The sequence below is a fragment of the Devosia sp. UYZn731 genome (assembly GCF_040546795.1).
In the GTDB taxonomy this organism is placed as follows: Bacteria; Pseudomonadota; Alphaproteobacteria; order Rhizobiales; family Devosiaceae; genus Devosia.
Genome location: NZ_JBEPOL010000008.1, coordinates 111,693 through 169,363, shown reverse-complemented (window position 1 = coordinate 169,363; position 57,671 = coordinate 111,693). Strand labels below are relative to the sequence as shown.

Annotated in this window: 46 protein-coding genes and 4 pseudogenes (2 of these 50 cut by a window edge); 24 read left to right on the top strand and 26 right to left on the bottom strand. The window is 63.0% G+C overall.

Annotated elements, in window-relative coordinates; translation table 11 throughout:
* Nucleotides 1-1,242, bottom strand: partial view of a sugar ABC transporter substrate-binding protein gene (locus ABIB57_RS19940; protein ID WP_354043001.1) — the 5' portion only. Its footprint begins 12 nt before the window's first position; the window shows 1,242 of its 1,254 coding nt (coding positions 1-1,242); it begins with the start codon at nucleotides 1,240-1,242; the stop codon falls past the left edge of the window.
* Nucleotides 1,243-1,457: 215 nt separating this feature from the next.
* On the opposite strand from ABIB57_RS19940, the gene ABIB57_RS19935 reads away from it, so the two are divergent.
* The 3 genes and pseudogenes from ABIB57_RS19935 to solA form a co-directional block, all read left to right on the top strand.
* Nucleotides 1,458-2,666, top strand: coding sequence for an ROK family transcriptional regulator (locus ABIB57_RS19935; RefSeq protein ID WP_354043156.1), 1,209 nt, complete (start codon nucleotides 1,458-1,460; stop codon nucleotides 2,664-2,666).
* Between the two features lie 11 nt (nucleotides 2,667-2,677).
* Entirely contained in the window at nucleotides 2,678-5,035 is a 2,358-nt protein-coding gene (locus ABIB57_RS19930) for a PIG-L family deacetylase (RefSeq protein ID WP_354043000.1), read from the top strand.
* Between the two features lie 4 nt (nucleotides 5,036-5,039).
* A pseudogene (gene solA, locus ABIB57_RS19925) lies at nucleotides 5,040-6,191 on the top strand (N-methyl-L-tryptophan oxidase); the annotation flags it as partial.
* A 24-nt stretch (nucleotides 6,192-6,215) separates the two neighbouring features.
* On the opposite strand, the gene ABIB57_RS19920 reads toward solA, so the two are convergent.
* Genes ABIB57_RS19920 through ABIB57_RS19900 form a run of 5 tightly spaced genes read right to left on the bottom strand, consistent with a single transcriptional unit; the run spans nucleotide 6,216 to nucleotide 11,383 of the window.
* Complete coding sequence (locus ABIB57_RS19920) at nucleotides 6,216-7,283, bottom strand: ABC transporter ATP-binding protein (RefSeq protein ID WP_354042998.1); 1,068 nt, start codon at nucleotides 7,281-7,283, stop codon at nucleotides 6,216-6,218.
* Between the two features lie 8 nt (nucleotides 7,284-7,291).
* Nucleotides 7,292-8,140: a carbohydrate ABC transporter permease gene (locus ABIB57_RS19915; RefSeq protein ID WP_354042997.1), complete on the bottom strand. Its 849-nt coding sequence runs from the start codon at nucleotides 8,138-8,140 to the stop codon at nucleotides 7,292-7,294.
* Nucleotides 8,140-9,009, bottom strand: coding sequence for a carbohydrate ABC transporter permease (locus ABIB57_RS19910; RefSeq protein ID WP_354042996.1), 870 nt, complete (start codon nucleotides 9,007-9,009; stop codon nucleotides 8,140-8,142). Before ABIB57_RS19910 ends, ABIB57_RS19915 begins: the two co-directional genes overlap by 1 nt.
* A 52-nt stretch (nucleotides 9,010-9,061) precedes the next feature.
* Complete coding sequence (locus ABIB57_RS19905) at nucleotides 9,062-10,369, bottom strand: extracellular solute-binding protein (protein ID WP_354043155.1); 1,308 nt, start codon at nucleotides 10,367-10,369, stop codon at nucleotides 9,062-9,064.
* A 39-nt stretch (nucleotides 10,370-10,408) separates the two neighbouring features.
* Nucleotides 10,409-11,383 carry a nucleoside hydrolase gene (locus tag ABIB57_RS19900; protein ID WP_354042994.1) on the bottom strand — a complete coding sequence of 325 codons (975 nt, stop codon included), beginning with the start codon at nucleotides 11,381-11,383 and terminating at the stop codon, nucleotides 10,409-10,411.
* Nucleotides 11,384-11,564: 181 nt separating this feature from the next.
* Between ABIB57_RS19900 and ABIB57_RS19895 the strand changes: the two genes are divergently transcribed.
* A complete protein-coding gene (locus ABIB57_RS19895; protein ID WP_354042993.1) occupies nucleotides 11,565-12,443 on the top strand; it encodes a LysR family transcriptional regulator in 879 nt (292 codons plus the stop codon).
* On the opposite strand, the gene ABIB57_RS19890 is transcribed toward ABIB57_RS19895, so the two are convergent.
* Nucleotides 12,440-12,634 (bottom strand): hypothetical protein, encoded by a 195-nt coding sequence (locus tag ABIB57_RS19890; protein ID WP_354042991.1) that lies wholly within the window; start codon nucleotides 12,632-12,634, stop codon nucleotides 12,440-12,442. The genes ABIB57_RS19895 and ABIB57_RS19890 overlap by 4 nt on opposite strands.
* 96 nt (nucleotides 12,635-12,730) lie before the next feature.
* Between ABIB57_RS19890 and ABIB57_RS19885 the strand changes: the two genes are divergently transcribed.
* The gene (locus ABIB57_RS19885) at nucleotides 12,731-14,767 is read left to right on the top strand and encodes a M3 family metallopeptidase (RefSeq protein ID WP_354042990.1); all 2,037 of its coding nucleotides are present in this window, start codon (nucleotides 12,731-12,733) and stop codon (nucleotides 14,765-14,767) included.
* Nucleotides 14,768-14,771: 4 nt separating this feature from the next.
* On the opposite strand, the gene ABIB57_RS19880 is transcribed toward ABIB57_RS19885, so the two are convergent.
* From ABIB57_RS19880 to ABIB57_RS19845, 8 genes are all read right to left on the bottom strand, one after another.
* Entirely contained in the window at nucleotides 14,772-15,497 is a 726-nt protein-coding gene (locus ABIB57_RS19880; RefSeq protein WP_354042989.1) for a Crp/Fnr family transcriptional regulator, read from the bottom strand.
* Between the two features lie 75 nt (nucleotides 15,498-15,572).
* Nucleotides 15,573-16,358 (bottom strand): PIG-L deacetylase family protein, encoded by a 786-nt coding sequence (locus ABIB57_RS19875; protein ID WP_354042987.1) that lies wholly within the window; start codon nucleotides 16,356-16,358, stop codon nucleotides 15,573-15,575.
* 16 nt (nucleotides 16,359-16,374) lie between these two features.
* Nucleotides 16,375-17,442, bottom strand: coding sequence for a sugar phosphate isomerase/epimerase family protein (locus ABIB57_RS19870; protein ID WP_354042986.1), 1,068 nt, complete (start codon nucleotides 17,440-17,442; stop codon nucleotides 16,375-16,377).
* Nucleotides 17,439-19,076: an ABC transporter ATP-binding protein gene (locus ABIB57_RS19865; protein ID WP_354042985.1), complete on the bottom strand. Its 1,638-nt coding sequence runs from the start codon at nucleotides 19,074-19,076 to the stop codon at nucleotides 17,439-17,441. Before ABIB57_RS19865 ends, ABIB57_RS19870 begins: the two co-directional genes overlap by 4 nt.
* Complete coding sequence (locus ABIB57_RS19860) at nucleotides 19,069-19,992, bottom strand: ABC transporter permease (protein ID WP_354042984.1); 924 nt, start codon at nucleotides 19,990-19,992, stop codon at nucleotides 19,069-19,071. Before ABIB57_RS19860 ends, ABIB57_RS19865 begins: the two co-directional genes overlap by 8 nt.
* Nucleotides 19,993-19,996: 4 nt before the next feature.
* Complete coding sequence (locus ABIB57_RS19855) at nucleotides 19,997-20,983, bottom strand: ABC transporter permease (RefSeq protein ID WP_354042983.1); 987 nt, start codon at nucleotides 20,981-20,983, stop codon at nucleotides 19,997-19,999.
* Nucleotides 20,984-21,048: 65 nt separating this feature from the next.
* Complete coding sequence (locus tag ABIB57_RS19850) at nucleotides 21,049-22,764, bottom strand: ABC transporter substrate-binding protein (RefSeq protein WP_354042982.1); 1,716 nt, start codon at nucleotides 22,762-22,764, stop codon at nucleotides 21,049-21,051.
* Nucleotides 22,765-22,814: 50 nt separating this feature from the next.
* A complete protein-coding gene (locus ABIB57_RS19845; RefSeq protein WP_354042980.1) occupies nucleotides 22,815-24,005 on the bottom strand; it encodes an ROK family transcriptional regulator in 1,191 nt (396 codons plus the stop codon).
* An 809-nt stretch (nucleotides 24,006-24,814) separates the two neighbouring features.
* On the opposite strand from ABIB57_RS19845, the gene ABIB57_RS19840 reads away from it, so the two are divergent.
* Nucleotides 24,815-25,651, top strand: a complete 837-nt coding sequence (locus tag ABIB57_RS19840) for a sugar phosphate isomerase/epimerase family protein (protein WP_354042979.1) — start codon at nucleotides 24,815-24,817, stop codon at nucleotides 25,649-25,651.
* On the opposite strand, the gene ABIB57_RS19835 is transcribed toward ABIB57_RS19840, so the two are convergent.
* Nucleotides 25,648-26,541: a sugar phosphate isomerase/epimerase family protein gene (locus ABIB57_RS19835; protein WP_354042978.1), complete on the bottom strand. Its 894-nt coding sequence runs from the start codon at nucleotides 26,539-26,541 to the stop codon at nucleotides 25,648-25,650. The two genes, ABIB57_RS19840 and ABIB57_RS19835, sit on opposite strands and share 4 nt — an antisense overlap.
* Nucleotides 26,542-26,664: 123 nt before the next feature.
* Between ABIB57_RS19835 and ABIB57_RS19830 the strand changes: the two genes are divergently transcribed.
* From ABIB57_RS19830 to ABIB57_RS19820, 3 genes and pseudogenes are all read left to right on the top strand, one after another.
* A complete protein-coding gene (locus tag ABIB57_RS19830; protein WP_354042976.1) occupies nucleotides 26,665-28,152 on the top strand; it encodes a GMC oxidoreductase in 1,488 nt (495 codons plus the stop codon).
* A gap of 38 nt (nucleotides 28,153-28,190) precedes the next feature.
* Nucleotides 28,191-29,249 (top strand): Gfo/Idh/MocA family protein, encoded by a 1,059-nt coding sequence (locus ABIB57_RS19825; protein ID WP_354042975.1) that lies wholly within the window; start codon nucleotides 28,191-28,193, stop codon nucleotides 29,247-29,249.
* 454 nt (nucleotides 29,250-29,703) lie between these two features.
* Nucleotides 29,704-30,059, top strand: a pseudogene (locus ABIB57_RS19820) (transposase); the annotation flags it as partial.
* Nucleotides 30,060-30,176: 117 nt separating this feature from the next.
* Here ABIB57_RS19820 and ABIB57_RS19815 read toward each other — a convergent pair.
* Nucleotides 30,177-30,545, bottom strand: coding sequence for a VOC family protein (locus ABIB57_RS19815; protein WP_354042974.1), 369 nt, complete (start codon nucleotides 30,543-30,545; stop codon nucleotides 30,177-30,179).
* A gap of 60 nt (nucleotides 30,546-30,605) precedes the next feature.
* On the opposite strand from ABIB57_RS19815, the gene ABIB57_RS19810 reads away from it, so the two are divergent.
* Nucleotides 30,606-31,055: a MarR family winged helix-turn-helix transcriptional regulator gene (locus tag ABIB57_RS19810; protein ID WP_354042972.1), complete on the top strand. Its 450-nt coding sequence runs from the start codon at nucleotides 30,606-30,608 to the stop codon at nucleotides 31,053-31,055.
* A gap of 319 nt (nucleotides 31,056-31,374) precedes the next feature.
* Entirely contained in the window at nucleotides 31,375-35,319 is a 3,945-nt protein-coding gene (locus ABIB57_RS19805; protein WP_354042970.1) for an autotransporter domain-containing protein, read from the top strand.
* A gap of 319 nt (nucleotides 35,320-35,638) precedes the next feature.
* Here ABIB57_RS19805 and ABIB57_RS19800 read toward each other — a convergent pair whose 3' ends face one another.
* From ABIB57_RS19800 to ABIB57_RS19785, 4 genes are all read right to left on the bottom strand, one after another.
* The gene (locus ABIB57_RS19800) at nucleotides 35,639-36,559 is read right to left on the bottom strand and encodes a hypothetical protein (RefSeq protein ID WP_354042969.1); all 921 of its coding nucleotides are present in this window, start codon (nucleotides 36,557-36,559) and stop codon (nucleotides 35,639-35,641) included.
* Nucleotides 36,560-37,335: 776 nt separating this feature from the next.
* Nucleotides 37,336-38,148, bottom strand: coding sequence for an ATP-binding cassette domain-containing protein (locus ABIB57_RS19795; RefSeq protein WP_354042968.1), 813 nt, complete (start codon nucleotides 38,146-38,148; stop codon nucleotides 37,336-37,338).
* On the bottom strand, nucleotides 38,145-39,221 hold the full coding sequence (locus ABIB57_RS19790; RefSeq protein WP_299727551.1) for an ABC transporter permease: 1,077 nt from the start codon (nucleotides 39,219-39,221) through the stop codon (nucleotides 38,145-38,147). The genes ABIB57_RS19795 and ABIB57_RS19790 overlap by 4 nt, the downstream gene beginning before the upstream one ends.
* Before the next feature lie 93 nt (nucleotides 39,222-39,314).
* Nucleotides 39,315-40,346: a sugar ABC transporter substrate-binding protein gene (locus ABIB57_RS19785; RefSeq protein WP_502914437.1), complete on the bottom strand. Its 1,032-nt coding sequence runs from the start codon at nucleotides 40,344-40,346 to the stop codon at nucleotides 39,315-39,317.
* Between the two features lie 295 nt (nucleotides 40,347-40,641).
* On the opposite strand from ABIB57_RS19785, the gene ABIB57_RS19780 reads away from it, so the two are divergent.
* The 3 genes and pseudogenes from ABIB57_RS19780 to ABIB57_RS19770 all read left to right on the top strand — a co-directional run bounded on the left by ABIB57_RS19780 (nucleotide 40,642) and on the right by ABIB57_RS19770 (nucleotide 42,995).
* On the top strand, nucleotides 40,642-41,871 hold the full coding sequence (locus ABIB57_RS19780; protein ID WP_354042967.1) for an ROK family transcriptional regulator: 1,230 nt from the start codon (nucleotides 40,642-40,644) through the stop codon (nucleotides 41,869-41,871).
* Nucleotides 41,872-41,940: 69 nt separating this feature from the next.
* Nucleotides 41,941-42,311: pseudogene (gene ligD, locus ABIB57_RS19775) on the top strand (non-homologous end-joining DNA ligase LigD).
* Between the two features lie 51 nt (nucleotides 42,312-42,362).
* Complete coding sequence (locus tag ABIB57_RS19770) at nucleotides 42,363-42,995, top strand: hypothetical protein (RefSeq protein ID WP_354043153.1); 633 nt, start codon at nucleotides 42,363-42,365, stop codon at nucleotides 42,993-42,995.
* A 71-nt stretch (nucleotides 42,996-43,066) separates the two neighbouring features.
* Here ABIB57_RS19770 and ABIB57_RS19765 read toward each other — a convergent pair whose 3' ends face one another.
* Entirely contained in the window at nucleotides 43,067-43,279 is a 213-nt protein-coding gene (locus ABIB57_RS19765) for a hypothetical protein (RefSeq protein ID WP_354042965.1), read from the bottom strand.
* A 108-nt stretch (nucleotides 43,280-43,387) separates the two neighbouring features.
* Between ABIB57_RS19765 and ABIB57_RS19760 the strand changes: the two genes are divergently transcribed.
* Nucleotides 43,388-43,693 carry a hypothetical protein gene (locus ABIB57_RS19760; RefSeq protein ID WP_354042964.1) on the top strand — a complete coding sequence of 102 codons (306 nt, stop codon included), beginning with the start codon at nucleotides 43,388-43,390 and terminating at the stop codon, nucleotides 43,691-43,693.
* Between the two features lie 776 nt (nucleotides 43,694-44,469).
* Here ABIB57_RS19760 and ABIB57_RS19755 read toward each other — a convergent pair.
* Entirely contained in the window at nucleotides 44,470-44,712 is a 243-nt protein-coding gene (locus tag ABIB57_RS19755) for a hypothetical protein (protein ID WP_354043163.1), read from the bottom strand.
* Between ABIB57_RS19755 and ABIB57_RS19750 the strand changes: the two are divergent.
* The 5 genes and pseudogenes from ABIB57_RS19750 to ABIB57_RS19730 form a co-directional block, all read left to right on the top strand.
* Nucleotides 44,702-45,041 (top strand): annotated as a pseudogene (locus ABIB57_RS19750) (IS3 family transposase); the annotation flags it as partial. The gene ABIB57_RS19755 and the pseudogene ABIB57_RS19750 overlap by 11 nt on opposite strands.
* Before the next feature lie 378 nt (nucleotides 45,042-45,419).
* On the top strand, nucleotides 45,420-47,111 hold the full coding sequence (locus ABIB57_RS19745; RefSeq protein WP_354042962.1) for a L,D-transpeptidase family protein: 1,692 nt from the start codon (nucleotides 45,420-45,422) through the stop codon (nucleotides 47,109-47,111).
* 451 nt (nucleotides 47,112-47,562) lie between these two features.
* On the top strand, nucleotides 47,563-49,164 hold the full coding sequence (locus ABIB57_RS19740) for a peptidoglycan L,D-endopeptidase MepK (protein ID WP_354042961.1): 1,602 nt from the start codon (nucleotides 47,563-47,565) through the stop codon (nucleotides 49,162-49,164).
* A gap of 147 nt (nucleotides 49,165-49,311) precedes the next feature.
* Complete coding sequence (gene dxs, locus ABIB57_RS19735) at nucleotides 49,312-51,243, top strand: 1-deoxy-D-xylulose-5-phosphate synthase (protein ID WP_354042960.1); 1,932 nt, start codon at nucleotides 49,312-49,314, stop codon at nucleotides 51,241-51,243.
* Between the two features lie 64 nt (nucleotides 51,244-51,307).
* Nucleotides 51,308-51,526 (top strand): flagellar basal body rod C-terminal domain-containing protein, encoded by a 219-nt coding sequence (locus tag ABIB57_RS19730; protein WP_354042959.1) that lies wholly within the window; start codon nucleotides 51,308-51,310, stop codon nucleotides 51,524-51,526.
* 4 nt (nucleotides 51,527-51,530) lie between these two features.
* Here the strand turns inward: ABIB57_RS19730 and ABIB57_RS19725 are convergent, their stop codons facing one another.
* Nucleotides 51,531-52,703, bottom strand: coding sequence for a glycosyltransferase (locus tag ABIB57_RS19725; protein WP_354042957.1), 1,173 nt, complete (start codon nucleotides 52,701-52,703; stop codon nucleotides 51,531-51,533).
* A 203-nt stretch (nucleotides 52,704-52,906) separates the two neighbouring features.
* On the opposite strand from ABIB57_RS19725, the gene ABIB57_RS19720 reads away from it, so the two are divergent.
* Nucleotides 52,907-54,067, top strand: coding sequence for a putative hexosyltransferase (locus ABIB57_RS19720; protein ID WP_354042956.1), 1,161 nt, complete (start codon nucleotides 52,907-52,909; stop codon nucleotides 54,065-54,067).
* Nucleotides 54,051-54,668, top strand: coding sequence for a hypothetical protein (locus tag ABIB57_RS19715; RefSeq protein WP_354042955.1), 618 nt, complete (start codon nucleotides 54,051-54,053; stop codon nucleotides 54,666-54,668). The genes ABIB57_RS19720 and ABIB57_RS19715 overlap by 17 nt, the downstream gene beginning before the upstream one ends.
* Here the strand turns inward: ABIB57_RS19715 and ABIB57_RS19710 are convergent.
* Nucleotides 54,665-55,222 (bottom strand): hypothetical protein, encoded by a 558-nt coding sequence (locus ABIB57_RS19710; RefSeq protein ID WP_354042953.1) that lies wholly within the window; start codon nucleotides 55,220-55,222, stop codon nucleotides 54,665-54,667. The genes ABIB57_RS19715 and ABIB57_RS19710 overlap by 4 nt on opposite strands.
* 33 nt (nucleotides 55,223-55,255) lie before the next feature.
* Nucleotides 55,256-55,516 carry a DUF2312 domain-containing protein gene (locus tag ABIB57_RS19705; RefSeq protein WP_299722400.1) on the bottom strand — a complete coding sequence of 87 codons (261 nt, stop codon included), beginning with the start codon at nucleotides 55,514-55,516 and terminating at the stop codon, nucleotides 55,256-55,258.
* 174 nt (nucleotides 55,517-55,690) lie between these two features.
* On the opposite strand from ABIB57_RS19705, the gene ABIB57_RS19700 reads away from it, so the two are divergent.
* Together ABIB57_RS19700 and pyk are read left to right on the top strand one after the other, a co-directional pair.
* Nucleotides 55,691-56,293 (top strand): DUF1036 domain-containing protein, encoded by a 603-nt coding sequence (locus ABIB57_RS19700; RefSeq protein WP_354042952.1) that lies wholly within the window; start codon nucleotides 55,691-55,693, stop codon nucleotides 56,291-56,293.
* Nucleotides 56,294-56,318: 25 nt separating this feature from the next.
* A protein-coding gene (gene pyk, locus ABIB57_RS19695; RefSeq protein ID WP_299722406.1) for a pyruvate kinase crosses the window boundary here: on the top strand, nucleotides 56,319-57,671 show its 5' portion. Its footprint extends 87 nt past the window's final position; only the first 1,353 of its 1,440 coding nucleotides appear in the window; its start codon is at nucleotides 56,319-56,321; its stop codon lies beyond the right edge, outside the window.

Here is a 57,671-nt window from a genome sequence, read left to right as displayed (position 1 = left end):
AGCGTCGATGATGGCCTGCTCGGCTGTTGCCGCCTCGGCCACGGAATCGGCTGGCGACTGGCCTTCGAGCAGCACCCGGTTGGCCATGTCGATAGCCACCTGGCGCTGCCCGGCTTCATCAACGAACTGCGTCGTATGCGCATAATCCAGTGCCTTGAGGAACGGCGACAGGATGGGATCGGCGAGATTCTTCTCGGTCAGTGCCGCCGACTTGCGGGCCGGCAATTCGCCCACCACGTCGAGCCAAATCTGCATGGCCTCGGGCGAGGACACATAGGCCAGGAACTTCTCGGCCGCGGCGAGTTCTTCGCCTTGCGCCGAAGCGCCGATGCCATTGGCAAAATAGCTGGCATAGTTCGAGCGTGTGCCGTCTGCATTGGCCGGCAGCTCGGTCACGCCCCATTCGAACTGGTCGATGGTCTTGAACGAGCCGAGCCGGAACGTGCCGTCAATGGTCATCGCCGCCATGCCGCCGCGGAACGCCGCCTGGCCTTCGTCCATGAAGCCGGTCTGGCCAACCTTCTGCTCGGTCTGCAGATCGGTGTAGAATTTCAGCGCCTCGACGCCACCCTTCTCACCGTATTTCACCGTGCGATAATCATCGCTATAAGGCACGCCGCCAAACTGGCGGGTCAGCACTTCGCGCCACCACTGATGGTCCTGCCCGGCCATGTCCATGGTGATGCCTTCGGAAATCAGATTGCCGGCGGCGTCATGCTTGGCAGTCGCCACGGCGGCCGCAACCAGCTCGTCCAGTGTCTGCGGCGGCTTGGAGGGATCGAGCCCGGCTTCCTCGAACAACTTCTTGTTGTAGAACAGCGCCAGCGAGCGCACGGCGGTCGGCAGGCCATAATAGTCGTCGCCACGCTTCATCGCCGTCACGATCGGGAAGAAATCGGCTTCGATCGCATCATGCGGGAACGCCGTCGGCGACAGCGGCTGCAACACACCGCCGCTCTGGAACTTGTCGAGCCAGCCATAGAACAGCTGCAGCACGTCCGGCCCCTGGCCAGCAGCTTTCGCCGCGATCACGCGGGTCTGGTAGTCGTCATAGGGGAATGTCGTCTGCTTGACGGTGATATCGGGATTGGCCTTCTCGAAATTGGCGATCAGTTGATCCATCGCCGTCACGCGGGTCTCATAGGCATATTGCCAGTATTCGATTTCTACCGCCTGGGCCGCGCCCAGCGTCAGCAGACTGATCCCCGCGGCCAGGCCGGCGAGCATGAACCGATTGCGCATCATAACCTCCTTAAGGCCCGCCACCCGGCATTATCAGCCTAGGTTCTGGCGGACTTGAATCCCCTGTTTCGAGCGCGGGCAGAGCCCCATCTCAAGCCTCACAGGTCAGCCGACACGGCCAAATTTGTCAATACAATAATCTACTTGAGTTATTCGAAGCCGGGAAATAGCCTTCCGCCATGGACCGGGATTTGAGCAAACGCGAAAAATCGGGAATGCGGGGGAGCCTGGCCATCGGCAGCAATCCTGAGCGCAACCGGCTGCATAACCGGCGCGTCGTGCTCGACCTGGTGCGCAGCCAGGGCCATATCGGCCGCACCGAAATTGCCCGCCGCGCCCACCTGACGCCCCAGGCCGTCACCAATATCGTCGATGAACTGGTGGCGGAAAACCTGTTGATCGAACTGGGCCGGCTGCGCTCCGGTCGCGGTCAGCCGCCGATCCAGTTTGCGGTCAATCCCGATGGTCCGATGACTGCCGGCATCGAGATTGCGGCGGACCACATCGTCATCGTCCTGCTCGATCTGTCCGGCCGCCTGCGCGCCCAATCGGTGCGCCCCGTTGCCAATACCAGCCCCACCCACATCCTCGCCGATTTGCGGCTGGCGGTGGATGAACTGCGCCAGTCAGTGCCTGGCATCGCCGTCACTCTGCTGGGGGTTGGCGTGGTCATGCCTGGTCCCTTCGAAATCGACGGCATGAGTTCGGTCGGTCCCGCCACCCTGCCCGGCTGGACCGGGCTCGATACCAAGGCCCTCGCCGCCGAAGCCATCGGCGAGCCTGTCGAGATCGAGAATGACGCAACCGCTGCGGCCGTCGGCGAGCGGCTGTACGGGGCCGGGCAGGCCTTTTCAAGCTTCGGTTATGTGTATTTCGGCGTCGGCCTGGGGCTCGGCATCATCCAGGACGGCCGCCCCCTGCGCGGCTCCTATGGCAATGCCGGCGAAATTGGTCACTTCGTCGTCACCCCGCGCAATCGCCCTGCCCTTTACGGCCCCGAAGGCGCCCTCGAACGCTTCGTTTCGCTCTATGCCCTGCGCGAAAAACTCGCCGCCGCCGGCATCACCGCAACCGACGTCGATGACCTGCAAGCGCTGCACGACGCCCGCAATCCGGTGCTGCTCGACTGGATCGCCGAGGCCGCCGATTATCTCGCGCCCACGGTCGCGGCGCTGGAAAACCTGCTCGATCCCCAGACGATCATTTTCGGCGGCGCTCTGCCCGATGGGGTGATCGACGCGCTGATCGCCGCGCTCGATCCCATGCCGGTTTCCGTCGCCACCCGCCGCGCCCGCACCGCACCGCGCGTCATGCGCGGACAAACCGGGCAGTTGACCGCAGCCCTCGGGGCTGCTGCATTGCCCATGCTCGAAACCGTGACGCCACGGCTGCATCTGGCACCCGGCCTTTCCGCCGCGTCTTGAAGGACTTTGTTATGTTGACCGCCAGCGAGCGACTTGCCCGCCAGAAATCCCGTCCCCTCCTCGTCGAACTGCATCGGGCCCTCACGCGGCTGACCTCGACGCTGACGGTGATGAACACCGGCGCTCACCCCGACGACGAGCAATCGGGCATGCTGGCGGCCATGCGCTTCGGCTATGGCACGCGCATCATCGTCGCCTGCTCCACGCGCGGCGAAGGCGGCCAGAATGGTCTAGGCCCCGAACGCTCAGGCGCGCTGGGCGTGGTGCGCACCCGCGAAATGGAGGAAGCAACCCGCGTTCTCGATGCCGATATCGCCTGGCTGGGCCACGGCCCCGATGATCCAGTGCACGATTTTGGCTTCTCCAAGAATGGCGCCGACACCCTGGCGCGCTGGGGGCGCGAGCGCATCATCGAGCGGCTGGTCATCGCCTATCGGCGCGACCGCCCGGATATCGTCATTCCCACTTTTCTCGACGTTCCCGGCCAGCACGGCCACCACCGCGCTATGACCGAAGCCGCAGAAGTCGCCATCGCCCTGGCCGCCGATCCGGCCTATCTGACGCCCGGGCTCGATCCCTGGTCGGTCGCCAAATATTACCTGCCGGCCTGGTCCGGTGGCGGCGATACCTATGATGACGAAGTGCCGCCGCCCAATGCCAGCGTTCGCGTCGTCGCGCCCGGCCTGGATATGCCGACCGGTGCTGCCTTCGACGAAATCGGTGAATGGTCCCGCGCCTATCACGCCAGCCAGGGCATGGGCCGCTGGAAGAGCGTACCCAAGACCGAGTGGCCGCTCCACCTCGCGCGAGGTCCGGTTGGCGCAGAAAGCGATATCCGCCAGAACCTGCCCGCCACCCTGGGCCAGCTCGCCGATTTATTACCCGGCCTCCACGCCGCCCCTCTGCTGGCGGCACAGTCGGGGATCGACGCCGCCTTAGTTGCCTTTCCCGACCGGCAGGCGATCACCGCCGCACTCCTTGCCGCCGCCGATGCCCTCGACACCATTGCGGTGGAGACCCTCGCCCCACACGCCCATCGCCTGATCCGCAAACGCGCCGAAATCGACGCTGCCCTGCTGCTCGCCGTCGGCATCGCCCCGATTGCCTGGGCCGAGCCCAACCGGCCGGCGCCCGGCGGCAGCGCTGTGCTGAAGATCAGCATCGGGCCAGAGCCGGTTTCGATGACGCCAGTTGCCAAGGCTACGCTCCATATCGGCGACGCCACAACCAGCGACGGCGTCGTCTGCTACGCGATCGCCGTCAATTCCGAAGCACCCCTCAGCAGGCTTTACCCGCCGGGCTTTTCCAGCCTTGGCGGCAACGGCGAACTCAACGTCGAGATCGAGGCTCTCATCGGCGGCAGGACCGTGCGCGGCAGTGTCGATCTGGAGGAGCCCTTCAGCATCGGCCCGGCCCAATCGGTGGAGTTGGTACCCGATACCATCATCCTGGGATCGCGCCGTTCGGCCGACCCACTGCGGATCGCTGTCCGTTCTTCGTCTCCCATGGCCAATCCCGTTCTGATCGCCCCCGCGGGTTGGGGCGTCCTGCGCGGCGAGGCCGGCTTCGCCATCGCCGCCATGGCGCCAGTCGCCAACGGCCTCTATCGCCTGCCCCTGATGCTGGATGGCCGCCAAGCCTATCGGCAAACCCCGATCGCCTATCCCCATATCGGCCGCACCCAATTCGTCACCCCCCAAGTGCTCAACGTACTGGCGCTGGACCTGGCGCTGCCCGAAGGGACACGCATCGGCTATGTCGGGGGCGGCAGCGACCGCGTCGGCTTCTGGCTGCGCGCCATGGGCCTCGACGTCATCGATCTCGATGCCGCGGCGTTGGCCGGCGACCTGTCCGAGCTAACCACCATCGTCGTCGGCACGCTGGCCTTCGGCGTCCGGCCAGACCTCGCCGCGGCCACTGGAAAACTGCGCGACTGGGTCGAGGCCGGAGGTCACCTGCTGACCCTTTATCATCGCCCGTCGGACGGCTGGACGCCCGACGCCACCCCGCCGCGCCGCGTCGTCATCGGCTCGCCATCGCTGCGCTGGCGCGTCACCGATCCCGAGGCGCAGGTCGATATCCTCGCCCCCGACCACAAACTACTGACCGGCCCAAACATCATTGGCCCTGACGACTGGGCCGGCTGGGACAAGGAACGCGGCCTCTATTTTGCCGCCGAATGGGATAGCGCCTATGAGCCGCTGCTGGCCATGCACGATGCCGGCGAAAAGCCGCTGACAGGCGCGCTGATTTCCGCGCCCATCGGCAAAGGGCGGCATACTCACACCAGCCTCGTGCTGCACCATCAGTTGGACCGGTTGGTTCCCGGCGCCTTCCGGTTGTTGGCAAATCTCGTGCAGCCGGCCTGATCCCGTGAGCACGCAACATTTTGACTTCGCCATCGTCGGCCTCGGCGCCATGGGTAGCGCCAGCCTCCATCGCCTAGCCAAAAGCGGCGCCAAGGTTATCGGCATCGACCGCTTCGCGCCGCCGCACAACCAGGGCTCCACGCACGGCGAGACCCGCATCACGCGGCGGGCCATCGGGGAGGGCGAGGCCTATGTGCCGCTGGCTATCCGCTCGCATGAACTCTGGCGCGAGATTGAAGCGGAAACCGGCGAGTCATTGCTGCACGAAATCGGCAGCCTGATCATCGCCCGGCCCGATGATGCGGTCGAACGCCCAGGTCGTACCGGCTTCCTCGATCGCACCATCGCGGCGGCCCGGCGCTTCGGTATCGCCCATGAAGTGCTTTCGGCCACTGAACTGCGTCGCCGCTATCCAAACTTCAAACCCGATGACGACGAGATCGGGTATTTCGAGCCGGGCGGCGGCTATCTGCGCGTCGAGGCCTGCGTCGCGGCCAATCTGCAACTGGCGGAACGCCATGGCGCCACCACCCTGCTGGGGACCGAAGTGCTCTCGATTGGACAAGCAGGCGATAGCGTCCGCATCGTCACCATACAGGGCGACATTTTGGCCGGTCAGGTTGCCGTCTTGGCCGGGCCCTGGGCCGGTCAGTTGCTGGGCGAGCCGTTCGCGCAAATTCTCAAGCCGACCCGGCAGGTGATGCATTGGTTCGATATCGAGCCCGCAGCACTGGACGACTGGGAACGGTCACCGGTTTTCATGTGGCCGCACGGCAATAGTGAAGATGGCTTCTTCTACGGCTTCCCCTCGCTGGATGGCGCGACGATGAAAACCGCCGACGAGTTCTATGGCGCCGCCTCTGATCCCAATACCCTCGATCGCGCTGTTCCGGCCTCCGACTCGGCTCGCATGCACCGGGCTCATATCGCCGGTCGCCTTGCAGGCGTTTCCGCCCATGCCGCCCGCACGACGACCTGCATCTACACCGCCACGGCCGACAGCGCCTTCGTCATCGACCGCCATCCCGATCAGCCGAACGTGCTCGTGGTGTCGCCCTGTTCCGGCCACGGCTTCAAGCACTCGGCCGCCATCGGCGAAGCTGTCGCCCAGATGCTGACGGGCGCCAACACCACCATCGACCTGACGCCGTTCCGCCTGGCGCGACTGCTGAGCTGGAGCTTATCGCAGGCGCCCGCCACTGGCAGCATCGAACAGGAAAGCCCGTGCCGGATCGAACCCGATATCCAGTTGCGTTCCGGTGGCGACATCGCGGCTGTCGCGCAATTCGATCGTCAGCGGCTGCGCTCCGCCCGACTGCCCATAGGCATAGGACGCGCCGCCCAGATGTTCGACCAGATCGACCATCACCGCCAGCCGCACGCTGCCACTGGACGAAAAGTGCTCCGGTCGAATGCCTAGCAACAATTCCGCACCTGGCGCCGGCATGCTTGTCAGGGGCAGCGACACGGCGACATCGCCGAAATCGGGCAGCACCACTGCGCCGCTCTTCACCTCAGCGCGAAGGAAATTCATTCGCGGCGAGCCGATGAAGCCGGCCACAAACATATTGTCTGGCTGGTCATAGAGATCGAGCGGCGTGCCGACCTGCTCCACCCGGCCGGCGCGCAACACCACGATCTTGTCCGCCAGGGTCATGGCTTCGACCTGATCGTGGGTCACATAGATCATCGTGGCGCCGAGCTGCTCGTGCAGCCGCGCGATCTCCAGCCGCATCTGCACCCGCAATTCGGCATCCAGATTGCTCAGCGGCTCGTCGAACAGAAACACTTCCGGATTGCGCACGATGGCGCGCCCGATGGCAACACGCTGCCGCTGCCCGCCCGAAAGCTGTTTGGGCTTGCGCGCCAGCAATTCCCCCAGATGCAGGATCGCGGCGGCTTCATCGACCTTGCGCCGCACCTCGGCCTTGGGCATACCGTTCATGCGCAGCCCGAAGCCGATATTATCGGCCACGCTCATATGCGGATAAAGCGCGTAGGACTGGAACACCATGGCGACCCGGCGCTGCGCCGGATCGAGATCGGTCACGTCCCGCCCGCCGATAGTGATCCGGCCACTGGTGACCTCTTCCAGCCCCGCGATCATCCGCAACAGCGTGGACTTCCCACACCCCGACGGCCCCACGAACACCACGAATTCGCCATTGGCGATCTCAAGATCGACGCCGTGGATGATGGGGGTCTGGTCGAAGGATTTCTTGACGCCTGTGAGAGTCAGCCCGGACATGATTTCTCTTAACCTTTGATGCCCGCGCCAGCGAGCCCCTGGACGTAATAGCGCTGCAAGGGAAGCAGCAGGGCGATGGGGATGAGCGCAGTGATCACCGACACGGCGAAGAGTTGGTTCCAGATCGTCTGGTACTGCTGCTGGAACGCCGCCATGCCGACCTGGATGACCTTGAACTGCTGGCTCGGCATCGCCAGCAGCGGCCACAGGAACGCCTCCCACTGGAAAATAAACAGCAGGAGCGCCGCACTGATGCAGGTGGGCACCGACAGCGGCACATAGATGCGCAAGAGGATGTTGAGCCAACTCACGCCATCGAGTCGCGCGGCTTCCGCATAGTCCTTGGGCACCTGGCTAAAGAATTGGTAGAACAGGAAAACCGCCAGCCCATTAGCGACGCTGGGCACGATCAGCGCCGCGATATTGTCGAGCCAACCCAACTGCTGGGTGACGGTATAGAGCGGCAGCGCGATGGCCTCGAACGGCAGCATGAAGCTGATGATGATCAGCGTCAGGATGATGGTCTTGCCCCTGAACTGGAACATCGCAAAGGCAAAACCCGCCGCCCCGTTGACGATCAGCCCGGCCACCATGGTGATCAGCGCCACCAGCATCGTATTGCCGATGATCATGCCAAAACCGCGCTCGAAAATGCCGCTATAGGCCTCTAGAGTCAGCGGCGAGGGCAGCAGTGCCTTGGCGGTGAACGGAAAGATATCGGCGAACACTTCGCCATTGGGCCGCAGCGACGAGACGATCGCCCACCACAACGGCAGCACGAAAATGAAGGCGATGACCGCATAGGCCAGATGACGCAAGCCCAGGCCGACGCCGCGACGGACGGTGGTAGCGGCCATCAGCGTGCCTCCCCGCGGCCCGACAGCAGCCTGAACTGCAGCCCGACAATGACCAAAAGGATTGCCACCACCACCACGATAATGGCCACGGCCCGGCCCATATCGCCAAACACGAAGCCGGACTTATAGGCCTCGTACATCAGCACATTGGTGGAGTCCGCAGGCCCGCCCTGGGTCAGCATGAAAATGGGAGCGAACAGCAGGAAATTGATCGACACATCCGCCACCAGCACGAACAGCAGCGTTTGCCGCAACAGCGGAATGGTAATGAAGATCAGCCTCTGCCACCCCTTGACGCCATCGATCCGCGCGGCGTCGTAAATCTCGGGCGAGATATTCTGCAACCCGCCGATGATGAAGATCATCCAGTAGGAAATGCCCTTCCAGGTGGCGATGGCGATGATCGAATAGAGCGCCAGCGATTCCGCCGTCAGCCAGGGCTGCGCCGGCACGCCCGCAATGCCGATGACGCCGTTCACCAACCCGTCCTGGCTCAACATGATGCGCCAGATGATCACCGCCGTCGGCAGCGACACCCCGATCGGGATCAGGAACAGGACGCGATAGACACTGACGCCCTTGAAATTTTGCACATAGAGCAGCGCCAGTCCCAGCGCCAAGGCGATCTGGATCGGGTTGATCAAGAGGTTGAACCACAACGTGACCTTGAGCGAATTCCAGAACGCCGAATTGGTCAGCAGCGCCACGTAATTTTCGAACCCGACAAAGACCGAGTTGCCGCGCAGCACGTTGAAGAAGCTGTCATTGACCGCAAGCGCGATGGGATAGAGCCGGAAAACGACAAGCCCAATCAGAGCGGGGACCAGCAGCAGTATGATCAGCAGAACTGGTGTCCGAGATTGGGTCATGCCGTTTTCCGGTAAGCGCGATCCCGGGGGCAGCCGGGAACGCGTGTTCATATCAGGGGGCGACGCGGGCCGCGGCGGCTTCGAACTTCTGCACCGCGCTCGCCAGAGCATCGGCAACCGGCACGCCATTGGCAATGTCCACAAACGCCGTGCGGAACGCATCCTGCAACTGGCCATAGGCGGCAGTCACCGGGCGAGCCTTGGCGGTGTTGAGCGAGTCATAGACGCCCAAGCGGAACACGTCCTTTGGGAAGGCGTCGAAATCGGCACCCGTGCTGATCTGGTCGAGCAGCGGCTTATAGGTCGGCAATTGCTGCAAGGAATCAAACCACACCTTGGTGCCTTCCGCCGAGGTCGTCAGATAGCTGGCGAAATCGAAGGCTTCGGCCTGGTTGGCCGAGGCCGCATTGACCCCCACATACCAGCTCCCGGTTGGCGTCAACACCTTGCCGCCTTCGAAATAGGGGTACGGCGCCACGCCGAAATCGACGCCGCTCGCGGTTAGCCCCGGCAGGTTCCAGGTGCCGCCTGCCAGCATGGCCAGCTTGCCGTTGCCGAACAGTTGCGCCGCTTCGCCATAGCCAAGGCTCTTGGGGCTGACGCCCCATTCATTATAGAGGTTCGCCCAATAGGTCGCCGCCTTGGTCCAGGCCTCGCTGTCGAGATAGCCCTTGGCGGTATAGCCGTCCGGCCCGATCACGTCGGTGCCCAGCGACTCGCCGAACGGCTGGAGCTGATAAAGCTCGCCGAACTGCTCGACGGTGAAGCCATAAGTGGTGGTGCGCCCACCCTCCTTGACCGTTAGCTTCTGCGCCGCATCGGCCACCTGTTCCCAGGTCCAGCGCTTGGCCGAAGCCAGCTCGTCCACCTGCGCCTGGCTGGCAGTGCTGCCCGCCGTCAGCCCATCGGGCGGGGTAATGCCAGCCGCCGCGAACAGCGCCTTGTTGTAGAACATCACCTGCGCCGAATTGTTGATCGGCAGGGCATATTGCTGGCCGTCATATTTGCCGGCATCCAGCGCACTGGTCACGAGGTCCGCGGTGCTGATGCCCGCATCCACCGGCGACAGGAACCCACGCGAGGCATAACTCGCCACCAGCGGCGCATCGACATAGACCAGATCGACGCCAGCATCCTTGGAGCGCAGGCGCAGCTCGGCCACCTGGAAGAACTGCGCGAACGGATAGGGCTGCAGTTTGATCGCCACGCCCGGATGGGCCGCCGTATAGGCATCGGCCACCGCCTGCATGGCGGTGGTGTCGCCACCCTCGATCACGATCATATTGAGCGTCTTGTCCTGCGCCATTGCGGTGCCGGCAAGCATGCTGGCAACCAGGCCGGCGACGATGGCGATCTTCATAGTCTTCACGGGGCACCTGTTGGGCTGGAGAGATCGGACTTAGTTGGAAATCCTGCCGGCAGCCCAGATCAGGGCCTCGGTCACGAGGGCGGCGAAACGGGGCGCATCGGCCTGCATCGCCACGCCGACATTCTTGACGCGCTCGTCATGCGCCGGGTCCTGCGGCCGGATGTCGATCAGCGTCTGCCCATAGGTCTCGGCATCGCCAACGATCACCTCGCCCGGCAATTGGGCAATGGTGAACAAGCTAGGATCGATCAGATAGGCAATCGCGCAGGGGTCATGCAGCGGCGCGCCCGGCTTGTCGGCGCCGGCAAAGCGGTAATAGGTGCCGCAATAGAAATCCATGATATCGGCCACCACATTCGCGCCCGGCCGGGCCGCGCGGACGGCGGCAACGTCTTCGCGCCGCAGCAGCGTCTGGTGGGTGGTATTGAGCCCGAACATGACAAGCTTGACGCCCGAACGGAACACGATGCGCGCGGCTTCAGCATCGGCCCAGATGTTGAATTCGGCGGAAGGGGTCACATTGCCTTCGCCGGCCGAGCCGCCCATGAACACAACCTGCTTGATCTTGCCGGCCAGATCGGGCCGCAACGCCAAAACCAGCGCCAGATTGGTCATTGGGCCAATGACCACAACGGTGATCTCGCCCGGATGCGCGTCGACGGTACGAATGATCGCATCGACCGCATGGCCCTGCTCGGCTGGCCGGCTGGTCTGCGGCAGGTCGACCCCGGCGCTGTCCAGCCCACTCGGGCCGTGAAATGCCGCCGGAAATTCATAGCGATGCAGCAGCGGCTGCACGGCGCCGCGATAGACCGGAATATCCAGTCCAAACGCCGCGACAATGCGCAGGGCATTATTGGTGGTGTTGTCGAGCGAGGCATTGCCGCACACCGTGGTGATGGCTTCGATCTTGATGCTGTCGTGCCAGGCGGCCAGCAGGATGGCGGCCATATCGTCATGGCCGGGATCGCAATCGATGATCACGCGATGGGAAGGATTGGACACGCCGCTGCACTCGCACTGATATTGTTTCAATAAGCTGCATCATGACAGCGGCCACGCCCACCAGAGAAATCCCGGCCAGCGCGCGTCCTTTGCCCCGCATACAAGGGAAATCCTAGGCTGGACCCGCTTTGGACAACAGCATACATTGCTCTGTTCAATTGACTTTTCCTGATGGGTCGCGATGCTGCATCTGCTCAATGCCCTGCGGGCCTTCGAGGTCGCCTCCCGCCTTGGCAGCGTGCGCAAGGCCGCCGAGGAATTGCGCGTCTCCAGCGGCGCCGTCAGCCGGCACATCAAGAATCTGGAGCAGGAATTCGGCATTGCGCTGTTCGAGCGCGGCAACCGCTCGATGAAGCTGACGCCAGCGGCCGCCACCTTTGCCGCCACGGTCACCGAGGCTTTTGCCTCGATCACCCGCGGCACCGAACATCTGCACGCCACCCATAGCCAAGCGACGATCATGCTGACCGCGCCCGATACCTTCCTGCTGCGCTGGCTGGTGCCGCGGCTGCAAAGCCTGGAAGCGGCGCTTGGCGGCATGTCGGTGCGCCTCACTACCTGGACGCGCGAGATCAACCCCGCCGACCGCTCCATCGACGTCTATGTCGGGGTGGGACCTCTGCTCAATATTCCCGGCATGACCGTCACCGCCGTGGCGCCCGAAACCTTCGGCCCGGTGGTCAGCCCCATGCTGGTGCGCGATCGCAAGCCGACCCCCGAATTTCTCTGGAGCTTGCCCCGCCTCGACATTCGCTGGCCGCCCGACATGTGGACCAACTGGTCCCGCGAGGCCGGCGTCACCCTGCCGCCGCGCGAAACCATCTGGTACGACGCACTATCCTTTAGCGTACAGGCCGCCGAAGCCGGGCTTGGCGTCGCCATCGGCCCCGGCCCCGCCGTCTGGGATGCGCTGGAACAGGGCCGCCTCATCGCACCTTTGGGCATGACCACGCGACAAGGCAGCTGGTTCCTCGCCTGGCGCAATGATCGCTCCAACCGCACCATGCACCTGCTCCGCCGCTGGTTCGAACAGCAGATGACCGGCGACCTGCGACCCTAGCCCGCATATTTCGACAGCAGCCAGCCAACGAGACTCGACCGCGCCAGCAGTTCGCTTGGCGGCGCCACTGGCGCAAAGCCATGCCGGCGCAAAGCAGCATCCAGCGCAATGGCCCGGTTCTGCGGATTGACCACCGCCATTGTCCGATCGGCAATTTCGCTGGCCAGCGTCTTCGACATGCGTTTTGCCATGAAATATCTCCACACACCTTTTAGCCTAGGCCCACGCGATTTCTGCGCTAATTTGATGCGCCGCCCTCGCCGCAATTGCAGTCAAGCAGGAAGCCCATGAATAACCCGTTGCTCGCCGCCTGGACCACACCCTTTGGCGCGCCGCCATTCGCCGAGATTGCCACCGAGCACTTCGAGCCCGCCTATCTGGCCGCCCTCGACGCCCACCGGCAGGACATCGCGGCCATCACCGCCTCCCCCGCCCCGCCCGATTTCGACAATACGATCGCGGCGCTCGAGCGCAGCGGCAGCTTGCTCAAGCGCGTCGACATGGTGTTCTCCCAGCTTGCCTCGGCTAATACCAACGAGGCGCTGCAGGCCGTTGAGCGGCGGATTTCTCCGCTACTGGCGCGCCATTGGAACGCGATCTATCTCGACGCGGCACTATTCGCGCGGGTGGACGCCCTCTACCGGACGCGCGCTACGCTTGGCCTCGATCCCGAAGCCCTGCGCGTCCTTGAACGCTATCACCTTGATTTCGTCCGCGCCGGCGCCAACCTGACCGAGGGCGACCGCGCCCGCTTCGGCGAGATCGTCGAACGCTTGGCGGTACTGGGCACCCAATTCGGCCAAAACGTGCTGGCCGACGAGCAGAACACCATTTTCGCCCTGTCCGAAGCCGAAACGGATGGTCTGCCCGATTTTGCCCGCGCCGCTGCTGCCGGCACCGCCAAAGACCGCTCCGTCAACGCTCCCTATGCGGTCACCACCTCACGCTCCAGCGTCGAGCCGGTGCTGCACTTCGCCCACGACCGCGGCGTGCGCGAAAAGGTCTGGCGCGCCTTCGTCAAGCGCGGCGCCAATGGCAATGCCAACGACAATAGCGCCGTGCTGGCCGAAATTCTGCGCCTGCGCAGCGAACTCGCCCAATTGCTCGGCTACCCCAGCTATGCCCATTTCAAGCTGGCCGACAGCATGGCCAAGACCCCCGATGCCGCCCGCGACCTGCTCGAACAGGTCTGGGAGCCCGGCCGCCGGCGCGCCATGGCGGATCGCATTGCGCTGCAGCAATTGATCACCGCCGAGGGTGGTGATTTCGCGCTCGAAGCCTGGGACTGGCGCTATTACGCCGAGCAGCTCCGCCTCGCCCGCTACGATTTCGACGAGACCGAAATCAAGCCCTATCTCGAACTCGACCGCGTCATCGAAGCCGCCATGTACACCGCCGGCCGTCTGTTCGGCCTGACCTTCGAGCCGCGAGACGACATTCCGGTCTATCATGATGACGTGCGCACCTGGGTCGCGCTGCGCGACGGTCACCAGATCGGCGTATTCTACGGCGATTTCTTTGCCCGTCCCAGCAAGCGCAGCGGCGCCTGGATGACCTCGTTCCGTGACCAGGAAAAACTGGATGACGCGGTGCTGCCGCTCATCGTCAACACCTGCAATTTCCTCAAGCCCCCCGCCGGCAAGCCCGCTTTGCTCTCGCTGGACGAGGCCCGCACCGTGTTCCACGAATTCGGCCATGGCCTGCATGGCCTGTTGTCGAACGTGACCTATCCCCGCATTTCCGGCACCAGCGTCGTGCGCGATTTCGTCGAGCTGCCCTCCCAGCTCTACGAGCACTGGCTGGAACAAAAGCCGGTGCTGGAGCGGTTGGTGCACTACCGCACTGGCGAGCCCATCCCGCAGGACCTCATCGACCGCATGAAGCTGGCGGCCCAGGCCAATACCGGCTTCCAGACGGTCGAGTTCGTCTCCTCCGCCATCCTCGACATGGACTACCATTCAGACCCGGCTGCGGGCGAAATGGCGGTCGACGCCCTCGAACACCGCACGCGCGAGCGCATCGGCATGCCCCGCGAAATCGCGCTGCGCCACGCCAGCACGCATTTCCTGCACCTGTTCACCGGCGACGGCTATGCGGCCGGCTATTACAGCTATCTATGGTCCGAAGTGCTCGACGCCGATGGCTTCGAAGCCTTTGCGGAAACCGGCGACCCCTTCGATCCAGCGACCGCCGACCGGCTGTTCAAGTTCATCTACTCCGCCGGCGGCTCGCGCGATTATGCCGAGGCCTATCGCCTGTTCCGTGGCCGCGATCCGCAAATTGCCGCGCTACTGACCAAGCGTGGCTTTGCGGCACCCACCTAGCCGGTCAGCCGCAGCAGTTTCGCAACGCCTCCAGATCGGGCACTTCGATATGCCGGTTACGCGTGATCGCGATGACGCCCGCCTGCCGCAGCTTGCTCATGTGGCGCGATACCGTCTCGATGGTGAGGCCAAGAAAATCGCCAATATCGGCGCGGCTGAGCGGCAGGTCGAACTCTGCACCGTCGCTGGACTCGCCGGCCGGGTCCAGATGGGTGGCGATGAGCCAAAGGAAGCTCGCCACCTTCTCGCCGGCGGTCTTGCGGCCCAGCGTCACCATCCAGTCGCGCGCCTCGTCGAGCTCCCGCAACGTCTGCCGCAGCAACCGCTTCTCCAGCGCCGGATTGGCCGCCATCATCCTCTCAAGGGCGGGTCTCGGCACCACGCACAGCTCGACCGGCGAAGCCGCCTGCGCATTGGTGACATTTTCATGGCCGAACAGCCGGCCGAGAAAGTCCGGCGCGAACTGCAAGCCCACCACCTGCTGGCGCCCGTCCTCCAGCGTCTTGCTCAGCTTGACCACGCCGCGCATGACATTGGCATAGCTGCGGATTTCGGTGCTGTCGCCAATCAGCTCGGCGCCTTCATCATGGCGCGCTTTGTGCGTGTGACGGGCCAGCTCTACCAGCTCCTGCGGATTGAGCACGCCGCACATGCCCTGATGCCGCGCTTCGCAGCTACGGCAGAGCAGGGGAATGTCGGAATTGTGGATATCCTGGCGCTCGCTCGTCATCGCGGGCCAGCATAAGGCATTTCCGCGATGGTGCAGCGGACTTTGCGTCGCAGGCCGTGGCCGATGCGTACTGTGTCACAGGGCGAAAAGCTTCAGCACCTCTTCGACGCTGGCCTTGCGGCCATAGTCGGCAAGCTGGAAGCTTTCGGCGAACTCGTGCCCGCCGCTCATCGCCGGCAGCGCATACATGAATTCGGGCCAGTATTTCAGGATGAAGGCGCGCTCGGCGGCCCAGTCACCGATCTGGGGAGCCTCAGCCAGGAAACCGCGTTCGAAGGGCGCAAACTCATAGAATTGCGTGGCGTGGGCGGCGCAGGCCTTGAGCTTGGCATCGATGGAGCCATCGACATCGACGACAATGTCGTGCCGGTGCACCTCGAGCGAGCCGTAGTCGATCATCTTGAGGCAGATCGGCGCCTGGGCCAGCGGCGGCACTTCCGGGCAGATATTGCCGTTGGTGCAGAAGCCCGAAGCCTCGCGCACGATGCGGCCGGCGGCGCGGTTATCGAGATGGCCGGGGCATTCGTCGTGGAAGGTGACGACCACATCGGCCTGCCAGCGGCGGATTGAGGAGATCACAGCGGTGCGCATGGCGAGATCTGGCATCAGCTCGCCATCGTGGATATCGAGAATCTCGTAGTCGAGCACGCCGAGATGGCGGGCGGCGGTATAGGCCTCGCGGGCGCGGCGGCGCTTGAGCGGCTCGCGGTCCATCTGGTAATGGCCGGCATCGCCATTGGTGAGCGACATGAACTTGACGGCGACGCCGCGGTCGGCAAGGCGGCGCATGGTGCCGCCGCTATACATTTCCGCCTCGTCGGGATGCGCTTCGACGACCAGCACTTTGAGCGGGTAAGACATTGTGGGCATAACTCCTTTAATTCCGGGCGCGCAGGGCATCGGCGGCGGCCCTGAGGGTCGCGCCACTGCGGGTAACGAAGCCTTCGAGTTCGTCGAGGCTGGGGTTGGGTGAGAAATAGTCGTCGGGCGCGATCATCGTGCCGGCGCGTACGCCGTCCTCGAAGACGCGAGAGAGACGGATCAGTTCGAGGATTTCGGCGAGCACGACGTCGGGCTGACGCGCCTGCCAATCAGGATCGAACAGCGGGATCTGGTTCTTGTCCGAGCCCCACACATTTTCGATGGTGAAGTTGGGATGGCCGCCGGCATCGAACAGGGCGCCAAGCACGGCCTGCCAGTCGATGACGCCATCGCCACAGGCGCGCGTCTGCCGCTCGAGCCCATGCGGGCGGGCGAACAGCACGATGTCGCGCATATGGGTCTTTTTCACATAGGGGGCGAGGCGCCTCGTGGCGGCCACCGGGTCTTCCCCGCGCACCACCACATTGGCCAGATCGAGGGTGACGCCGAGGGTGTCGGGGCCGACCTGCTCGATGAGCTTTACGATCTCGGCCGTGGTGATTTCCTCATGGGTTTCGACGGCGATGACGGCGTTGTGGTCGCGCAGCACCGGCTTGAGCTTGAGCAGGAATTTGCGAGTGGCGTCGAGCTGGTCGGGCCAGTCGACATCGGTGCGGTAGCGGTCGATGGCGTGCAGGCCCCAGTCGTGACGCTGGTAATTGGCGGTGTCGCCCCAGAGCGCCGTGCAGCCGATTTCGGTGGTGGCCTCGATCATGCGGGTCATGCCGAGAACGTAGTCACCCTTGCCGACATCGCGCACGTCGGGCGCTTCGGCTGTGTTGTAGGGATTGATCTTGCCCAGACCCATTTCAAGGTAGAGCCCCAGCTCGTCGGCGCGCTGTTTGACGGAAGCGAGGAAGCCGCGATCTAGGCTAGGCGAGACGTCGAGGACGGTGCGGAAGAAGACCCCCGCATGGCCGAGCTCGGCGCAGCGCTCCAGCAGCTTGATCGGACCCAATTCAGCGGCACGCGGGAACTTGCGGCCATCGATGCCGACGCGGATTTCGGGGATTGTGGTGGTCATGTTGTGGCTTCTGTCAGGTGATTGTGCGTGTGGCTGTCGGGCAGGCCCAGGCCGCCGGGAACCGCGGCGATCAGGCGGCGCGTGTATTCATGCTGGGGGTGCATGAGGACGGCCTTGGCTGGGCCCTCCTCGACGATCTGGCCGCGATGCATCACGGCGATGCGATCGGCGATATAGCCGGCGCTGACCACGTCGTGGGTGATGTAGAGCACTGCGACCCCCTGCTCATCGCGGAGGCGGACGATAAGATTGAGAATATCGCGGCGGATCGAAACGTCGAGCATCGATACCGGCTCGTCGGCGACCAGCAGCTTGGGAGAAGCCGCCAGAGCCCGCGCGAGGCCGACGCGCTGGCGTTGGCCACCGCTAAGTTCGTGCGGGCGCCGGTCGAGATAAGCGGCAGGCGGCGTCAGGCCAACTTCGCTGAGCAGGGCCGCAACGCGAGCTTCGACATCGACCCTTTCCCTTTGCGGGGCGGAAATGACGGCGCGGCGCAGGTGGTGGCCGATGGTGTGGAGCGGATTGAGCGAGCCGTAGACATCCTGGAACACCATCTGGGCAGCGCGCGGCGTGCTCTTCCGCCGGCGCGAGACTGGCACAGGGGTGTGGCCATCAACAACGATATCGCCGGAAGTCGGCCTTGTGAGGCCGGTGACCATGCGGCCGAACGTCGACTTGCCGCTGCCCGACGCGCCCACCAGGGCGACAATCTCGCGCGGGGCCAGGCGGAAGGAGACATCGTTGATGGCAACGAGCATTGAGCGGCCGGTGAGCGGGTTGGTGCCATAGGCTTTGACCAGATGGGCGGTTTCGAGCACCGGATGGGCGACATCCTTGGGGCGGATGACATCGGGAGTAGCGAAATCGATACGCGGGGTCGCCGACAGCAGCGTGCGGGAATACGGGTGGTCCTGATGCCGACGGAAGGCCTCGACCGTAGCGGTTTCGACGATTTTGCCGTCTTTCATCACGGCGATACGGTCAGCGACGTCGAACAGCAGCGGCAGGTCGTGGGTGATGAGCAGCACGGCAAAACCCATCTGCTGTTGCAGCGCCTTGACCGTGACGAAGATTTCCTGCTGGACGATGACATCCAGCGCGGTGGTGGGCTCATCGAGAATGACGAGCCGCGGTGACAGCGCGAGCGCCATGGCGATAACCACGCGCTGACGCTGTCCACCCGAGAGCTCGTGCGGGAAAGCGTTAAGGCGCCTGGGATCGATGTCGACCATCTGCAGCAACTCGGCCGGGGTCTTGCTGCCGCCGCCGCGATCCAGCACTTCCTGCAACTGCCACTTGATGGTCTTGACCGGATTGAGCGAGGTCAGCGAGTTCTGCAACACGATCGAGGCGGTGCGCCAGCGCAACTCGCGAACCTTGGCTTCATCGGAGGTCAGCATGTCGTGTCCGGCGATGCGGATATCGCCGCCGGTGATGATGCCCGGCGCACGCAGCAGGCGCAGGATCGACTGGGCGATGGTCGACTTGCCGCAGCCCGATTCTCCGGCCAGGCCCATGAACTCTCCGGGCGCGATGCTGAACGAGACGCGGTCGACGGCCGGCACCATGCCGGTCTCGCCCGCATAGCCGACGCTGAGGTCAACGATCTCAAGGGCGGGGATGATATCAGGCATTGCGCTTCACCGGGGTCATGAGCGAGGCGCTCGGTTTGCGGACGCCGGCGCGGCGCAGCAGCCGGTCGGCGCGGAGGCGCGGATTGCCGAGTTCGTCGACGGCGTTATTGATCAGCGCCAGCGAGAACGCAGTGAGCGCGATGGCCATGCCGGGGACCACGAAGGTCCACCAGGCGCCCCGGATCAGCGCCGAGGTATTCTGCGCCCAGAACAGCATCGAGCCCCAGGTCACCTGGCCGCCATCGCCGAGCCCGAGGAATTCCAGCGAGGCCTGGGCGGTGATGGCAAAGATCACCTGGTTGACGAAATAGGCGGCGACGACCGAGCCCATATTGGGCAGCAGCTCGATGGCGACGATGCGCCAGCGGCGCTCGCCCACATCCTCGGCCGCGGCGATGAACTCCCGTTCGCGCAGGCTGAGGGCCTGCGAGCGGAACAGACGGGCGCCAAAAGCCCAGCCGGTGATGGTCAGGACCATGATCATCGTCAGCGGCCCGGGGGGCAGGAAGGCGGCGAGGACGACGATCAGCGGCAGGCTCGGGATGACGAGGAAGACATTGGTGACCAGCGTCAACACGTCGTCGACCCAGCCGCGAAAATAGGCGGCGGTGAGCGCCACGATCAGCGCCAGGAGCGTCGTGAGCACGGCGATGGTGAAGGCGATCCACAGCGTGTTCTGGCCGCCATAGAGGAACTGGCTGAGCACATCCTGGCCCTGCCCGGTGGTGCCGAACAGATGCTTGAGCGAGGGGAACTCGTTGATCCCGCCGGTGGCGCGCTTGGGATTGTAGGGGGCGATCCACTGCGCCAGCGCCGAGGAGCCGACGAGGATGACGAGGATCACCGCGCCCACGGTAACCGGGATGGAGCCGAAAGCCTTGCGGCGCGCGGTGGCGAGCGTGTCGTAGAGCGCCATAGCGTCAGGCCTCCTGCCCGGTGCGAACGCGCGGGTCGAGCAGCACGTAGACGGTGTCGACGACGAAGTTGGCGACCAGCACCGATAGGGTGATGATGAGGAACAGCGCCTGCATCAAGGGGTAGTCGACCGAACTGACGGCGCGCATCAGCGAGTAGCCGAGGCCCGGATAGGTAAAGACGATCTCGGTGAGCAACTGCCCGGAGAACACTCCCCCGATGGCGGCGCCGAGCGCGGTAACGTTGGGCAGGAGCGCGGTGCGCACGGCGTGGGAAAACAGCACGCGGCGAGGCTTCAGGCCCTTGGCCTCGGCCAGGGTCAGGTAGTCCTCGCTGAGCACGCCGATCATGGCGTTGCGCATGTTGAGCGTCCACGGACCGAGCGACACGAGCACGATGGTGAAGGCCGGGGCGATCAGGTGGAAGAGCACATCGCCAATGCCATTGAGGGTGAATGGCGGCGGGTTGACGCTCGAATAGGCGTTGCCCATCGGGAACCACTGCAGCTTGAAACAGAACAGGTAGAACAACAGCAGGGCGAGGAAGAAGTACGGGAACGAGCCGAGAAACAGCAGCACTGGTGGTGCCAGTTTGTCGAACAATCCACCACGCTGCCAGGCAGCAAGCGCACCCAGCGCCGATCCCAAGACGAAACTCAGGAGGACGGAGGTCAGCCCGAGCAGGATCGACCAGCCGAAGCCGGCCGAGATGATGGCGGTCACCGGCGCCGGGAAGTTGGACAGCGAGCGGCCAAAATCGCCGTGCAGGATATTGCCCAGATAGGTGAGGTACTGGCTCCACAGCGGCTCATCGGTAAGGCCATAGGCGGCTTTCAGCGCGTTCAGCGAGGCTTCGTTGAGCGTGGTCGAATAGGTCGCCACAATGGTCGAGGCCGGATCTCCCGGGGTAAGGCGCGGCAGGAAGAAGTTGACGGTGATGGCGACGAACGCCGCCAGCAGGTAAAACGCCAATCGCTTCGCAACGTAGAGCATCACTTGGCCTCCGGGAGGTGGAGCCCCCGCTTGCGGGAGCCCCGTGACTTCAGGTCAGGGTGAGATTATTCGGCGCGCCGCTCGAGGTGCGGCCAGACCAGCAGCGGACCATTGGTCATCTGCAGGCTGAGCGGAGCGTACTGGTCCTGCTCGGTGGGGAAGCCGGTAAAGCGGCGCGTATTGTAAAGCCCCCAATCGGGCTGCTCATAGAGCGGAATGGCCGGCGCCGCCGCCGAGAACATGGCTTCGAGCTCGGCGATGACGGACTTCTGCTCGGTCGCATCCGTGGAGGCGGCGAACTTGGCCAGCAACTCGTCGACCTTGGGGTCGCCATAGCGCTGCTGGTTGTTCGGCGACGCCGTGCCGACCGGCTTGACCGACGTGGTGGCCATATTGTTGCGGTAGAACTCGAATGGGGTGGCCGTGCGCTGCGCGCTGCCGAGCGAGAGCTGGAACTGGCCCGTAAAGGTCGAGTTGGTCCAGCTATCCGCCGTGGTGGTGCGCAGGGTGACGTCGATACCGATGTCCTTGAGGTTTTCCGCAACGATCTGGGAGGCCGACACCCAATCGTTCCAGCCCGAGGGCACGATGATGTCGTACTTCATCGGCGCGCCGTCCTTGCCCACGCGGATACCGTCGCCGCCCTTGGCATAGCCGGCGTCGTCGAGCATCTTGTTGGCAGCATCGGGATCGATATTGACCCAGCTGGCGCCCTCATCGACGACCTTGGGGTCGATCCAGTCCTTGAACGGGCCTTCGGGCAGGCCGGTGGCATTGGCAGGCACGGACTTGCCCCAGACGCCGGTATTGATCATGCGCTGCCGGTCGAGCGCCAGGCTCATGGCCTTGCGGACGACCGGATCAGCAAGGGCGCCGACCGTGTTATTGGCCTGCAGCATCACGACCGACGTGCGCGGCCACCAATAGCCGAAATGCTCGGGATCGAGCGCCACGAACGTGGTATCGGGATCGGGCACCAGCCCGCCCCAGTCGAGGTTGCCCGAAAGCGTCGCGGCGCTGACCTGGTCATTGCCGTTGAAGCCCTGGATGAATACGCCCTCGATATTCAGCTTCTGCCAGTAATTCGGGTTTTTCGTCACCTGGTAGCGATCGGTACCGAAGGCGTCGATGGTGGTGAAAGGCCCGGTGGCGACCGGATCGGGGTTCTCGAAGGTCACCGGATCGCCGACGTCCATCCAGACATGTTGGGGGACGATAAACTGGTCGACCAGCGAATAGAGGCCAGGCGTATAGGTGGTCGAGAAGGTGAACTTCACCGTCTTGGCGTCTACCGCCTCCACACTCTTCAGATACTGATCGAACGCGCCGGAAGCCGGGCCGATCAGGCCAGGATTGGCCTTCATCAGGTTGAAGGTGAAGGCCACGTCATCGGCGCTGAACGGCTGGCCGTCCGACCATTTGACGTCATCGCGCAGGGTGACGGTCAGGCTCAGCGCGTCGGTCGACCATTCGAAGCCAGTCGCGAGCCACGGATCGAGCTTGCCGGTGGCGTAGTTCTGGATCATCAGCGGCTCATACATGGTGCGAGTGCTGACCCAGCGGGCCGTCGGTGAGAACGGATTAAAGGTGCGCGTAAAGCTGTTGCCGCCCTCGGCAACGATGCGCACGAGCTGGTCGAGCGGCACCTCCGCCAACGCGGGGGCGGTGACGGCAAAGGCCGAAACGGTGGCCAGCGCACCCAGGGCAACGGCGCGCAGGCTTGTGTGCAAACGTCCAAACCAGCCCGATAAGGGCTTCTTAGGCAGGGGGTCGATGTGCATATCTGTCTCCGGGGAAAGGCTGCTTCATCATCAAGGGTGGTCCAATCTCCTCACGGGAGGCCGCGGGCAGCGCTGCCTCCCGTGAACACACGTTCTCGAGCATGCTCGAGCGCGAGTTCTACGGCTCCCGCCCGCACGGCATTGCTGCTGACGGCGGTCGGGACAATTTGTGGAATAGCGATGGGGAGGCGGCGCAACACGTCGGTTACGCTATCGCAGAGCGGCTTACCGCCAGCGCGTCCGACGCTGCCGCCCAGGACGACCATTTCCGGGTCGAGAATGCCGATGGCGCCGGTGAGCGCGGCCGCCACACGATAGCCGAGCTCGGCGAAAAATTCCCCGTGCCGGTCACCCAGCGCAGCGCGCCGGATCGCGTCGATGGCGTCCTCGCCGCGAAGGCCGTGACGGCTGACCAGCGCTTCGATCGCCCCGGTATTGAGCAGGTCTTCGACCAGCGCCATCTGCACCGTCTCGCCCGGCCTGGCGAAGCGATCCGGCACCATGGCACCGCCCAGCTCGCCCGCCGTACCGGTCGAGCCGTGGATCAATCTTCCGCCGATCACCGCGCCGGCGCCAACGCCGTCGCTGATCCAGAGCAGGATGAATGACTGCACCGCGGTCGCCGCCCCATAGGCCATCTCCTCGATGGCGACGAGGTTCACGTCGTTTTCGATGATCACGTGGCGGTGGCCCAGAACTTCCTTGAGCGCTTCGGGGATATGGTAGCCCTCCCAATTGGGGAGCTGCTGGCCCCGCCGCAGATTGCCGGCGGTGATGTCCACAATACCCGGCAGGCCGACCACCAACTGATCGATATCCTTGATGGCGATGCCGGCTTCCCTGGTCACCCGATCGAGCACCGTGGTGAGGCGCTCATGCGCGTCGTAGCGCTCGCCGGGGCTGCCCGCGTGGTGGAAGCTGCCGATGACATTGCCGGCGATATCGGCGATCGCCGCGTCGATGCCATGCGTGCCGACGTCGATACCCGCGACGTAGGACGCTTCCTGATGCAGGGTCCACAGGCCCGCCTTGGGGCCATAGGTGCCAGCCTTTTCGCCATCGCGGCGGATGAGGCTGACCGCCTCGAGGCGGCGCAGCAGGTCGGACATCGTGGGCTTGGACAACCCCGTAAAGGCCTCGAGCTCCATGCGGGTCAACGCACCCTCGGAGAGGAGGCGCTGGAGCACCGCTTTCTCGTTGAGGTTGCGCAGCAACCTGGGACTGCCGGCAAGAATTTGCATGGTGACTAGACCGTCTGGTAACTTTCCTTACAGTGAGCAAAAACCATCTGTCATCGCTTGTCAAGCCAATGAGTCACATTGCCGCCAAAGCGAGCCCACATCGCTCAGTTGACAGTTTTGCGTCGGCTGATGCTCGGTATGCATCAAGCCGGGTCGATAGAGGTGCGACGAACTTTGGCTGGCCACTCGCCGCGGGCTTCGCGCAGAGACGGGCGCCTCACTCCCGACGCCAAGGCCGGCAGCCTATTTGGAAATGCTAGATCGACACCCGGCGGGCGCTACGCGAACTTCCGCCGATCGCGCAGGTAGTCGCCGTTGACCAGGTTACGCAGCCTGCCGTCGCGCTGGTACATCATCGCAGTTTGCACTGATAGCCGCCGGGCATCGGCGCCGCTCTCGGGAGTCTACCAGGCGGCGTGAGGCGTCACGATGAAGCGATCCTTGAGATTGCTGGCGGCAAGATCGCGATAGGCAACCGCCAAGACATCGCCGGGCAATGGCGGCTCCACCGGCAACGCCCGAGGCCGAAGCCACATCTCTTTGCGGCTCCAATGAGAACGTCATCATTATATCATGCAAGAGAATGCGTGCTTATCCAAAAGGCAGCGGCGACGGTATTTCTGCAGTGTCGCTTGGGGCGCGAGAGGTCCTTGTTGTCGACATCGATCTCCACACGTTGAATGGGCGGCTTGCCGGGAGGCCAGAAGAATGACGACTGGCGAAGCGAGGAACGCGTTAATTCTAGCCTCGCAAATCTGAGCCCTGCGTGACCGCTTGCCAACGCACCGGGCGGGATGCCACACTCCAGCATGACCATGAATTCGTTGAACGAACCGACGCGCGCCCTCACCAAGCTGAGCCTTAAATGGAGCATGATCGAGGAGCCGACACTGTCGATTCTCGACAAGTTCATGCTACTGGCCGATCTCGGCTATGACGGGGTGGAACTCGATGCGCCCAATGACCTGCCGGTGGCAGAGGTCCTGACCGCTCGGGACCGCTCTGGGCTCGCCATTCCGGGCGTGATCAATTCAATGCACTGGAAAGCGCCGCTAACCGATCCGGACGCGGCAGTGCGCCAGGTCGGCGTCCAGGCGATCCGCACTGCACTCGACAATGCACGCGAATACGGAGCCAGCACGGTGCTGGTGGTGCCCGGCGTGGTCAACGCCCAGACCAGCTACAGCCAAGCCTATGCGCTGGCCCAAACCGAACTGCGCAAGGTGCTGGACCACGCCGATACGACCGGCGTGTCGATCGCGATGGAAAATGTCTGGAACGACTTCCTGCTCAGCCCGCTCGAAGCTGCCCGGTTTGTCGACGAACTGGGCAGTGCCCGTGTCGGCTGGTATTTCGACGTGGGCAACGTGCTGCGCTATGGCCGGCCGGCGCATTGGACCGAGGCGCTCGGCAAGCGCATCCTCAAGGTGGACATCAAGGAATTCAGCCTGACACGGATGAATGCCGAGGGGCCCTGGAAAGGCTTCGAAGTCGAACTCGGCGAGGGCGACTGCGACTGGGCGACGGTCAACAGCGCGCTGCTCGCTTCAGGTTATTCCGGCTGGGGCTCGATCGAAATGCCGGGCGGCGACCGCCACCGGCTCAAGGCCCTCAAGGAAAGCGCGGACCGGATCGCGGCGCTTTAGGCGCCGCGAATTTCGCCAAGCATACGGCGGATATTGCCAAGCCCGGTTTCACAGCCAAACAAGGTCGGCTCGTTTCCCTCGTATTCGAGGGATACAAAGCCGTCATAGCCTGACGCCACCACGGCCTCGAGGATCATCCGGGTTTGCAGGTCGCCGAAGCCGAACACCGAGCCACGGATGAACTGGCCGCCGAGCGTTTCGAGCCAGCCCGGTCCGGGCGCAGCGCGGCGAACATAGAAATCCTTGAGGTGCACGAAGCTGGCATCGCCAAGGCTGGCTTTCGTGGCGACCACGGCGTCTTCGTCGACGCAGAGGAAATTGCCCACATCGACGGTGAATTTGAAATTGGGCAGGTTGACCGCGTGCAGCAGGCGCCGGATGCGGTCGCTGCCGTTCATGAAGAAGCCGTGATCCTCAACGCTCGTGGTGACGCCCTGGGTCGCGGCAAAACTGGCAATCTCGTGACAGGCCTCGGCAATGGCGGGAAAAACGCTTTCGAACTCGTCGGTTTGGCTGAACCGGTGCGACCACAGGACGACATCATGTCGCAGCAGGCTGATCTCGAGGCGGTTACACAGCTCGATATGGCGTTTCACTAGCTCGATCTGCGCGCGCCGCTCGTCCGCGTCGACAAAGACCAGTTTGGCGCCCAAGCAGATGCCGGAGATCGGCACGGCGGTCTTTGCCGACGCCGCCGTAATGCGCTGCAAAGTTTCCGTCTCGGTCGTTAAATCATAGCCGGCTTCGGCGCCCGGCCTGGCAAACGAAAACGTCGCAATTTCCAGATGCTCCGCCTGATTGGCGCTCAGCCAATCGAACATATCCTCGATCTGCAACGCACCATTGGCCAACAATGGACGGAAGCTATAGGACGACAGGCCGAGTTTCATGAAGGCGCTCCGGGAGGACGAAACGGTCGTTGCTAGCACGGCGTTAAATGTGCACTTTACGTACCAATAAAGTACCATTAATACCATTTCCATACCAGTTCAAAATGGGATGAGGGCCTGCCGATGCGTCAAGAATCCACAGATGTCGTCATCGTGGGCAGCGGCCCGACCGGTTCGGCCTATGCGCGCATCATCCGGCGCGACTGGCCGCAAGCGCGCATCCTGATGGTCGAAGCGGGCCCGCAAATCCTGCCGCAGACCGGCGCGCACCTGGACAATATCGTGGACCTCAAGGAGCGCGCCGCGCTGGAAATGCAGGCTCAGGGCGGCGATCGTACGCCGCGCCCCCCGATGAGCAAGGAGGAGTGGGAAGCGCGTCGCGCCGGCGGCTTCGATGCGTCCTATTTGCGCCGCTCCGGCCTGTTCATCGCCAATGAGGCCGATCCCGCCGAAAATCTGTTCGCCGGCTTTTCGGCCGCCAATGTGGGCGGCATGGGGACCAAGTGGTCGACCGGGACGCCGACCCCCTCGCAGGTGGAGCGCGTGCCGTTTATCCCGGCGGACGAGCTGGCCGCGGCCATCGTCGTCGCCCAGGGACTGCTGGGCACCAACACGAACCCCCACCCCAACGATCAGACCGCCATTGCCATGCGCGAAAAGCTGGGCGCGACGTTCAACCTGGGCCGTTTGCCTGACCGTTTCGTGCAACCTATGCCGCTGGCGGCAACGCCCGGTCCCAATGGGCTGCGCTACCACGGCACGGATGTGGTGCTGGGGCCAATGGTCGACGAACCGGCCGCTAGCTTCCAGATTTTGGCGGAAACCGCCTGCCGCCGCATCGTCTATGAAGGCAGCAAGGTTACCGGCATCGATCTCTGCAAGCCGGGTGAGGACGAGACTTGGTTCGTCGCTGCCGGCACCGTCATCGTTGCTTGCGACGCGCTGCATTCTCCGCAGCTCCTCTATGCGTCCGGTATCCGCCCGGCAGCGCTGGGCCGCTACCTGAACGACCACTTCATCATCTCGCAAATGGCCGAGATGCAGAATGAAGTGCCGATGCAGGCCATGAGCTGGATTCCGCCGACCAACGACTTTCCCTTCACCGTCACCATCCACCCGACAAGCCTGACCAGCATCACCCGCCCGGACGGTTTGACCGGCCAGCCCGTCGGCATGGGGGTTTTCTGCCCGTCCGATCTCAACCCCGACAATCGCGTGCTGTTCGATGAGACTAGGCGCGACTGGATGGGTCTGCCGGCGATTTCCATTCAGTGGCGCGAGTCTGAGGCCGACAAGGCGCGCCAGGAATATGCCAAGGCCACGGCGCGCAGCATCGCCGAGATCATCGGCCGCCCGGCGCCTGGCTTTGCTACCATCGTGCAGCCAGTTGGCAGTTCGCTGCACTATCAGGGCACGATCCGCATGGGCGAAACCGATGACGGCACCAGCGTGTGCGACCGCAACAGCCGCGTCTGGGGGTTCGACAACCTCTACGTCGCCGGCAATGGCGTCATTCCGACGATGACGGCCACCAATCCGACGCTGTACTCGGTTGCGCTCGCCACCTTCGGCGCCCGCCAGATCGCCAGCGAAAAGCGCGTAGTGGCCTAAGGGCCGCTCATCTCTCCTCAAATTGCGGGACCCTGCAAATGTCGGATCAGAAGTTGAAAGTGCTCGTCGTCGGCCTTGGCCAGATGGGCCGCAGTCACGCCATCGCCTATCACAACCATCCGGGCTTCGAGATTGTCGGGCTGGTCAACCGCTCGACGCGGCCCCTACCCGATGAACTGACCGGATATCCGCTGCGACAGGATTATGCCGACGCACTGGTGGAGTTTTCGCCCGATGTGGTGTCGATATCGACCCATACCAACACCCATGCCGATTATGCCGTCGCGGCGCTGGCAAGCGGCGCGCATGTGTTCGTGGAAAAGCCGCTGGCCGCCAATGTGCACGATGCCGAGCGCGTCGTTGCCGCCGCCAAGGCCAATGGGCGCAAGCTGGTGATCGGCTATATCCTGCGCCACCATCCGTCTTGGATGCGGCTGATCGAGGAAGCGCGCGGGCTGGGTGGCCCTTACGTGTTCCGCATGAACCTCAACCAGCAGTCCAGCGGCGCTGCCTGGGACATTCATCGGCAGATCATGCAGACGACATCGCCGATCGTCGATTGCGGCGTGCACTATGTCGATGTGATGTGCCAGATCACCGACTCCAAGCCCGTCGAAGTGCGCGGCATGGGCGTGAACCTGGCCGCCGGGCTGCCGACGGGCATGTACAATTACGGCCACTTCCAGGTGTTGTTCGACGACGGGAGCCTCGGCTGGTACGAGGCCGGCTGGGGTCCGATGATATCGGAAACCGCCTATTTCGTGAAGGACGTCATGTCGCCGGGCGGCTCGGTTTCAATCGTCATGGACGGGGGGGCAGGCTCCGCCGATATCAACGCCCATACCCAGACTTCGCGCCTGCTGGTGCACCATGCCGATACCGACGCGGCGGGCAAGTTGACGCGACCCGATGACTGGCTGGACATGCATGATGAGCCGGGGCACCAGCAATTGTGCGATCGCGAGCAGGATTTCGTCTATCGCGCGGTGACGGAGGATTACGACCTCAACCGCCACATGGACGACGCCGTCGCGTCGCTCCGCATCTGCCTCGCCGCCGACGAAAGCATCCGAACGGGCCAGCCCATCCGGCTTTGATGCGGTTTGGGCTTGCAGGTCGCAGGTAACGCGACGCCTTCTGCGGTCGGCTATTGCACTACCAGGGGCGTGTACGTAGACCGACTGGAAGCGACGAATGTTCGACGAATGAATGAAGCTATAGCTAAACAGTCGGACCTTATTGCGGGACGCTCGCGCGCTCATATCGCGTCGTTGTGACGGATGCCTTATGACCCTCCCGACATGCCCGAAGGCTGGTTTAGCCGCGGCGGCGGCACCCCTTAGTGATAGTTCAATGGGCCGCTTAGATTGATGTCCGCTTTTAGGAATTGCTCGCAGACGTCTGAACGTCCGAAATGGGGCACTTAGCCGACCGGCCGCTTCCTACCCGAGGCTGTGTGAAAACCCTTGAACATGATATGATCAGTCACTGCTGCGGAGGTGCCCCACGGGACGTTTCGTTGAAGTTGCTGACCCTCAGGAGGCGAGCTTTCTGCCGGCCGTCTCCAAGACTAAGTTGACCCCGACATCCCGGTCCGCGTGATCGACGCTTTCGTTGATGAGCTCGATATTGCCCAGATCGGCTTCGGGCGTGTCCAGCCGGCATCCACCGGCAGACCCGGTTACGCCCCGGGCACGATGGTCAAGCTCTACGTCTATGGCTATCTGCACCGTTTGACCTCAAGTCGGAAGCTGGAGCGCGAGGCCGGCCGCAATATCGAGTTGATGTGGCTGACCGGCAAGCTGGTGCCAGACTTCATGACCATCACCGACTTCCGCCATGACAATACCAGCGCGATCCAGGTCGCGTGTCAGCGCTTTGTTGCTATCTGTCGAGCCCTTGGCCTGGTCGGCGGCGACCCAGTTGGCCGGTCGCGCCCGTTACGAAAAGGCGGCGGTGGTTTTTAATTTGTACTTCGTGTGACAATCCTTTGTGCCAGGCGAACGCTTGGCAGCCTGTGCTTTTCATTGTTGTTTGGTGTGGAATGTGATGGCGTAGCCATCCGGGTCGCCGGATACGAAGAACCGACCGAACGGGCCCTCATTGAGGGGGGCCAGAATTTTCCCGCCACGCTGTAAGATCAGCTCATGCAGAGCGTCGGCGTCGTCACAGGCGATCCAGATCACAGCACCCGTGCCCAGCGGGCCGATTTCTGGAAGTGGACGAATAGGTTCGCGCAGTGCCAGAGCAATCGGGGAGGTGGTGAAAACGACCGCGCCAGGAGGATTGCGCTCCTGTGCGACGAATCCAAACACGTCCTTGTAGAATTCGGTAGATGCGGCGAGGTCGCGAACCTGCAGGGCGATAAAGGATGGCCCGATTGGCATTGTCATGGCGGATGCTCCAGTTTAGTATCAGGTTCCTTATATTTATATCAGGTTCCTGATATGTCAATGAGCAAGATGTCTCCTGAGAGTGGAGAGGCCTGGATCGGCTACAGTTTGAAAATCGCTCAACATCGCCTGCGGCAGCGGCTGGAGGCGGAGCTTGAGGGCACCGGCATATCGGCGGCGCAGAATGCTGTTTTGCTGGCGATTAGTCACAATCCCCGCATTTCCAATGCGGCCCTCGCCAGAGCCGCGTTCGTAACGCCTCAATCCATGCAGGGCATGCTCGTCACGCTTGAGCGCGATGACTTCATCACGCGAACACCGCATCCAGACCATGGTCGGATTATCATGACTGAGCTGACCGAAAGGGGCAGAACCGCCGCGGCAGCCGGTATTCTGGCGTCTGAGGCCGTGGAACGACATATGCTGTCGGGCCTGACGCCGGATGAAGCTAGGATGCTCGGCCAACTATTAAACCGGTGCGCCGACGCCCTCGACCCGGGCAACCAATGAGTAGTCGGATCTTGGCAGTCGTGCTCTGGCCGCAACACCGTTACTGACAGCTTTAATTTAGGTACGATTGTGATCGTTCGTTGAAGCCTGGAGGCGTTGATCGGCCCCGTGGTCGAAGGTAACACGGCCAGAGAGTGACGTGTCTGTTAGGCTCGGACGACGAGAGGTTTCTGTGAGTACCGGTGTTATTGAGTCTGCGGCAGAGGCTTCCATTGTTGACAGTTACGGTGCCCAATTATCGAAGTCGCTTAGCCTTGGATTTCGCGCCGTCCAGTTGGCGTTTGTAGGGTCGATATCCCTCGCGGTCCTGTCGCTCCTAATGGCTCCGATAGCGCCTACACCGGCATATGCCGAGGGCGGCGCATCTAGCGGCACAGCCGTATCGGGCGGTGCCGACAGTGTCTCGGCCCCAGGCGGTAACGGAGGTACGGATACGTCCTCCCCGTATCGCGGCGGCGGCGGCGGGGGTTCCGGCGTTGTCGGCGGAGCCGGTGGCGTTGGCTACAACAATTCGTCTCCTGCTGCCGCAGGCGGGGCGACAGCGGGCGCTTCAGGCGCGTCGGGCGCCGGCGATGCCGGTAATGGCGGCGGCGGCGGCGCGCATGGCTTCGTCGGGGTATTGCCGACAGGGGCCAGCAGTGGCGGTAACGGCGGTGATGGTGGGGCATCATCCGGCAACGGCGGCGGTGGGGGCGGAGCCGGGGGGTATGGCGCGGTCGTCACAGGCGACGGCACACTGACGACCGCAGTCACCGGGGGCAATGGCGGCAATGGCGGCTCCGGCTTTATCATGGGCAGCGGCGGCAGTGGGGGTGTCGGCCTGCTGGTCCAAGGCAGTTCGGCGCTGACAGTGGGAACTGGCGTCGTAGTCAGCGGCGGCAGCGGAGGAAGCACGCAGGATGGCGTGGGTATCTTCGGTGGTGCCGGCAACGGCGGCGCTGGCGGCAAAGGCATCGACGTCCGCAGCACCGGGCTCGTCCTGACCAATAACGGCAGCATCGTGGGTGGGAGCGGGCGCGTTGGCGGCAACGGGGGACCGGGGGTTCAAAACGGCCCACCCGGTACCGGCCCGCGGTATTCGGGCACTGACGGGGCGGGCGGCGCGGGCATAACAGGCGCGGGACTGACCATCATCAACAGTGGGTCGATCGCTGGCGGGCAAGGCTACGTGAACCGTGCCTCTACCCAGGCTAACGCGATCACCTTTACGGGAGGCGTCAACGCGCTGACGATTACGGCGTCATCCACGATCTCCGGCCGCGTCGATGCCTTTTCGACGAACGATACCTTCGGGCTCGGCGGGAGCGTGAACGCGTCGTTTGCGCTCAGCCAGCTTGGGGCGGCCGGAGCGGCGGTTCCGCAGTATCGTGGCTTCGGCATTCTGGAGAAGTCGGGGACGAGCACCTGGACTGTCACCGGCACGGCCTCGACGCCCCTGGCATATCGTGTGCTCAATGGCACCCTGGACTTGGGCGCAAGCAATCAAAGCGCGACATCCTTGTTGCTGACGGGAGGCACGCTGCGGAACGGGACGCTGACAAGCAGCGGCGTCTTCGATGTTCGAAGTGGCACAATCTCGTCCAATCTCGCAGGGACGGGATCGTTGACCAAAACCACGAATGGTACGGTCAGCCTGTCTGGGACCAATACCTATTCCGGCACGACCACGATCGGTGGCGGCATCCTGGAGGCCAATTCATCCGCGGCCCTCGGAGACGGATCTACGACGAACACTCTCATCTTCAATGGCGGAACGCTGCGCGCTACGGGCGCGATCACGTCCCTGGACGACCGGGGCGTGCAGATGCTCGGGGCCGGCACGCTCGATACGAACGGAAATGCGGTTAGATTCGGGGGCAATATTACCGGCGCAGGTGCCTTGACCAAGACGGGGGGTGGAACCCTGACGCTTTCGGGTGTGGGCACATCATACTATGGCGCGATCACTGTCAGTTCGGGCGCAGTGAACATCCAGAGCAGTTCGGCGCTGGGCAGCACGGCAGCCGGGACAACCGTTACGGCAGGCGCGGCGCTGGAGCTGCAAAATGACATAGCGGTCGGAACCGAGGCGCTGACGCTTGCGGGCCTGGGCGTTGGTGGCACCGGTGCGCTTCGCAACGTTTCCGGCGACAACAGCTACGGCGGCGCCATCACGATAACGGGAGACACTCGCATCAATTCCGACACCGGCTCGCTGGCGCTGTCCGGAGACATTGACGGCGATGCGGCCGGGCGCGTCCTGACCATCGGCGGGGCCGGTAACGGCACCATTTCGGGTATCATCGGCAGCAACATTAACGGTGTCACCAAGGACGGTCTGGGTGTCTGGGCGCTCACCGGCGCCAACACCTATGCTGGTGCAACCGCAATAACAGCGGGCACCTTGCAGGTCGGCGATACGGCGGCACTGGGTGATGGGTCGGCAACCAACAGCCTGATATTTAGCGGTGGTACGTTGCAGGCGGTCGGCGATATCACGTCGCCGAACACCCGCGACGTGATCCTGCCGGGCGCCGCAGTGATCGATACCAATGGTCATGCGGTTTCGCTGGCTGGCACGATAAGCGGCCTGGGAACGCTCACCAAAACGGGACTTGGTACCCTGACGCTGACCGGGACGAGCACCTATACCGGCCAGACGAGCGTCGATGCCGGCCGGCTTTCGGTGGATGGCGCCATTACGGCGTCATCGATAGTGGTCAACAATGGCGGGCGGCTCGGCGGCACCGGCACCATATTCGACGCGCTCATCAATACGGGTGGCACGCTGGCCGCCGGCAATTCCATCGGGACGCTGAACGTTTCGGGCGCGCTCACTATGGGGGCAGATTCGACGCTGGAGGTCGAAATTGGCTCAGGCGGGAATATGCCGGGCGTGCACAACGACCTGGTCGCGGTCGGCGGCGCGCTGACGATCGATCCATTGGCCAAGGTCCTTGTGAAGTCCGTGCCCACCGGCGAGACCGGTACGACTTATGAGCCGGAAACCACCTACACGATCCTGACTGCCAACCGCGGTCGGACGGGCACATTCAACTCGGTCGCCGACGACTTCGCCTTTCTCGACGCCTCGCTGGATTACGACGCCGACAACGTCTACCTCAGCATGAAGCGCAACGACCTCTCGTTCTCGGGTGCGGCGGCAACGCCGAACCAGCGGGGCGTAGCCGACGCGCTAAGCGGATTTTCCAGAACCGATCCCGCCGTCCAGGCCTTGCTCAACCTGTCCGAGCAAGATGCAAAGGCCGCTTTTGCTTCGGCGTCGGGTGATAGCCAGGCCGCGGCCCAAGCCGTGATTGGGCAAACGTTCGATCTGCTCGCCGGAAATCTCGGTTCGGGTTCGGGCGGCTCTGGTCGTGGCGTTCTCAGCATGCTCGATGCCGGGCCAGGCCATACTGGTATTGTCGAGGCCGAGCCGAGCGCATCCAGCGCCGCCTGGCTGACGCCTATCGCTGCACACGGTGTCATTGATGGCGATGGCAATGGCGCGGCGTCGGATTGGAGCACGGGCGGGCTTCTTGGAGGGGTCGAGCGGCAACTGTCGCTCGGGGGTGGAGATGCTGCCTTCGGCATTGGTGCCGGATTTGTCGCCACCGAGGTGAGTTCGCCGGCGCGCGAGACAACCAGCACGGTCCAGGGCGGACAGGTCGGAGCCTATGGCACATGGACGGATAGCGCGCTGGACCTGAGCGCACAGCTCACCTACGGCGCCAATTATGTGCACTCCTCGCGGGGCATTACCATCGGCGCCCTCAAGCGGACCGCAACGGCGAGTTACTGGGTACAGGGCGCCGGGATCGACATAAAGGCCGGCTATGGCTTAGCGCTCACCGATAGCCTGAAGGCCGGGCCTATTGCCGCGGTCGGTCTTGGCTGGTCGGGCCACAACGGTTTCAGTGAAACGGGCGCCGGCAGCCTCAACGGCAGCTTCGCGGCCAATGGCAGTTGGAGGACCGATACCGCTCTGGGCGTCGGGGCGAGCTACCAGCTCGATGGCGACGAGGGCCATTTCAAGGTTTCCGGCCGCGCGCTCTGGCTGCACAAGTGGGGAGAGGTCGTTGCTCAGCAGACCCTGACGCTTGAGGGGGGCGGTGGCGCCTTCACTGTGTCCAGTCCTGAAATCGGCCGCGACCGTATGGAAGTGGGCGCGGGCTTTCAATGGCAACCAACTGACCAATTGACTGTGTCGCTGGACTATACGGGGCGGTTCTTTGGAGGGCAGAGCGAGAACATCGCTAAGGTCGGGCTAAGCGCGGAATTCTAAGTCGAGGCGCCGGAAATCCTCAGAGGGAGTTCGAGCACTTTCGAAAGCTCACTTCCTTCCCCAGTGGGCGTGCAAAAAACCCCCAGCAACGCGGGCTGCTGGGGGCTACCCTTGGAAGATGTGATAACAACCGACAGGTGGCGCCAGTGTCTAGGCAATCACCTTAACGTCTCATGAATTCACCTAAGCTCGGCAGCGGATCGGATCACCTCGTCGCGGAGCCGGTCCATACCATCTCCCAAGTGCTCGATCTGTTCGTTGAGACGCTCCGTGGTCAGCACCGCGAAGCCGCTATCAGGATGCACCCGTTCGCGCTGGGTTACCGCGCAATAGCCTCCGGCTGCAGATGATGCTGCAGGAAAGCGAGCGCCACCGCGACCCATTCGGAATGGCCTTCGCGGAGCGCGTCGGTGGGATGCGTTGTGCCGTTTCGAATGGACAGGAACCCCATCTCCACCCCTGTCGCAACGAGCTGCGTCACCTGGCTCTTCGTGAGGCCAAAGCGCTCTGCCACCTCCGCGCGACTGGGAAAAGGCAGGCCGTCCATTTCGGCGACGAGCAATGACATTGCCAACAAAGTGCCGCCTTCCTTGTGACCAGAAAAATGCATGAACCGGGGCACCAACCTTTGCGGCTGAAGACCGGAATCGAACTCGCGACCGGCGCTACGAAAGAAATGGATCAGCAGGCGAGGATCACTTTTGAGATGCGCCGTCAGCGACAGACCAGGCATCAAGGTGTCCAATGCCACCGTCGCCGGCACCATCCACTGGTGAGGGAACCGCAGCATCCGGTCCGTCGGAGCATAGTGCCAACTGCGCCGATCCGATGGGTTCGGTGTGCGGGTCAGAAATCCAAGGTGCACGGCCAAAGCCAAGGTACTCTTGAGCACCCGGGGTGTTACCTCGCCACGCCTGCAAACCTCATAGAGCTCGCCATAGGTCAGTGCGCCATTGCCCCCTCTGACAAGGCTTTCGGCCCAGAGCGGAAAAAAGAAGTTGATGACTCGGAACCGGTCTTCATTGGCGATCAACTTGCCATAGGACCTCCCCGCCTCCCTGAAGGCGACGATATCCTTTGTGTAGCGTTTGACGGCTCCCTCGAAGTTCGGCAACGCCTTGAGGGTATGGGCCAAGTCACGAAGTTCGACGTCAGTTCGGATGGGCGCGAGCGGAGAAAATTCTTGCATGGCAAGATTCAACAGCATTCGTGCAAAATCGGCAATAAGCGGGGCGATCAATTCAACTCGGAAGCGGACCCAATTCCGCCGAAGCTGCCGCAGAGCTGGTGGCTCAGTGCGCCCGTGAATGACGACCAAGACTGGATAGATTTCGCACTTCGTCGAATGACGGTTCCAGGAGATTTGTCCGACTGTTATGTTTGTCTTGATTTAGGCCGGCGGCCGCTTGTGGTCGTGCCGCAGTTGAACGGCAGCTGTTCCTTCCCCGGGTCCCGGCAGCGGACAGATCGCCTAGTGTACGCTTTGTCGAATTCTGATCCGGAGGCGGACGGTCCGCGAACCACCCCATTATCGCCCTTGCCTCGTGTTGAGCGGACCGGCTGCTTTAGGAAATCGAAGAGTCTGTCTGAACGGCCGATTTGGGGCGCGGCGCTGCCCGGCCACTTACGACCCAAGCGTGTTGTCGTGGCGATTGATGCAATCGCCGCAGCGCTCCGCCGCAGCGATTTCCCGATATCCAATTGATGATCCAAGAGCGAGGGAGTGCCCGGTCATGCCGAGAGCTGTCAGCTTTCGCGATGCAGTTACCCAAAAGCAGACAGTCCCCTTTCCACCCCGCCGTGGCCAGCCCGCGCTGGTCACGCAAGAGTCCAGTCTACGAATTTGGTAAGCTCTGTCTGCCAGAATGGATCCCCGTGGTCGCCCACCTGTTCACTCAGTATGACGTCCGCGCCAACGGCACGCAGTGCCTCGGCCCAGCGGAAAGCATTTTCAAGAAAGAACCCGCGAAGGCGTTCTTTCGTGCACGGAAAGTGGATTTCCGCGCTCTGTGATTTTCAGATGTTGGGCGGCGGCATGGCGCCGGTCATGATCGCTACCGCGTCGGACATGGTGTGATTTTTTGGGTTGATCACCGCGATCCGTTTGCCCAATCGGTGGATGTGAATGCGGTCCGCGACCTCGAACACATGCGGCATGTTGTGGGAAATCAATACGATGGGCAGGCCACGCCGCTTGACGTCGAGCATCAGTTCCAGCACGCGACGACTTTCCTTGACCCCCAAGGCCGCGGTGGGCTCGTCCATGATCACCACGCGCGAGCCGAAGGCGGCCGCCCGTGCCACCGCCACGCCCTGGCGCTGCCCACCCGAAAGCGTTTCCACCGACTGGTTGATATTCTGGATCGTCATCAGACCCAACTCGCTAAGCTTTTCGCGCGCCATGCGGTTCATGCCGGAACGGTCGAGCAGCCGAAAAATATTGCCCAGCGGCCCCGGCTTGCGCATCTCGCGGCCTAGAAACAGGTTATCGGCGATCGACAAGGCGGGCGACAAAGCCAGGTTCTGGTACACCGTCTCGATCCCGGCCAGCCGGGCTTCCATGGGCGATTTGAAGCTGATGGGCGAGCCATCGAGCTTGATGACGCCGGCATCGGGGATCACAGCGCCGCACAGCGCCTTGATCAGGGTGGATTTGCCAGCGCCGTTGTCGCCGATGACCGCGAGAATTTCCCCCGGCATCAGCTCGAAATCGGCATTGTCGAGCGCCACCACCTTGCCGTAGCGCTTTTGCAGGCCCGTGGCTGACAGGATCGGCTGCGGTCCGGCAATCGGTGTGGCGGTGAGATTTGCGGCTTGATCGAGGCTCATGCTGAGATCTTTCTGATCCACTGATCGATGGTGACCGCGAGGATGATGAGCGCGCCAACGGCAAATTCCTGCCACAGCACATCGACGCCCGCGAGCGCCAGGCCGTTGCGAAACATGCCCACGATCAGCGCACCCAGCAGCGTGCCCACGATGGAACCGCGCCCGCCGAACAGCGATGTGCCGCCGATCACCACTGCGGTGATGGAGTCGAGGTTCGCCGTTTGGCTGCCCAGCGGCGAGACCGCGCCGACGCGGCCGATCAGTACCCAGCTGGCAATTGCGCAGATAAAACCGGCCAGCGTGTAGACGCCGATCAGCGTCATTTTCGTGTTGATACCCGCCAGGCGCGCGGCCTCCGGATCATCGCCGGTGGCGTAGATATGGCGCCCGAACGCAGTCCGGTTGAGAATGTACCAGACGCTTGCGGCGATCAGAATCATCAGCATCGATCCAGCCGTCAGCACCGCCCCGCCGCCGATCGGCACGCGCGCACCCATCCATTGCAGCATCGGCGCCACCGCCGCGATATCCTGGCTGCGGATGGTCTCCGAATTAGAGATGAAGATCACCATGGCGCCGTAGATCGACCAGGTGCCCAGCGTCACGATGAACGGCGGCAACTTGACCTGCGCCACCAGCACACCATTGATGAACCCGCACAAAATGCCGGTGCAGATGCCGATGACGAAGCTGGCTTCCACGGGCACGCCTGCCACCACCGACAGCCGCCCCATCACGATGGACGACAGGATCATGATGGCGCCGACGGACAGGTCGATACCCGCGGTCAGGATGATCAGGGTCTGGGCGATGCCGAGCACACCGATGATCGTCACCTGCTGCAGCACCAGCGACAGGTTGAACGGCGCGAAGAATTTGGAGCCGGCGGCAACCGAGAAAATGGCAATGCCGACAATGAGCACGATGAAGGGAATAGCCGTCGGATAGGCATGCAGAAAGGCCTGTAGCCGACGGATCGGACCAGGCGCGTCCTCATCGAAACTCGCTACACCCTGCTCAACGCCCGCCAAGCCTTTTTCGGCAATCGACGTCCCCGTCGCGTCATCGCTCATACGATCCCTCCCAGGGTTTATCCGAAACGCCCGCCTCGCACGCTTGATCCCTCCCCGCGCGGGGAGGGATCAGATCGTGTTGTCAGCGCACTCTTAGCCCCAGCAGAGCTCGGCGCCCTTGGTGGTGTCGATGGAGTCGACGCCCGCAACCGGTTTGTCGGTCACCAAAGCGGCGCCGGTGTCGAAGAAGTCGAGGCCGGGGGTAGCCGCCGGCTTTTCGCCCGTATCGGCGAACTTCTTGATCGCTTCCATCGCCATGGCCGCCATCTTGAGCGGATATTGCTGGCTGGTGGCGCCGATCACGCCGGCCTTGACGTTGGCGACTCCGGGGCAGCCGCCGTCCACCGAGACAATCAGCACCGAGCCGTCATCCTTGCCGATGGCCTTGAGCGCTTCGAACGCACCAGCAGCAGCCGGCTCGTTGATGGTATAGACCACGTTCACGTCCGGGCATTTCTGCAGCAGCGTTTCCATGGCGGTACGGCCGCCGTCCTCGGCGCCGCCGGTCATTTCATGGCCGCAGATGCGCGCGTCGTCTTCGTCCCCATACTTGTTGGGGTCTTTCACATCGATGCCGAAGCCAGCCATGAAGCCCTGGTCGCGTAGGTAATCCACGGTCGGCTGGTTCACTGCCAGATCGAGGAAGGCGATCTTGGCGTCGGCCGCCTTGTCGCCCAGCGTGCCCTTGGCCCAAGAGCCAATCAGTTCGCCCGCCTTGCGGTTATCGGTGGCAAACGTCGCGTCGGCGGCGCCGATCGGATCGAGCGGCGTGTCGAGCACGATGACCAGAAGACCCGCATCGCGCGCCTGCTGGATGGTCGGCACGATGGCGCTGGAATCCGATGGCACGATGGCAAAACCCTTGGCGCCCGAGGAGACCAGGTTCTCGATGGCGGCAATCTGGCTGTCATTATCGCCATCGAACTTGCCGGCGAAGGTGCGCAGCTCGATACCGAGCTCGTCCGCCTTGGCCTGCGCGCCCTCACGCATCTTGACGAAGAACGGATTGCCTTCCGTCTTGGTGATCAGCCCCACGACGGGCTTGTCCTGGGCATATGTCGCGGTGCCAGCCATCAGACCGAGCATCACCGCGCCTGCGGCCGCGACCTTAAAGAAACTATGCATGGTTTTCCTCCCAAAGGGTTCCTCGAGCGAACGCCCGCAGTTGACCTGCATTGGTGCGTTTCGCATCCGGCGTGCGGCGATGATGGGCTCATCGTCCGCTGCCATGCCCCATCATCAGCAAATCGCCTGCCCCCTGTCAATAAGTTAATCCAGTGGATTTATTAATTGACAGTGCGGCGGCGAAAGGTCTGATTTATGCCTTGGAGGAGACGCCAACCGGACGGCGCCAGTTGCATTTCGGCGCGATTTGCCGCCAATGGCGGATAGCTAAAGGCTTGGTGTCAAGGAGGAAACGGTGTCGTCTGCGCGCGCCAAAATTGGCCAGAAACGTTCGGACGGCTTGAGCCGTGGCACGAACCAGAGCGGCGTGCGCCTCTACAATGAGCGCCTCGTGCTGTCGCTGATCCGTCGGCATGGCAATCTGCCCAAGGCCGACATCGCCCGCATGACCGGGCTGTCGCCACAGACCATTTCCATCATCATGAACCAGCTGGAGGCCGATGGCCTGCTGACGCGGGGCAATGCCCAGCGCGGCCGTGTCGGTCAACCGTCGGTGCCCTACTCGCTCAATCCGGAGGGGGCGTTTGCCTTTGGGCTCAAGATCGGTCGCCGCAGCGTCGACCTCTACCTGATCAATTTTGTCGGGGAAGTGCAGGCCAAACTGCACCAGACCTATGCCTATCCGACCCCGCAAAGCGTGCGCGACTTCGCCATTGCCGGCTTGGCACAATTGCAGGCCGACCTGCCTCCGGACACTATCGCGCGCATCGCTGGGCTCGGTATTGCCGCGCCCTATGAAATGTGGACCTGGGCCGAGGAAATCGGCGCGCCGCTTGAGGATATCGAGGCCTGGAAGAGCGTCGACATAAGGGCCGATCTCGCGCGAATCTGTGCCTGGCCGGTGTATTTTTCCAATGACATCACGGCGGCCTGCGCGGCAGAACTGATGTTTGGCAACGGCGCTGACTATATCGATTATCTCTATGTTTTCATTGGCTCTTTCATTGGTGGCGGGCTGGTGCTCGATGGCCATTTGTTTCCCGGACGCACGCGCAATGCCGGGGCTCTCGGCTCCATGCCCGCCTATGCCGGCTCGCCCGAGAGATCGCGCCAGTTGATGAATGTCGCTTCGATCTATGTGCTGGAGCGCAAATTGATCGAGCAGGGCCGCGGTGCCGATCTTCTGTGGCAATCCCCTGACGACTGGGGTTCGCATCTGGGTCCGGTGCTCGATGACTGGATCGATGAAGTTGCCGAAAGCCTGGCCTATGCCATCGTCGCTGCGATCGCGGTGATCGATGTCGAAACCGTGGTGGTGGACGGCGCATTTCCCGTCAGCGTCCGCCAGTCCATCATCGAGCGCACGCATACAGCGTTGGATCGGGTCAATCGCCAGGGCCTATCGCCCTTCATGCTGGTCGAAGGCGCGCTGGGCAGCGGCGCGCGCGCCATGGGCGGGGCGGCGATCCCGCTGCTGGCCAATTTCACGCAGGACCGCGAGGTGCTGTTCAAGGAAAACGGCTGAAACCAGCGCTTCGTCGCCGAAATCGCCGGCTTGCCGCGGCTCTCGGGCGGCAAGGGTGTCCACGTCGTTGTGCCGCTCGTTCCGGAGGCCGACTGGCGCGCTGTAAAATCGTTCTGTCAAGAATTCGCCGAGCTCCTGGCCAAGACCGAGCCCTACAGGTTCAACATGAGCAAGGCGCGCCGTAAGGCCGCATGTTCGTCGATTGCTTGCGGAACGAGCACGGAAGCACGGCGATCTGTCCTTGGTCGACGCGGGCCCGTGCTGGCGGGACCGTCGCAGTACCTGTGACTTGGGAGGACCTGGCGACCATCGACCGGGCCAACGCCTTCGATGTGTTCGCCGCTGCCGAGGGGGCGAGTGGGCCGGACGCTTGGGCGGGTTATCTCGAAACCGAGCAAACGCTGACTGAGCGCATGCAAGAGGCCATCAAAAAACACTGAACCGTCGCTCTCATTATTGAAGCGGTGAGTTTGAAGAGCTACTTGAGACACATGCCGTCTAAGCCAAAAATGAAGTTGGAGGCCAAGCTCGTTCGCGAGTGGACGCTGCCGGCTGCCGCAACGCTCGGATCGTCGGTGCGGGCGAGGGGTATCTTGCTGGAAATGCGGGCCCGCCTTCCTGCCGCAACGAAGAAGTCGCTCGACATCGTTGGCGCAGTGCTGGCGCTCCGGATGACGGAGGGCGCCGAAGAAGATTTTCGCACTGCGTCGGAGGTCGTCTCGAAGGCACTGGTCGGGATCGAAGACCTGCCGGTCATCCCTCGAGAGATCCAGGATATCTTGTCGATTTCGACCACCGAACGGCATCGGTGGCTAAAAGACGGTCGCCTCCAAAGCGCCGGTACGCGGACGGTGAAGCTCCGTGGGCGTGCCAAAAAAATCACTTTCCATGTCTTCAATCCCCGCCACGTCGAAGAGGTGTTGAACGAGGACTTGATATCGGCATGGCGCGAGGATGACGCTGAAACCAAGGCCGAGAACAGGCGGCAGGCAGCCTGGAAGGCAAGACTCAAGCGCACGCCGAAAGCCAGTGGCGAGCTTAGTCCCGAAACCACTGCAGACGACGGCGCTCGACATAAGCTCAAGGGTTGGGACGAGTTCGAACGCGACGGATTGTTGCGTTGAACCTCTCGAGACCCAACCAGGGAGGAGTGGCCCAGCAGCCCTTCTAATACCGAAAGCAACCCGCTCCATGGCTAACGCTGGGGCGTGGTCGAACGAACATGGTCGAAACCGTTCAAGATATCCATACCGGCCTGAGTGACGACTGGGCCGCCTTCTTCCTGTTTTAGCAGGGCCAGCGACAGCAACTTGGCGAAGTGAAGTGGGTCAACATGGTCGGGCACCGTAGGCGCAGAGAAGCTGGCCAGAGTCTGCAGTTCTTGTGCTGTCAAATCGTCGCCGGCCATCATGATCTCCATCCGATAGGTGGAGAACAAGCGAGTTGGCCGGCCGGTTGCGTGTCCATGGCATCTCGCGAGCAGTTCAAGCGTTGATCAGGAGAAATAGGAGCACCCATGAACACTGCGAATTTGCAGATCGAAGGCCTGCTGATTGCTATCGCGTCGTTGAACGACCTGCTGGTCACCAAGGGAATGGTCGATCGCCATGAGATATGTCATGCCTTGGATGTCGCCGAGCAAACTGTGCTGGGGGACTACAGGACGGAGGACCTCGGGGAAACACAGCGCGATGCCATCGCATTTCCGATCAGGCTGCTGCGGTTGGCTAATAACGGCGCGTCCGACACGGAAATCATGCCGTTTTCAGAACTCGCCAAAATGGTCGGTCAGACCAAGGGCCGCTACAACGACGAGCAATAGATCACTTCATCGATGGGGCGGCGGCAGCGGCCGGTGTCTCTGTGGAGTCCACACCTGCTCCTGTGGTCGTTTCGCCTGACGCGGGACAAAGCGGTTGCCCCTCTTCCACCACGTCAGAGGGCGCCGGGACTGGAGGGGCGGAAGTGTCAGTTGGTTCACTGGAGATTGGCGCGCTCGAAGTGGTCGCCGGCTTTGACCCATCCGGGCAGGGCGCTGGCGTCGTCACAACGCCCTCCTGCAGACTTGTGCCTCCGCCCGGGGCGATCTGGCCCACAACCGGCAGAACGGCTGTAACGGCGAAAACCATGCCGGCTAGTGTGAATAATGTCCTCACTATTGCTCTCCTCAAGGCATCCCTGATCTAACCGTCAGCCGCCTTAAATGTTCCACCGGGAGCGGGTTCTCCTGCTGCACATATCGTCAAGAGAAAATCATCTGCAACTGCTGGCGATTGCTACTGCGGCAGCAGTTGATCTAGCGCATGCGCGGACCTGTTAGCAAAACGACGTCCACGAAATTTGGCAGATCAAAATCGCCTACCAACTCTTCCGGCGCTTTAGGTCGACGCTTATGGCAAAGGCGAGTGCGGCAATAAAACCGCAGGAAACTGCTAGCATCTGGGGCACCTGACTGGACAATGCCAGCAACGGCGCAGGGTCGTAAATTTTTCCTTTCGTCGCCGCTGGTTCAGGGCTGGGTTGCCGGTTCGGCTTTGGCCCGTTGCTCGACTGCATCAATCTCCCGCTGAATCTCCGCCTCTTTCGCGCGCTCGGCACCTATGGCTTCATTGTCGCTCGGCAGGCCTCAATGATCCGGTCGAGCTTCAGATGAAAAGCAAGCCCATCCCGCCGTCCCGAAACCAGTACCGCCTGACCGATGATCATGGTGGTGAGAGAGATGGCGAGGTTCACGATGGTGGCAGCGTCTATGCCCTTCCCAGTGACTAGCGCGACGGCCGAGCCGACGAAGGCGAGCGACGTGAGAATGGCGAAGGACACTGGTCGGGAGATCATGGCCATCTGGCGTCGCGGCAGGCCCGACAACTTGCTGCACCACTCCGACCAGGGCAGCCAATATACATCCGAGCAGTTCCAGCGCCTGATGGCGGATCATGGCGTCATCTGCTCGATGAGCCGGTCTGGCAATGTCTGGGACTATGCGGCGATGGAGAGCTCCTTCTCATCGCTCAAGACCGAACGCACCGCTCGCAAGGTCTATCGCACCAGGGACGATGCCAAGGGCCGATGTGTTCGACTATATCGAGCGCTTCTACAAACCGAGGCGCCGGCACTCAACGCTGGGCTATCTCAGCCCCGTGGATTACGAAGAGCAAGCTAAGTTAGCCTAACTGCGTGTCCACCGAACCGGCAGCAGCTCAACTCTTCGTACCCATTTCCTGCTGGTCGCAAGCGTACGGGCCGCGCTCTCCGGATAACTACACTAGGGTGATGCAGCGCATTTACCGTCGTTCAGCCCGCGTTCACCCGCTCCCCCTCTATATCGAGGCGCAAGGCGACAGGTGACAGGTTTGCGGTTTAGCGGGAACTTGATGCGGTCTAGTCGGGACCGCATAAAGTTGCAGCGCCGCCACAAAGATCGCTCACAACATTGCGAGCGATTGCGCCCGTTAAGATTTGCGGAGTATTGATTTTTTCATGCGGAACGACTGGCCGGAGCCTCTGATTCTGGCCTGGCCCGAGCCCGCGACAGCGCCGCCGGAGTTCGCATGAACAAGCTTATGGTCTGCCTTTTCGCCGCTCTCGCCGGTGCCAGCACTGCTCTGCCGGCCTTGGCGCAGGATGCGACGACGACGCTGCCGACGCGGGTGGTCATCGCGCCGCCCCAGAGCGAGTTGGCCAGCACCATCAAAACTGGCCTCGCCGCCGCCTATTACGGCGCTGTCAAAGACAGCACGGCCTATAACGAAGCCCAGAAACTCTATTTCTTTTACGGCGAACGCCATTTCGAGCCGCTTTGGCTGGAGCAGGCCGCCAATGGTGACGTGGCCTTTTCCGCCTCGGCCCAGAAAATCCTCAAGCTGTTCCTGGCCGCCGGCAGCGAAGGGCTGCGCCCCAGCGACTACCTGACGCCCGATCTCGATGTTGCCGGCGCCAAGGGCGATCCGCTCAAGATGGCGGCGCTCGAAACCGCCTTTTCGGGCGCCGCCATGCGCTATGCCAGCAATATCTATACTGGCCGCATCCGCCCGCTGTCGCTATCGGAAAACCTCGATATCGAACCCAAGCTGCTCGACCAGTCGGCTCTGATGATGCAGCTCGCCTCGAGCGCCGACCCCGTCGCTGTCCTTCAGGCCCTAGAGCCGACGCATCCCGAATTCCTCGCCCTCAAGGCGGCTTTGGCCAATTTCGACGGCAGCGTCGACCAACCCGTCCACGTCGCCGATGGCAAGACGCTCAAGCCCGGCATGAGCGACGAGCGCGTCCCGCTGCTGCGCGAACGCCTCGCCCTGCCCGCCGTGGCCGACACGACCTATGACGACGCGCTGATCGAGGCCATCAAGGCTTTCCAGGGCAGCCTGGGCCTGACCACCGATGGCATTATGGGCCCGGCCACCGTCGCCGCGCTCAATGGCGGCACCGCCATCACCCGTAACGATATCCTGGCCAATATGGAACGCTGGCGCTGGATGCCGCGCGATCTCGGCGCCTTCAACGTCTTCGTCAACCTGCCCGAATACCGCCTGGCCATCTATCGCCAGGGGCAGGAGGTTTACACCACCCGCGTCGTCATCGGCGCCACCGCGCATCAGACGCCGATTTTCTCCAACGCGATCCAGCACATCGTCGTCAATCCCTACTGGAACGTGCCGGCCTCGATCGTGCGCAACGAAATCGCGCCCAAGACCCGCGCCAATCCGGGATACATTGCCGGCCAGAACATGGAACTGCTCTATGGCGGCAAGGTCGTCAGCGCCTCCTCGATCGATTGGTCGGCCGTGGGCAACAGCTTCCCGTTCAGCGTCCGCCAGCGCCCTGGTGCCGGCAATGCTTTGGGCCAGATCAAGTTCCTGTTCCCCAACAAGCACGACGTCTACCTGCACGACACGCCGTCCAAGTCGCTGTTCGCCCGTGACTACCGCGCCTATAGCCATGGCTGCGTGCGTGTGCAGAACCCGATGGAATTCGCCGATGCGCTGCTGGCCAACGAAACCACCATCAGCCGCGCCTCGCTTGAAGCCATGTTCGGCACCAGTGAGCGGTGGGTGAACCCCGAACATCAGATTCCGGTGCACCTGGCCTATTTCACCCTCCGCGTGCAGCCCGATGGCACCATCCGCTCGTTCGGCGACGTCTATGGCCACAATGCCAAGCTGATCGAAGCCATGGGCCTGAACACGCCCGGCGCCGCCCCTGCGGCAGCGCCCGTCTCGGTTGAAGACGGCGCGCTGTCCCCCTGATCTGGTGATTATCGCAGCCGCAATTTCTCAGATCTGGCGACTGCAGCCACTATAACCCCACACCCACCGGCCTTCCGGCGGACTTGATCCGCGGGCCACTCCCCGCATGTGCCGTGTTGAGAGTGGCCCGCGGGTCAAGCCCGCGGGAAGATCGCGTTTGAGGCAGGGCTTGGCGCTGGCAATGCTGGCGCTCGGCAGCGCCCCTCCGTCCCGTTAACTCCCGCTTCACACTTTCGCCTTGGTTCAGCCAGCTTTTGTCAGTAAAAATGCAACTATGAGGGGTCGAGGTACCCAGGCTTGAGGTCTCGTTAGCGTTAATAAGTTCTACGCGACTTTGCGCTAAAATCGGACCACACTGTAGTAACCGGGCAGAGTTCAGCGTGACGGGGACAGCTTCTTGATACGCAACCATCTCCTGCGGCTCATCTTGAGCGCGCTTCTGAGCATGACTATGCTGTTGCCGTCCCTGACGGTTCCAGCCAGTGCGGCCAACGAGCGCAGCCTTTATCTCTATTATACGCATACCGGCGAAACCGCCCGCATCGTGTTCAAGCGCAATGGGCAATATGTCCAGGCCGGGCTCAACCAGCTCAACCAGATGTTGCGCGACTGGCGCCATAACGAGCCTGCCAAGATGGACCCGGCTTTGTTCGACCTGGTCTGGGAAGTTTATCAAGAAGTGGGCGCCACCCAGCCGATCAACGTGGTTTCGGCCTATCGCAACCCCGCGACCAATGCCTCGCTGCGCGCCGTCAAGGGCTCGGGCGTCGCCGAAAATTCGCAGCACATGCGCGGCAAGGCCATGGATTTCTTCATTCCCGGCATTTCGCTGACCAGGCTGCGTGCCGCCGGCATGCACAAACAGGTTGGCGGCGTCGGCTTCTATCCGACCTCGGGCAGCCCCTTCGTGCATCTGGATACCGGCAATGTGCGTGCCTGGCCCCGCATGACCAAGGCGCAGTTGCAGCAGATTTTCCCGGACGGCAAGACGCTGCATGTGCCCACCGACGGCAAGCCGCTGTCGGAGGCCGGCCGCCAATACGCCATGGCGCAGTGGCAGCAGTGCCATACCGTGCCGTGCAACGGCAACGCGCGCTACAATGACACCCAGGTCGCCAGCAATGGCGGCGGCGGCTCGGGCCGTTCGCTAACCGACATGTTCTTCGGCAAGGGCGAACAGCCCGCGCCAAGCGCCCAGGCGCCCATGCAAACCGCGTCCGTCGCCCCTGTCGAGGTCGACGCCCCCATCCCAGCCATGCGCCCCGCGGCGCTTGGCGCTGTGGCCCGAATGGCCGCTGTCAAAGCGCCGCCACTGCCATTTTCGACCACCGGCAGTGCGCCGCTGGACGATGCCGAACTGATGACTGCGAGTGCCGCGCCGATCCCCGCGATCAAATCGCAGGCCTTGCTGATGGCCACGTCGGCGGCCCTGCCCGCCGGCAATGGCGAAACCGCCGTGACCGCGATTGCGGCCCTGACGGCTCCCATCCCGCAGCCGCGCCTGCAGATGAGCAATCCGGCCGATGCCATGCTCACCGCCTATGCGCCCATCCTGACGCAGGACCCCGAGGCGCAGCGCGCCCTGCAGATGATCATCGAGCGCAGCACCACCGCCAGCGCTCAGCCCAAGGCGCCCATTGCCGTGCTACCGCCACTGCCCGGTACCGCCAATGGCCTGCATACCGCATCGCTGGGCGGCCAGCCTGCCGTCAACGCGCTGAGAAGCCTGTTCGGCAATCCCCAGGATACGAGCAAGCAGCGCGTTGCGCCCCTGGCGGCAGCCTCGCCGGCAACTGTGCGTGCCGATGCCAATGCAATGCGCAATGTCGACCTGATCGCCCCCGACCTTGAACACGTCGCCGAGGTCTTCCTCACCCCGGTCGTCATGACGTCCGACCATTTCGCGGTCATCTACGACCATGACGAGGCCGATTTCGATCCCACCACCGAAATGGGCCGTTACGTCACCGTCATGGGCGCCGGCGCCGTTCCGGCCGAATTGAGCGCCACCCGCTTCCAGACCAGCCACCCGCCGATCGTCGCGTTCAACTAGAGCCAAGCGGTAGCCGCCCCAATTCCAGCATGATCGCAACTTAGCGCTAGCCTGCGGCGTTTGGCGCGGCAGGTCTGTTCCGGTTGCAAAGCCAGGGGCCCGGGCCTAAACCTCGATTGTCACAATCCTTGGTAAAGGATCGCCCGCTTGCCCGACAAGCCGCTTACCCCTCTGCTCGATACCGTTTCGACGCCCGCCGATCTGCGCGCCATGCCGCGCGAAAATCTGCGCGCTCTGGCCGATGAGCTGCGCGCCGAAGTGATCGACGCCGTTTCGGTCACCGGCGGCCATTTGGGCGCTGGCCTTGGAGTTATCGAGCTGACCGTGGCCTTGCATGCGGTCTTCGATACCCCGCATGACCGCATCATCTGGGACGTCGGCCATCAGGCCTATCCGCACAAAATACTCACCGGCCGGCGCGACCGCATCCGCACGCTGCGCCAGAAGGATGGCCTTTCCGGCTTCACACGTCGCGCCGAGAGCCAATACGATCCGTTCGGCGCCGGCCACTCCTCCACCTCGATTTCCGCCGGCCTCGGCATGGCGGTCGCCAGCGACTTGCAAGGCAAACCGCGCAACGTCGTCGCGGTCATCGGCGATGGCGCCATGTCGGCCGGCATGGCCTACGAGGCGATGAACAATGCCGGCGCCATGGATGCACGGCTGATCGTCATTCTCAACGACAACGACATGTCGATCGCGCCACCGACCGGGGCAATGAGCGCCTATCTGGCGCGGCTGGTTTCAAGCCCAGCCTATTTGGGCATGCGTGAAACCGCCAAGTCGATCACCAAGAAACTGCCGCAGTTCTTTCATGAGCCGGCCCGCCGCACCGAGGAATTCGCCCGCTCCTTCTTCACCGGCGGCACGCTGTTCGAGGAACTGGGCTTCTATTATGTCGGCCCCATCGACGGCCACAATCTCGACCACCTGCTACCGGTGCTCGACAATGTGCGCGATGCCGGCGACGGCCCAATCCTGGTTCATGTCGTCACCAAGAAGGGCAAGGGCTATGGCCCGGCCGAAGACTCCGACGACAAATATCACGGTGTCTCCAAGTTCAACGTCATCACCGGCGCCCAGGCCAAGGCCCCGTCAAACGCACCATCCTATACCGCGGTGTTTGCCGAGAGTCTGATCCAGGAAGCCACCGACGATCCGCGCATCGTGGCGATCACCGCCGCCATGCCCTCTGGCACGGGGTTGGACAAATTCGCCGAGATCTTCCCGGACCGCATCTTCGACGTCGGCATTGCCGAACAGCATGCGGTGACCTTCGCGGCCGGCCTTGCGACCGAAGGCATGAAGCCATTTGTTGCCATTTACTCCACCTTCCTGCAGCGCGCCTATGACCAGGTGGTGCATGACGTGGCGATCCAGCATCTGCCGGTGCGCTTCGCTATCGATCGCGCCGGCTATGTGGGCGCCGACGGCCCCACCCATGCGGGCAATTATGACGCCGCTTATCTCGGTGCCATTCCGGGTATCGTGCAGATGGCCGCCGCCGACGAGGCCGACCTCAAGCACATGGTCGCGACCGCCACCGCCTATGACAATGGCCCCATCGCCTTCCGCTATCCACGTGGCGACGGCGTGGGTGTCGACATGCCCGCCCGCGGCATTGCGCTGCCCATCGGCAAGGGCCGCATCATGCGACAGGGCGGCACCATTGCAATCCTCAGTTATGGCACGCGGCTGGGCGAAGTGCTGGCCGCCGCCGACAAGCTGGCAGCCCTGGGCCTTAATCCCACCGTGGCCGATGCGCGCTTCATGAAGCCGCTCGACGAGGAATTGATCGCCCAACTGGCGCAAAATCATGATGTACTGCTAACCGTCGAGGAAGGCTCCATCGGCGGCTTCGGCAGCCATGTTGCCACCTTCCTCGCCAGCAACGGAATGCTAGACGGCAAGCTGCGCTTCCGCCCGCTGATGATCCCCGATCATTTCGTTGAGCACGCCAGCCAAGCCGATATGTATGCCGCCGCGGGCCTCGACCGCGCCGGCATCGTGGCAACCGCGCTGACCACGCTCGGCTACGACAGCGCCGCTCTTGAAGCAGCGCTCGGCAAGATCAGCTAGTTTTAGCGCCGGAATTAACGGGATTGAGACGCTGGGCCGCTATCACCGCAGCAGAGGTGAAGCCATGACCATTTCTGCCATGTCCAGCGGCCTGTCCGGCTTGCAGCGCGCAACGCAAAAGTTCGAGACCAGCGCGGCCCGCGTCGCCAGCCCAAATTCAGGCGCCGACTTGGCGGAGGAGTTGATCAACGTCCTCACCGCCAAGCTCGATTTCGAAGCCTCGACCCAGATCATCAAGGTCGCCAGCGACATGCAGAAGTCGGCAATCGATATCCTGGCCTGATCGCCTATTTCCAGGTAAAGGCCCGCGTCACCGCATAGTTGAACACCGAGCTCATCACCGCGCCGGCGAGGCCGGCGATGAAGGTCTGGTGCCGCAACTCATAGATGCCGCTGGCCACGGAAATATTGGCAATGCCACCCAAAGCGCAGATCGCATAGAAACCCAGCAGCCCGACGACGAGTTTGCGGCCGCGCAGCTTGCGATCCGAATAGGTCAGGTTGTTGTTGAGGAAGAAGTTCCAGGTCATCGCCACCATCGTGGCGGCGATTTGAGCCACGACGAAAATCGTTTCCGACGACAGGGCGCCATTGCCGCCTAGCCCTGCCGTTACGGCGCCAAGCGTGGCCATATGCACCACCACACCGGTCACGCCCACGAGGCCAAACAGCAGGAAGCTCGGCGGCAGGATGCCACCGCTGAGCTTGGATGCCCACAGACCCAGATACTGGATCACGATCAGCGGGTTCATCTTGCTCTCGCCGGCATGACGCGGGCGGAACGTATAGGGGACTTCGGCAATCTGCAGCGGCTTGCCGTTACGCGCCGAGGTCACGATCAGGTCAATCAAAATCTTGAAGCCGTCATTGGCCAGCTTGGGCGCAACATTCTCGAAGATGTCGCGACGAACAAGGAAAAATCCGCTCATCGGATCGCTGATCGGCTGACCGGCGATCATCGCCGCCATCTTGGTGGCGAGCCGGCTGCCGGACAGGCGCGTGGCGCTCAGGCCGGTCGCTGCCGAGCCTTCGCCCGCAAAGCGCGTTCCAACCACGAGATCGGCCCCCGCCAATGTCTTTTCTAGCATTTGCGGCAGGATGGCCTCGTCGTGCTGCAAATCGGCGTCAATCACCGCCACATAGGGGGCCGACGTCGACGCCATGCCCTCGACACAGGCCGAGGACAATCCGCGCCGCCCGAACCGACGAATGCAGCGAACATTGGCGTAAACGCGCGACATTTCATTGACGACGGTGGCGGTGCCATCGGGACTATTGTCGTCGACGACGATCATTTCCCAGGCCGTCTCGTTGAGCGCAATCGCCAGCTTTTCGTACAATAACTCGATATTGCCCCGCTCATTGAAGCTTGGAACAATCACCGCGAGCTGTGGCGGATGGCCAGTGGCAACGGGGTTGCGGACGTCGTCAACTTTGGTCTGGCTACCGATTTCCGTCATGAAATATCCGATGCAGGTCGCGATGTTTTGATCTAGCTGGCAAAAAGCACGGAAATAAGGATCGGTTGCATGCAAGTCTGTGATGGCTGCCCTGCGTAAAATGCAGACGTCTATTTGCAACCATTGCCGTTGCATCAGTTGACAAGCGATGCCCGGCGCGGCCAGTTCAGCTGCGCCAAGTTCGCGCGTATCGAGGAACACACGTGCAGCACATGCTCCAGCCGGCCTCAACCACCAGCCGATCCCGCACTGCACTCATCTTCGTCCTCCCCCTGCTGTTCCTCGTGATCGGTTTGGCACTGCGGTTCCTGGCCTTCCGCGTGGCCCAGCCCGAGGCAGGTCCATCCGCATTCATCACCGCAATGTGCCGCTGGGATTGCGGCTGGTACGTTAAGATGGCCCAGACCGGCTATGATCCATTCCCGATCCCCAGCCGCATCAACGCCGGCAACTGGGCGTTTTTCCCGTTCTACCCACTGCTCGTCGGCGCCATTCGCCTCGTCCTGCCGTTTCCCACCATCGTCACCGCCAGCATCGTGTCACTGCTCACGACTTACGCCGCCGCTGTCATTGCCTGGCCACTCTTCGAAAGGAACCTGCGCGCCTTTACGCTTTACGCCGCCTACCTGCTCAGCGGCCCCTTCGCGTTCTACTTCACCAGCTTCTTCACCGAGCCGATGTTCGTGCTGACCATGACCGTGGTCTTTGTCATGCTGAAGCGCTCCAACTATATGGGTGCGGGCCTCGCGACCGTGCTGCTCTCGGCCACCCGGATCGTCGGCGTCTTCGCCACATTGTCACTCATCGTCCAGGCTGCGCTCGACCACCGCGCCGCCACCGGCTCCTGGCGCGGCCTCATCGGCGCCTTTCTCAAGCGGCCCAACCTGCTGCTCGCCATTTTCATCGCGCCGCTCGGCCTGTTCGCCTATATGGCCTTCCTCAATTTCTATATCGGCGATGGTCTGGCATTCCAGCATACCCAGCGCGCCTGGGGCCGGCCTTACGGCAATCCAATCTTCTTCGTTTGGCAGGGCCTGACCGCTTGGCCCAATACGGGCTTTTGGCCGACCTCCTCACAATGGCTGGCTGGCGCGGCGGTGCTGGGTTTTGTGCTGACGCTCGTACTCGCGTGGCGCCGCCAATGGGCCCAAGCCCTGTTCGCTTTCGTCTCGCTGACTCTGCCGCTGTTCGCCGGGTTAGCTTCGGTCATCCGCTTTACCGCCGCAATGGTGCCGATCACAGTCCTGGCCATGCAATTGTTGGCCTCACGCCGCTGGCTCTTCGCCTTGAGCCTGCTGGGTATTATCGTGCTCGGCTACGTCATCCCTCTGGCCTGGTTGGGCAATAATGTCGCTCTTGTCTGATCCCAAACCGGGATCGCCCCGCTTCGTCGCCACCTACGGCGCCGTCGCGCTGCTCGCGCTGATCGAACTTGTTATCCTTTGGCAGGCCATCCACCCCAACGTGCCCGAGGCCTACCGCGCCTATTACATCGACCACACGACAACGTGCATGCGCCAGCCGGTGACCGGCGCCTACACAATGGGCACCACCATCGATTTCCGCTCCGGCGGCAGCGACACCACCGAATTGCGCCCCTGCGGCTGGGAAGGCCCCGTGGGCAACGGCATGCACCTGCTCGGGGAAACCGCCCGCCTGCGCTTCGCCACTGGTACGACAACGGAAGCGATGACGCTCACGCTGGAAATGACCGCAGACGATATTGAGGGCATGAGCGACCAGCGCGTGGTCGTGTCGGCCAATGGCACCCCGGTTGGCACCACCACCATTCCGCGCGGCCAGACCGTTACTGTACCGTTTGCCATTCCGGCCGGCGTTACGGCCGATACGGGCCTGCTCGATATCGTACTGGACGTCCCTGACGCGGTGCGCAGCCGCCCGGGCGACTCCAACACCCGCAAGCGCTCGATCAAGCTGACCGAAGCGACGCTGACGCCGAACTAATTCGGCAGCCGATAGCGCGACGCATTGCACTTGTTGCGGGTCCAATACTCGCTGACCGGCTGGAACGAGCCGGTCGCGAGCTTTTGAATGCGGGCCGTAAATGCCATGGCCTGGCACTCATCGGTCCCGGCAACCACATGCACAATCTCATGCAGGATGGTGGTTTCGCGCAGCGCATCCGCTCCTGGCAAAAAGAAGCGCGGACACATCACCAGCGACACCGCGCCTTGCTGGATCGCCGGTGTCACATACGCCGCAAAGCCGGCGCACAAGCCCTGCTCGCTCTCGTTGGTCACCAGTTGCACGTCGAGGGCCGTGGCCCAGAGCGAGGAGGCAAACCGCCGCTGCACCAGGGCGTCATGATATTCTTGCGTCGGCACGCCCATGGTTACGGCGTCCAATTGCGGCAGCGCGCGTTCAAAAGTCCGCGCCGCCGCCCGCAAGGCATTCTCGACCAGATCCTCTTGCCCCGCCTGGGCCGGTGCCAGCCCCAACAGCAGCGCCATCGCTGCCGCTGCCGCGAGGCCCCGCATCACCACAAAATACCGGCTCACGCCGCCATCTCCAGCCGATGCGGAACCATCGGATCAGTCCTCGCTCGGCGCCGCCACCATGCCGAGGGCCGACATGTACAACTCCAAAATCGCCTCATGCTCCTGGCGCTCGCTGGCATCCTGCTTGCGGATGCGCACGATTTCGCGGATCACCTTGGTGTCGAAGCCATTGCCCTTGGCCTCGGCGTAGATTTCCTTGATGTCGGCGGCGATGGCGGCCTTTTCTTCTTCCATGCGCTCGATCCGTTCGATGAACGCACGCAACTGGTCCTGGGCAACACTCTCTTCGGCCATCGACAAAGTCCTTTTCGGTTCAAGCCTGGGTTCAACCCTAGTGCGGCCTTCGGTTCAAGCGCTTTTGTGTCCAATCCACATGCCCGCTGTCACACCTGAACCCAATTCGGCCAAATCGAGCCGATAGCCATTGACGCAACGCGCCCTTGCGCCCAAAAAGTGGCTTCGATCCCCATGATTTCCGGCACGCTCTTGCACAAACTCCGTCTCGGCCTGACCCTTGTCGGCGCGCTGATCGCCAGCCTTATGTTCTTTTCGCTCCCGGCACGGGCCGATTTGCGCGTCTGCAACGAGACCGCCAATCCGCTGACCGTGGCGCTTGGCTACCGCGCCGAGCGCGGCTGGATGAGCGAAGGCTGGTGGCAAACCCCGCCCGGCGATTGCCGGGTTTTGTACCAGGGCAACCTGGAGCGGCGCTTCTATTATGTCTTCGCAGCCGACGACATTGGTGGTGGCGCGTGGGACGGCTCGGTGTTCATGTGCACACGTGACGAAACCTTCACGATATTCGGGGTTGAGGATTGTCTCGCGCGCGGTTATGAGCGCACCGGGTTCTTTGAAATCGATACACAAAACCGTAGTGACTGGACTCTACAACTAACCAACGACGGCGACGGCCCTGGTTCGCAAGGGACTGATAGCCCGGAAGGCGACGATCCGACCTTCCTGGTCGATCCGAATGTTCCTGGCGCACCGCCTCTGCCGCCTGACGAAGCGCCGATGGACGGCGCGCCCGACGTGCCAGCCAATGACGCACCGATGGACGGTGCCGATTAACGACGACCAACCGGACGGAACCGCAATGAGACGCATGAGACGCGTAAAGATCGTCGCCACCCTCGGGCCTGCCAGCCAGGACGAGCGGATGATCGAGGAGCTCGCCCGCGCCGGCGCCGACGTGTTCCGCATCAATATGAGCCACGCCAGCCACGAAGTGCTGCACCAGACGGTGGCACGCATCCGCAATGTCGAAAAGACGCTGAACCACCCGCTCGGCATCTTGGTCGACCTGCAAGGCCCCAAGCTGCGCGTGTGGAAATTTGCCGGCGGCTCCGTCCAGCTGGTCGCTGGCCAAAAATTCACCCTCGATAGCCACAATGACGATCAGGGCAATGTCGATCGCGTCTACCTGCCGCATCCCGAAATCATCGAGAGCGTTTCTGTGGGTGACCGCCTGCTGCTCGACGATGGCAAGCTGGCGCTCAAGGCCACCAAGGTGGGCAATGGCGCCATCGAGACCGAGGTTATCTATGGCGGCAAGCTCAGCGACAAGAAGGGCGTCTCCCTGCCCGATACGCTGCTGCCCACCGGCGCGCTGACCGAAAAGGACCATGCCGATCTGCTCGAAGGCCTCAAGGCCGAAGCCGACTGGATCGCGCTTTCCTTCGTGCAGCGTCCCGAAGACATCATCGACGTGCGCAAGATCGTCCAGGGCCGCGCTGGCGTCATGGCCAAGATCGAAAAGCCCCAGGCCATCGATCGCCTCGAAGAGATCGTCAAGCTGTGCGACGCCATCATGGTGGCGCGCGGCGATCTCGGCGTCGAGCTGCCGCTCGAAACCGTACCGGGCCTGCAGAAGCGTATGATCCGCATGTGCCGTCGCTATGGCAAGCCGGTGGTTGTGGCCACGCAGATGCTGGAATCGATGATCACCTCGCCGGTGCCAACCCGAGCCGAAGTCTCGGACGTGTCGATTGCGGTGTTCGAAGGCGCCGACGCCATCATGCTGTCGGCCGAATCCGCCTCGGGCGCCTATCCGGTCGAAGCGGTGAATACCATGAACAAGGTGGCCATCGCCGTCGAAGGCGATGCCAACTACCGCGGCATTATCCGCGCGGCTCAGACCGAGCCGGAAGCCACCGCGGCCGACGCCATCTCGGCAGCGACCCGCCAGGTTGCCGAAACACTCGATCTGGCCGCCATCGTCACCTACACCGCCTCGGGCTCCACCGGCATCCGCGCCGCCCGCGAGCGCCCCTCCAAGCCGATCATCGCGCTCTCGCCCAATCATCGCACCATCCGCCGCCTGTCGGTTGTCTGGGGCATTCATTGCGTGCAGACGGAAGATGCGATCAGCCTCGAAGACATGGTCGATCGCGCCTGTGTCATCGCCTATCAAGAGGGCTTTGCCCGCCCCGGCGACCGCATCGCCATC

Bases quoted from the DNA above. Each gene is read 5' to 3' on its own strand.
- ABIB57_RS19745 (WP_354042962.1), top strand. From the start codon at position 45,420: ATGAACAAGCTTATGGTCTGCCTTTTCGCCGCTCTCGCCGGTGCCAGC.
- ABIB57_RS19865 (WP_354042985.1), bottom strand. From the start codon at position 19,076: ATGCCTGATATCATCCCCGCCCTTGAGATCGTTGACCTCAGCGTCGGC.
- ABIB57_RS19760 (WP_354042964.1), top strand. From the start codon at position 43,388: ATGAACACTGCGAATTTGCAGATCGAAGGCCTGCTGATTGCTATCGCG.
- ABIB57_RS19795 (WP_354042968.1), bottom strand. From the start codon at position 38,148: ATGAGCCTCGATCAAGCCGCAAATCTCACCGCCACACCGATTGCCGGA.
- ABIB57_RS19785 (WP_502914437.1), bottom strand. From the start codon at position 40,346: ATGCATAGTTTCTTTAAGGTCGCGGCCGCAGGCGCGGTGATGCTCGGT.
- ABIB57_RS19920 (WP_354042998.1), bottom strand. From the start codon at position 7,283: ATGTCCGGGCTGACTCTCACAGGCGTCAAGAAATCCTTCGACCAGACC.
- ABIB57_RS19850 (WP_354042982.1), bottom strand. From the start codon at position 22,764: ATGCACATCGACCCCCTGCCTAAGAAGCCCTTATCGGGCTGGTTTGGA.
- ABIB57_RS19715 (WP_354042955.1), top strand. From the start codon at position 54,051: ATGTCGCTCTTGTCTGATCCCAAACCGGGATCGCCCCGCTTCGTCGCC.
- ABIB57_RS19870 (WP_354042986.1), bottom strand. From the start codon at position 17,442: ATGACCACCACAATCCCCGAAATCCGCGTCGGCATCGATGGCCGCAAG.
- ABIB57_RS19930 (WP_354043000.1), top strand. From the start codon at position 2,678: ATGTTGACCGCCAGCGAGCGACTTGCCCGCCAGAAATCCCGTCCCCTC.
- ABIB57_RS19845 (WP_354042980.1), bottom strand. From the start codon at position 24,005: ATGCAAATTCTTGCCGGCAGTCCCAGGTTGCTGCGCAACCTCAACGAG.
- ABIB57_RS19705 (WP_299722400.1), bottom strand. From the start codon at position 55,516: ATGGCCGAAGAGAGTGTTGCCCAGGACCAGTTGCGTGCGTTCATCGAA.
- ABIB57_RS19895 (WP_354042993.1), top strand. From the start codon at position 11,565: ATGCTGCATCTGCTCAATGCCCTGCGGGCCTTCGAGGTCGCCTCCCGC.
- ABIB57_RS19840 (WP_354042979.1), top strand. From the start codon at position 24,815: ATGACCATGAATTCGTTGAACGAACCGACGCGCGCCCTCACCAAGCTG.
- ABIB57_RS19815 (WP_354042974.1), bottom strand. From the start codon at position 30,545: ATGACAATGCCAATCGGGCCATCCTTTATCGCCCTGCAGGTTCGCGAC.
- ABIB57_RS19725 (WP_354042957.1), bottom strand. From the start codon at position 52,703: ATGACGGAAATCGGTAGCCAGACCAAAGTTGACGACGTCCGCAACCCC.
- ABIB57_RS19935 (WP_354043156.1), top strand. From the start codon at position 1,458: ATGCGGGGGAGCCTGGCCATCGGCAGCAATCCTGAGCGCAACCGGCTG.
- ABIB57_RS19915 (WP_354042997.1), bottom strand. From the start codon at position 8,140: ATGGCCGCTACCACCGTCCGTCGCGGCGTCGGCCTGGGCTTGCGTCAT.
- ABIB57_RS19805 (WP_354042970.1), top strand. From the start codon at position 31,375: ATGGCTCCGATAGCGCCTACACCGGCATATGCCGAGGGCGGCGCATCT.
- ABIB57_RS19835 (WP_354042978.1), bottom strand. From the start codon at position 26,541: ATGAAACTCGGCCTGTCGTCCTATAGCTTCCGTCCATTGTTGGCCAAT.
- ABIB57_RS19830 (WP_354042976.1), top strand. From the start codon at position 26,665: ATGCGTCAAGAATCCACAGATGTCGTCATCGTGGGCAGCGGCCCGACC.
- ABIB57_RS19765 (WP_354042965.1), bottom strand. From the start codon at position 43,279: ATGGCCGGCGACGATTTGACAGCACAAGAACTGCAGACTCTGGCCAGC.
- ABIB57_RS19880 (WP_354042989.1), bottom strand. From the start codon at position 15,497: ATGACGAGCGAGCGCCAGGATATCCACAATTCCGACATTCCCCTGCTC.
- ABIB57_RS19860 (WP_354042984.1), bottom strand. From the start codon at position 19,992: ATGGCGCTCTACGACACGCTCGCCACCGCGCGCCGCAAGGCTTTCGGC.
- ABIB57_RS19790 (WP_299727551.1), bottom strand. From the start codon at position 39,221: ATGAGCGATGACGCGACGGGGACGTCGATTGCCGAAAAAGGCTTGGCG.
- ABIB57_RS19905 (WP_354043155.1), bottom strand. From the start codon at position 10,369: ATGAAGATCGCCATCGTCGCCGGCCTGGTTGCCAGCATGCTTGCCGGC.
- ABIB57_RS19890 (WP_354042991.1), bottom strand. From the start codon at position 12,634: ATGGCAAAACGCATGTCGAAGACGCTGGCCAGCGAAATTGCCGATCGG.
- ABIB57_RS19885 (WP_354042990.1), top strand. From the start codon at position 12,731: ATGAATAACCCGTTGCTCGCCGCCTGGACCACACCCTTTGGCGCGCCG.
- ABIB57_RS19825 (WP_354042975.1), top strand. From the start codon at position 28,191: ATGTCGGATCAGAAGTTGAAAGTGCTCGTCGTCGGCCTTGGCCAGATG.
- ABIB57_RS19730 (WP_354042959.1), top strand. From the start codon at position 51,308: ATGACCATTTCTGCCATGTCCAGCGGCCTGTCCGGCTTGCAGCGCGCA.
- ABIB57_RS19875 (WP_354042987.1), bottom strand. From the start codon at position 16,358: ATGTCTTACCCGCTCAAAGTGCTGGTCGTCGAAGCGCATCCCGACGAG.
- ABIB57_RS19740 (WP_354042961.1), top strand. From the start codon at position 47,563: ATGCTGTTGCCGTCCCTGACGGTTCCAGCCAGTGCGGCCAACGAGCGC.
- ABIB57_RS19755 (WP_354043163.1), bottom strand. From the start codon at position 44,712: ATGGCCATGATCTCCCGACCAGTGTCCTTCGCCATTCTCACGTCGCTC.
- ABIB57_RS19810 (WP_354042972.1), top strand. From the start codon at position 30,606: ATGAGCAAGATGTCTCCTGAGAGTGGAGAGGCCTGGATCGGCTACAGT.
- ABIB57_RS19855 (WP_354042983.1), bottom strand. From the start codon at position 20,983: ATGCTCTACGTTGCGAAGCGATTGGCGTTTTACCTGCTGGCGGCGTTC.
- ABIB57_RS19770 (WP_354043153.1), top strand. From the start codon at position 42,363: ATGCCGTCTAAGCCAAAAATGAAGTTGGAGGCCAAGCTCGTTCGCGAG.
- ABIB57_RS19910 (WP_354042996.1), bottom strand. From the start codon at position 9,009: ATGACCCAATCTCGGACACCAGTTCTGCTGATCATACTGCTGCTGGTC.
- ABIB57_RS19700 (WP_354042952.1), top strand. From the start codon at position 55,691: ATGATTTCCGGCACGCTCTTGCACAAACTCCGTCTCGGCCTGACCCTT.